This is a genomic window from Clostridium sp. B9 (assembly GCF_050509515.1).
Classification (GTDB): Bacteria; Bacillota; Clostridia; order Clostridiales; family Clostridiaceae; genus Sarcina.
The window spans coordinates 2,299,016-2,356,686 of record NZ_JBNWKA010000003.1 but is presented as its reverse complement, the minus strand read 5'-3'; the positions used below and the strand labels follow the sequence as shown (position 1 = coordinate 2,356,686).

Sequence of the window (57,671 nt, the reverse complement as noted above, 5' to 3'; positions counted from 1 at the left end):
AAAAATAAACAGTATTTCTAATAAAAAATATGAAAAATTAGATATTATAGAGAAATAAGTATTTGATTTTTGTAACAAAAATATATATAATGACTATTATAAATTAAAATTCAATATGTTCGGATGAAGGTAATGGGAGAGTGATATTTAAGTATATCCACCGAAGAGGGAAATCTTTCAGGTATTAGGACCGTTACTGGACGAGCCTCTGGAGAGACTCTTTTTAAATAAAGAGCACCGAAGGAGCAAGGTTAATAAAGAATTTTTTATTGACTGAAACTCTCAGGTAAAAGGACAGAGGATAAGGCTAGTTACTTAAATTAATTTTTAAGTATCCTTATTCTCCTCCAAAATTAAAATTTAGGAGGATTTTTTTATGGAAAATTTATTAAATCAAATCGACAATCTTGTATGGGGAGCACCGCTTCTTATACTACTTGTAGGAACAGGAGTGTACCTGACTATAAGGTTAAAACTATTACAAATTTTAAAGTTACCATTAGCTCTTAAGTATGTATTTAAGAAAGATGATGAAATGTCTAGTGATGATGCTGAAGGAGATGTATCAAGCTTTGGTGCATTATGTACTGCTTTATCAGCTACAATAGGTACAGGTAATATAGTAGGTGTGGCTACAGCTATAAAGGCTGGAGGTCCTGGAGCATTATTTTGGATGTGGATAGCAGCCTTTTTTGGAATGGCAACAAAATATGCTGAAGGTGTACTTGCTATTAAATACAGAACAGTAGATGCGAATGGACAGATGGCTGGGGGCCCAATGTACTATATACAAAATGGTCTTGGATTAAATTGGCTTGCTAAGCTTTTTGCTTTCTTTGGAATAGGAGTAGCATTACTTGGTATAGGAACTTTTGGACAAGTTAAATCAATAACTGATGCAGCAAGTATAACATTTAATACTCCAACTATAGTGACAGCAGGAATAGTTACTATATTAGTTGCCTTGGTTGTCTTAGGTGGAATAAAAAGAATATCTAGTGTATCAGAAAAAGTTGTTCCTTTAATGGCTGGTCTTTATGTTTTAGGCGTAGTAATAGTTATTGCTTTTAATATTCATGAAGTTCCAAAGGCTATAGCTTTAATAATAGAAAGTGCATTTAACCCAAGAGCTGCATTAGGTGGAGCGGTAGGTGTTAGTATAATTACTGTTATGAAAAGTGGAATAGCTAGAGGAATATTTTCAAATGAAGCAGGTCTTGGAAGTGCTCCAATAGCAGCGGCAGCAGCTAAGACAAAGTCACCAGTAAAGCAAGGACTTATTTCTATGACAGGTACATTTTTTGATACAATACTTATTTGTACTATGACGGGTATAGTTATTATACTAACTGGTGCTTACTCAGGAAACTTAGAAGGAGCAGCACTTACAACTCAAGCTTTTGAAATAGGACTTCCTATTGCTAACATAGGAACATATATAGTAAACATAGGACTTATGTTCTTTGCTTTTACAACTATATTAGGATGGAACTATTATGGAGAAAGATGTGTTGAGTACTTATTTGGAGTAAAGGCTATAAAACCTTATAGAATACTATATATAACTTTAGTTGGTGTAGGATCATTCCTTCCATTAACATTAATATTTATAGTTGCAGATATAGTAAATGGATTAATGGCGATACCAAACCTTGTAGGTATTATAGGACTTAGAAAAGTAGTTATAGAAGAAACAGAGGAATTCTTTAAAGAAAAGTCTTTAAGTGAGGCTAAGGTAGAATTACAAGGAACTGTTTTGAATTAATATAAATAAAAATCCATGAGCTTTTTAGGCTCATGGATTTTTTGTTATCTTCCTTGGTTTGGAAGTTTACTTCTAACAATATCTTCAACTTTTTTAGGAAGTGCAGCAAGTTCTTCTTTAGTAAGTTTATCTGTATAAATAGGTGGATGAATATATAAGTTAACTTCTTGACCACCCTTTATGAAATAATGGTTTGCTTCCATTACTTTATATGTTCCATCAATAGTAAATGGAAGTATTGGAACCTTTGATTTAGTTGCTAATTTAAAGCTACCTGCTTTAAATTCTCCCATTTTACTACTTCTACTTCTTGTTCCTTCTGGGAAAACAGCCATTGAATATCCTTCTTTTAAGTATTTTATTCCTTCTAATATACCAGCCATAGCTTTTTTAGGATGTTCTCTATCTATAAAAATACCTCTTGAAAAATTCATCCAGTGTTTTAATATAGGCATTTTTTCAAGTTCTTTTTTTGCTATAAATCCTTTTGGTTTATCAATATAGTACATAACTACAGGGATATCCATATTGCTTTGGTGGTTACCAACTAAAAGAACTGGTCCTTCTGGAATGTTTTCTTGACCTTCTACATGTACTTTAATGTTGGCATGGTCTAAGAAGCTCTTAACTATACCTCTAGTACATTTATAAATATATTCTTCACGCTCTTCTAATTTACCTTCTTCTTCTAATTTATTTATTTTCTTAACATCAGGTAATGACTTTATTAATGTCCAAGTATAGCCTTTACCATACCAATATATAGATCTAAACATATATTTCTCCCCTTTAACATTACTAGTTACTAAGTAATATTATAACAGTTTGAAAAAAATATCAAATATATTGCTTAGTAAAAATTTATAATAATAAAAAAATATTAAATATTTACTTATGAGAAAACTTATACTATAATTTACCAAAATAGAATAATTTCTTATCATGAGAGGTGGAGGGACTGGCCCTGTGAAACCCAGCAACCAATAGTTTTATAATTGCAACAATATTTTAAGTATTGATATAGACTTTATACAATTTATAGATAAATTTAATATTATTAAGTCTGTATATAATTAATTTAAATATAATGTTTAATACTTATCTTTAACCATTGCTATGAAACTATATTGGTGCTAAATCCTGCAGGTTTACTGAGAGATAAGTACAAAATTATAATGAGCGATTTTTGCCTAAAGGATTATTTCCTTTAGGCATTTTTTATTTTAGGAGGGATATTATGAAAATTAAAGAGATATTTAATAAGAAGGAATTTGTTTTATCATTTGAGGTTTTCCCACCCAAAGAAACTACTCCCATAGAAAATATATATAATACTTTAGAAAATATACAGGAACTTAGACCGGATTTTATAAGTGTAACTTATGGAGCAGGTGGAAATTTTAAAAGCAATAGAACTATAGAGTTGGCTTCTATTATTAAAAATAGGTATGAATTAGAGGCTTTAGCTCATTTGACTTGTATAGGTGCTAAAAGAAATGATATTGAGGATACGTTGACTGCTTTAAAGAATAGTGGTATAGAGAATGTTTTAGCTTTAAGAGGAGATAAGGGATTAAATGATATAGTTTCAGATTATGATTCATCCATAGATTTAGTAAAACATATTAAAGATTTTAAAGGGATAAATATTGGAGGAGCATGCTATCCAGAAATTCATCCAGAGGCAACTAATAGAAAGGTAGATTTAGATTTTTTAAAGAGAAAGGTTGATGCAGGAGCAGAACACTTAATATCTCAGTTATTTTTTGATAATAATACTTTTTTTGAATTCTTAGAATATTGTGAGATAAAGGGAATAAATGTACCTATTCAAGCGGGAGTAATGCCTGTAGTAAATAAAAAACAGATAGAGAGGATATTATCCCTTTGCAAAGCAAGATTCCCTAAGAAGTTTATGAAGATAGTAAATAAGTATGAACATGATAAAGAAGCTTTAAGAGATGCTGGAATAGCTTATGCAACTGAGCAAATAATAGATTTAATATCTAGCGGAGTTAGAGGTGTACACTTATACACAATGAATAACTCATATGTTGCACGGAATATAGTTAGCGGAACAAGAAATATTATAGATTCGGTCAATAAAAAGGAAGAGGTGTCTTAAGGAACAAAATGAAGATTAATAATATAGATAAAAAAGAGGTTATTAGATATTTAGGCATAAAAGGTGAAGTGGAGGAGTTAGATTTAATTTGTAAATGTATGGAAGAATGTAGGGAGTTGGTTGATTATAGGGTAGCTTATAGAGAATACACTATAGAAGAAAATGAGGTAGGATTAGAAATAAAGGATACAAATAAGAATTTATTAGGTATCTCTATAAAAAAATATTTAAAGGGATGCTACAAAGTTATTTTAATTGGAGTTACATTAGGATATGAAGTAGAAAAGGCTATTAAAAGATATGGGAAGGTAGATTTATTAAAAGCTTTAGTTTTAGATGCTTGCTCTACAGCTGCTATAGAAGGTGTTTGTGATGAAATAGAAAATTCTATAGATGAAAAAGTGAAAGCTAATAAGGAATTCACAAGAGGAAGATTTAGTCCTGGTTATGGAGATTTTCCAATAGAGTTTCAAAAGGATTTTTTAGAACTTGTGGATGCATCAAGGACTATTGGATTAAATGTCACAGAGAGTAATATTTTAATTCCAAGAAAATCAGTTACGGCAATAATAGGGGTAAGTAAGTTTAAAAATAATAAAAATATTAGAAGTTGTGAGCAATGTGGTTTCTATAATAAATGTAATTACAGAAAAGGTGGGAAGAAATGCTATGATTAAAATTTTTGATGGAGCTATGGGAACAATGCTTCAAAAAATGGGATTAAAGGTTGGAGAAAATCCAGAACTTTTTAATATAAAGAATGAAGAGGTTATATTAGAGATTCATAAAAGCTATATTGAAGCTGGAGCAGATATTATAACAACAAATACATTTGGAGCAAATAGAAAAAAGTTAAGGGGGTTAGACTTTAGTTTAGAAGAGGTTATAACAAAAGGGGTAGATATAGCAAAGAAGGCAAGAGGAAATAAGGAGGTTAAAATTGCTTTAGATATAGGGCCCATAGGGGAACTTTTGGAACCTATGGGAATCTTAAGTTTTGATGAGGCTTATGAAATATTTAAAGAGCAGGTGGTAGTGGGAAAGAAAAATGGAGTAGATTTAATACTTATAGAAACTATGAGTGATCTATATGAGGCTAAGGCTGCCATACTTGCTGCAAAGGAAAATTCAGATTTACCTGTTTTTTGTACTATGAGCTTTGAAGAAAATGAAAGAACATTTACAGGATGCATTCCTGAGAGTATGGCAATGACTTTAGAAGGCTTAGGTGTAGATGCTTTAGGAGTAAACTGCTCTTTAGGTCCAATAGAAATGGAGAATATAGTTAGAAGAATAGTAAACTCAACAAACTTAGAAGTGATAGTACAAGCTAATGCAGGTATGCCAAGCTTAGAAAGTGGAGAACTTATTTATAAAGTTGATGAAAGAGCTTTTGGAGAATGTGCAGAGAAATTTGTTGAATTAGGTGTGAGTTATATAGGAGGATGTTGTGGGACAACGCCAGAGTATATAAATGAGATTTCCAGTAGGCTAAAAGGAATAAGACGTAAAAAGAGAGAAAAAGTAAATGTAGGTGGAGTTTGCACACCATCCTTAGTAGCTAAGGGAGAAAATGAAATTTCTATAATTGGAGAGAGAATAAATCCTACAGGTAAAAAAAGATTTAAAGAGGCCTTAATAAATGAGGAGATTGATTATATAGTAAGACAAGGGATAGAACAGGTAGAGGCAGGAGCTAAGATATTAGATGTAAATGTAGGAATACCTGAAATAGATGAGAAATACATGATGGTTAAGATAGTAAAAGAGCTACAGAGTATTTTAGATACTCCTCTTCAAATAGATTCATCAGATCCTAATGTAATAGAGGAAGCATTAAGATATTATAATGGAAAGTGTATAGTGAACTCTGTTAATGGAGAAGAAGAGGTGTTAGATAATATACTTCCTTTAGTTAAAAAGTATGGAGCTATGGTTGTAGGGTTAACTTTAAATAATAAGGGAATACCTAAAACCTGTGATGAAAAGTTAGAAATAGGAAGGTTTATAATAAATAAAGCCTTAGCTTATGAAATAAGCAAGGATAATATAATACTAGATCCGTTGGTATTAACTGTTGCTACAAATCAAAAGGAAGTAAGAGAAACTTTAGATGCTCTTAGAAAAATAAAAGAAGAGCTTGGAGTTAAAACTGCTATGGGTGTCTCTAATATTTCCTTTGGACTTCCTAATAGAGAAAATATAAATGAGGTCTTCTTAGGTATAGCTCTAAATGAAGGACTAGATTTTCCAATAGTAAACCCTAATAAAGAGGGGATAATGAAAACTATTAGAGGTTATGAACTTTTAAGTGGAATTGATGAAGGGGCTAATAGATATATAGAGCATTATTCTCAAAATAAAGAAGAGAAAAAGGGTGAAGAAAAAGTAGTAGCTTCTATAGACTTAAAAGATATAGTAATTAAAGGGAGAAGGGGAGAGGCAAAAGAAAAAACTAAGGAATTATTAAAAGAGAAAGAAGGGATGGATATAGTAAATAGTTACTTAATTCCTGCCCTAGATATAGTAGGAGGAAAGTTTGAGAGAGAAGAGATATTTCTTCCCCAATTAATAGCTTCAGCAGAAACTGTTAAGGAGTCCTTTGAGGTTATTAAATCTTCTATTGATTTTAAGGGAGGAGAAGTTTCAAAAGGAAAAATAGTTTTAGCTACCGTAAAGGGAGATATACATGATATAGGAAAAAATATCGTTAAGGTAATATTAGAAAACTATGGATATGATATCATTGACTTAGGGAAAAATGTAGAGCCTAAAATAATAGTTGAGACTTGTCATAAACATAAAGTTAAACTTTTAGGATTAAGTGCTTTGATGACAACAACTCTTAAAAGTATGGAGGATACAATTGAAATTCTCAAAAAAGAAGGCTTAAAAACTAAGGTTTTTGTTGGTGGAGCAGTTTTGACAGAAGGATATTCAAAGAAAATAGGAGCAGACTTTTATGCTAAGGATGCCAATAAGGCTGTAGAAATAGCAAAACATATATTTAAGAAATAGATGGGAGAACATTAGAGATGAAAGAATTAGATTTACAAAAAGATTTTATAATAGCTGATGGAGCTATGGGAACTAAGCTTATGGAAGCAGGCGTTGATTTGAGAAAAACATCTTCTGAAATATTAAATCTTCATAATAAAGAGTTAATAGAAGAAATCCATAAAGAGTATATAGAGTCAGGAGCTGAAATTATATTAAGCAATACATTTATGTGTAATATAATAAATGCTAAAAAGAATGGATATTCTTTAGAAGAGGTTGTAACTAATGCTCTTGAAATTGGAAAGAAAGCATCAGGAGATAAAGTTTCATTAGCTTTAGATATAGGACCACTTTCATATTACTTAGATGAATATAGTGATAACTTTAAAAAAGTAATTGAAGAAAATACGGAAAGAATAATTAAGGTAGGAAAAGAAATTTATGATTTAGTTTTATTTGAGACACTAGGGAGCATTAAAGAAGGTGAAATAGCAGTAAATAAAGCTAAAACATTAACTAACAAGCCAATAATATGTTCATTCACTTTAGCAGGTAAAAAAGATATAGAAAAATTTTTAGATGAACTTTGTAATAGTTTTAATGATAGTGGAATAAGTGCGTTAGGAATAAATTGTACTGAATATGAACTAATATTAGAAGCATTAAAAATATTAAAGAATAAAACAAAACTTCCTATTATGATAAAAGCAAATTTAGGTATGCCAAAAAGAGTGGAGGGAGAGTTAAAGTATGCTCAAAGTCCATTAGAGTTTGAAGAATTTTCTAGAAAAGCTAAGGAATTAGGTGTGAAAATAATAGGCGGATGTTGTGGAACAACTCCAGAATATATAAGAGAGCTTAGAGATTTAGTATAAGTATTTAAAGCAAATCTAAAATTAAAAATTGGGGAGATCTTTATGGGGAATAATAGTGGACAGAAAAAATTAAATTTAGAAAATCATTTAGAAAGAATTTTTGGAGAATTTCCAGTAATTGAAACAAATAGATTTATACTAAAGGAAATATCAGAAATTTATAGGGAGAATTTTATCGAGATATTTTCTGATAAAGAGGTCATGAAATATTCAGGAATAGAAGTCTCAGATCCAAGAAAACAAGCAGATTTTTATCTTAGAAAAGTTGAGGCAATGTATAATAATAAAAAAGGGATAAGATGGGCAATAATCAATAAAGAAAGTGGCGAGTTTATTGGAGATATAGGCTTTTATAATATAGACTTTTACTCTAATAATACAGAGATTGGATATACTATAGTTAAAAAGTTTTGGAGACAAGGAGTTGCTTCAGAGTGTATTAAAGCTATGAAAAACTTTGCTTTTGAAAATTTAAATATGAATAGAATTATAGCCATGATAGATAGCAATAATATTTCATCAATTAAATTATCAGAAAAACTTGGCTTTCATAAGGATGGAGTATTAAGAGAACATTATTATAATAATAGTAAAGATGAATACATTAGTATATGTGTTTATTCATTAATAAAAAATGATATTAAATATATATAAATAGTTTTTATAAAGCATATCAAAGTTATTTTGATATGCTTTATCTTTTATTAAAAATATATTTATCCATATTTAATTTTTACTTTTAACTAGTTTTGGTTTATAGATATAAATCCAAACTTATTTAAAGCATATTAATTAAAATAGAGGTTAAAAATTAAATAACCTATAAAAAGTCCACTAAACATATAAGATTGAAAATTGAAGAAATGTGTTGTAAACGTATATAATCTAGATATAGTTAAAGAACTTTAGATAAGGGAGAGGTTAGGTATGAAAAAAGTACACGTAGTTTCACATAGTCACTGGGATAGAGAGTGGTACATACCATTTCAAAAACATAGAGTTAAATTAGTAGATTTCATGGATTCATTAATAGATACATTAGAGAATAATGAGCATTTTAAATTCTTCCATTTAGATGGACAAACAATAGCTTTAGATGATTACTTAGAAGTAAAGCCATATATGTTTGATAGGTTAAAGAAATTAATAGAAGAGGGAAGACTTCATGTAGGCCCTTGGTATGTTCTTCAAGATGAGTACTTAATAAGTGCAGAAGCAAATGTAAGAAACATGCTTTTAGGAATGAGATTTGCAAAGAGATTTGGAGAGCCTGTTAAAATAGGATATTTCCCAGATTCATTTGGTAACATATCTCAAGCACCTCAAATATTAAGAGGATTTGGAATTGATAATGCAGTATTTGGAAGAGGAATTACTCCAATAGCATTTGATAACCAAAAAGTTGAAGAAGCTGGAGAGAATGAATACCATTCAGAAGTTTTATGGAAATCACCAGACGGATCAGAAGTTTTAGGAATACTTATGGCTAACTGGTACAGCAATGGTAATGAGATTCCTGAAGATAAGAAAGAAGCAGTTGAATTCTTAAATGATAGGGTAAACAAAGCAGATATGTATGCTACAACAAATCAAATATTATTAATGAACGGATGTGATCATCAGCCAGTTCAAACAAATGTTGGAGATATCATAGATAATGTAAAAGAAGATGTTGATTTCGAATTGGTTCATAGTAATTTAGTTGAGTATATTGCTGATGTCAAAGAAGAAGTTAAGGACTTAAAAGAAGTTACTGGAGAATTAAATGGTCAATTTACTGATGGATGGTGGACTTTATGTAACACAGCTTCAGCAAGACTTTACTTAAAGCAAATGAATAATAAGTCACAAGTTCTTTTAGAGAGATATGTTGAGCCATTAGGCGTTATGGCTGCATTAGAAGGAAAGAAATACGAGAATGATTTCATACTTCAATCATGGAAATACTTAATTCAAAATCATCCTCATGATTCAATCTGTGGATGTAGTATTGATGAAGTTCACCAAGATATGGTAACAAGATTCAAAGCTAGTATGCAAATATCAGAAGAAATGATAGATAGAAGTACTGAGTACATGTTAAACTTAGTAAACGGAACTACTACTGATAGAGAAAGCATAGTTGTATTCAATACATTAGGATGGGATAGAAGTGAAGTTGTAGAAGCTATAATTGATTTAAATAAAGAATCAGGAATAGAAAACTTCAAAGTAGTTTCAGAAAGTGGAGAAGAAGTACCAGCAGTAGTTGAAGCTTTAGGAGAAACTTTCAAATATACTTTACCAAACAATAGATTTAGACAACCTGAGTATGTAAATAGATTTAAGGTTAAATTCTTAGCTAACAACATTAAAGCTTTAGGATTTAAATCATTTAAAATAGTTCCATGTGAAGCAGTAGAAGTTAAAGAGCTTTCTCAAGATTTAACTTTCGAAAATAAATACTTCTCATTAAAATTCAATGAGAATGGAACATTTGATTTACTTCACAAGGGAACAAACAAAGAGTACAAAAACTTAAATGCTTTTGAAGATTGTGGAGATATAGGGGATGAGTATATCTTTAGAGCTCCAGAGAAGGATTTAGTAGTAAATACTTTAGAAGATAAAGCTGAAATTAAAGTATTAAAAGATAATGCTGTAGAAAAAGTAATAGAAGTTAGAAATACATTAGAAGTTCCAGTAGAAGCTATTAAGAAAGAAAGCAGAAGAGTAGAAGAAATGACTGAAATTAAGTTAGTTTCTACAATAATCTTAAGTGAAGTTTCTAAGAGAGTAGATGTTAAAGTGGAAATAGAGAACACAGCAAAAGATCATAGAGTAAGAGCATTATTCCCAACAGGAATAGAGGCAAGTACTCACTTTGCAGAAGGACACTTTGATGTTATAGAAAGAGAAACAACTCCATGGGAAGGATGGCAAAACCCATCTAACTGTCAAAAGCAAACTAACTTTGTTGATGTAAATGACGGTAAAGTTGGACTTATGGTTGCTAATATGGGATTACCGGAGTATGAGGTATTAAGAGATGGAGAGAACACAATAGCAATAACTATCTTAAGATCTGTTGGAGAGTTAGGAGATTGGGGAGTATTCCCAACACCAGAGGCTCAATGCTTAGGAAAGAATGTTGCTGAGTACTCAGTAATAGCTCACGAAGGAGATTATACTGGAGAGAGAGCTTATGAAGAAGCTTATAACTTAAATACAGAAATGTTAGCTCTTCAAGGAGACAGCAAAGGTGAAGACTCATTAATCTCAATAGAAGGAAATAACATTGTATTATCAGCATTCAAGAAGGCTGAGGATAGAGATTCTATAATAGTAAGATTATTCAATATTGGTGATAATGAAGAAAACTTCAAATTAACAGTTAATAGAGATGTTAAGGAAATAAATGAAGTTAATTTAAATGAAGAGGTAATAAAAGCTATGGATGTTAAAGATAATTCTATAGAAAGTATTGCTTCTAAGAGAAAAATCAAGACATTTGAAATTGTACTTTAATACATTAGGAAGAGAGGTTACATCTAAAATGATGTGACCTTTTTCTTTTGTTAATTTAATGTGTCTTTTTCTCGCAAACAGTTGTTTTTGATAATACGGGGTGATATACTTGAGAAAAAGAGATGTTATTCAAAAAAGCATAACTAAGAGAAATAAAAAGAATATTAAAGTTAATTAAGGGATTGATGAGAAGATTATTAAAATTTCTTAATTATGAACATTAATTAGAAGTATAGAACTTACTATTCTTATTGAAAATATTATGTATTGATGTTATTTTATATTAGTGACAAAATAAAATAAATTTATTATTTAATTATTTTTAATGATAATTATTAAGATAGAAGAGGTGAATAATTTCTATGGAAGGAAATTTATTAGTTATAGATAAAAGAGTATTACCAGAGGTTTTTGAAAAGGTAATAAACGCTAAAAGACTTTTGAAAGAGGGAAAAGTTAAAGAAATAACAGAGGCTACTAAGCAGGCTGGTATAAGCAGAAGTGTATATTATAAATATAAAGATTATATATTTGAATTTGTTGAGACACTTCAAGGAAGAAAAGTTATCTTTAATATGGTAGTTACTCACGAAAAAGGTGTATTATCATCAGTATTAAATCTTTTATCAGAATATGGTGGAAATATACTTACTATAGATCAAGGATTACCTATACATGGATTAGCTCATGTAAGTTTTACTATTGATATATCAACTATGAAATGTGATATAAAAGAAATGTTAAGTGAAGTAGAACGTGTGCATGGAGTTGAAAAGGTAGAATTTGTAGCAATGGAATAGTAAAAAGACTTAATTTAGGAAACTAAATTAAGTCTTTTTTTATTATTTTATATAAAAAATATATTAATTATTTTAAAAATCCATAAAATATACATAATAACTAATAAAGATGTATATATGATATTTCATTAGAAAATCATATATTTGAAGGAGGGTTACTATGCAAGTTTATTTTGATAACAGTGCCACAACTAAACCTTTAAAAGAAGTTAGAGATGAAGTTTATAATGCAATGGATGAATACTTTGGGAATCCATCATCATTACATAAATTGGGAGTTAAATCGCAAAGAAAGCTTAATGAGATACAGGAGGCTATATCTAAAAGATTAAACTGTACTAAGGAAGAGATTATATTTACTTCAGGGGGTAGTGAAGGAAATAATATGGTTATAAAGGGCTTAGTGGGAGAAAATAATCATATTATAACTACTGAATTTGAACATTCAAGTGTACTTAATACATATAGAGAGTTAGAGAATAGTGGTATTAAAGTAACATATTTAAAGGTTAATAGAGAGGGGTTTATAGATTTAAAAGAATTAGAAGAAGCTATAAATAAGGATACTGTTTTAGTTTCAATAATGCATGTTAACAATGAGGTTGGAAGCATACAGAAACTAAAAGAAATAGGCAAGATAATAAAAGAAAAAAGTAAGAGAGCAAAGTTTCATGTAGACGGTGTCCAAGGATTTGGTAAGTTTAAAATCGATGTTAAGGCATGTAATATAGATTTTTACTCAGTATCAGCTCATAAGTTCCATGGTCCGTAAAGGAGTAGGATTTATTTATCTGAGAAAAGGATTAAACCTAAAAAGTTTAATAAGCGGTGGAGGACAACAATTTGGCTTAAGATCAGGAACTGAAAATATACCAGGGTATATGGGAATGGTGAAGGCCATGGAAATAGCCTATGATGCTTTAGATGATTCATATAATACTGTAAAAAATCTAAAGGAGTATTTCATAGAAAAGTTGGCTAGAATAGATGATGTAATAATAAATACACCAAGTAGGGAAGAATATAGTCCTTACATATTAAATGTATCATTTTTAGGAACTAGATCAGAGGTTTTATTACATATGTTAGAAGAGGATGATATATTCGTATCAACAGGGTCAGCTTGTTCTTCTAAGTCAGCAGTTGCTAAAGGAAGTTATGTACTAAATGCAATGGGATTAGAAGCAAGATGTATTCAAGGAGCTATAAGATTTAGTTTTTCTAGGTACAATACTTTAGAAGAGGTTGACTATACTATAAAATCACTAGAGAAATCACTTAAATTTTTAAGGAGAATAAAAATATGAATAAATTAATTTTAGTAAAATATGCACCAGAGATATTTTTAAAGGGGCTTAATAAGAAGAAGTTTGAAACTAAATTAAAGAATAATATAAAAAAGAAATTGAAAGATTTAGACCATGAAATAATAACTGACCAAAATAGATGGTTTATAAAGGCTGAGGATTTAGACGAGGCTATAGATAGAGTAAAGAAGGTATTTGGAGTTAAAGAACTTTGCTTAGTTACAGAAGTAGGAGCTACTTTTGATGATATAAAAGCAGAGGCTTTAAGAAAAATAAAAGAGAGTGGAGCTAAAACCTTTAAAGTTGAAACTAATAGAGCAAATAAAAAGTTTCCTATGAATTCTATGGAGGTTTCAAGAGAAGTAGGTGGATATATACTTTCAGAGCTTAAGGATGAAATAGAAGTTGATATACATAATCCAGAGTGCAGAGTATATGTAGAGATAAGAGGAAATGCTTATGTATTTACAGATAAGGATAAAATAAAGGCTGTAGGTGGTTTACCATATGGAATGAATGGAAGCACTATGGTTATGCTATCAGGTGGGATAGACTCTCCAGTAGCTGCTTATATGATGGCTAGAAGAGGAGTAGAAACTCACTGCATATATTACCATTCACATCCATATACTTCCGAGAGAGCTAAAGATAAGGTTAAGGATTTAGCTAAAATAGTTGGAAAGTACACAGAAAAGATAACTTTATATGTTGTACCATTTACAGAAATACAAATGGACATAATAGAGAAGTGTAGAGAAGATGAATTAACTATAATAATGAGAAGATTTATGATGAGAGTAGCTTGTGAACTTTCAGAAAGAAAGGGAATACAGTCAGTAACTTCAGGAGAAAGTATAGGGCAGGTTGCATCACAGACTATGGAAGGGCTTATGGTAAGTAATGATGTGGCTGATAGACCTGTATTTAGACCTTTAATAGCTATGGATAAGGAAGATATAATGGATATAGCTAGAGAAATAGGTACATATGAAACATCAATACTTCCATATGAAGACTGTTGTACAATATTCGTTCCGAAACATCCTAAAACTAAACCAAGAGTTAAGGATATCAGAATACAAGAAGAGAAATTAGATGTTGAAGCTTTAGTAAATAAGGCTATTGATGAAATGGAAATTTACACATTTGAATAAATTAAAGTGTTGGATCCTTTTTTAGTGAGGTTGATTTATAGCTATATCTTCAGATCTTGCTTAATTTCGCAAAGAGTTTCTATTGTATATTCCAGAATAATAGACAATGAAACTCTAATTGCTAATTAAGAGGCTCTTTCATTTATATCTATAAATCAACCCAAGGTTAAAACACAGCCTAAGTTTTAAAAGAATCAAGTTTATGCTTGATTCTTTTATATATGTGTAATTATAAATTTTTGAGTAATAAAAATAGTACAATACTTGATTAAAGTAAGCAAGTAAATTAAAGTTTATATATAAGTAATTTTATGTATATATGTTGCAATAAGTAATTTACACTTAATTTAAGCACAGTATTAATATTTAATATAGAAAAGTAATTACAATTTATATATGATATACAGGCGATATTATAAGGAGGAATTTTTTTATGAGTAGAAGTATAGAAAATAGCGTAGGGAAAATATTTAGACATTTTAAAGGAGATCTTTATTTAGTTCAGGGAATAGTGACTCATTCAGAGACAAGAGAGAAACTTGTTTTATATAAAGCTTTATATGGTGAATGTGGAGAATTTGTAAGACCTTATGATATGTTTTTAGAAGAGGTACCAGCAGGAAAAGAAAATCCTACAGGACAAAAGTATAGATTTCAAGAATATGAGGTTAAAAGTTTAAATAGATAATCTAATTCTTATTGGATTTTTTTGGTGGTTTTGATTTTTATCTATAGTTAAAGATAAAAAATATTTTGATTGAAATTTAGTTTAAATGTAAAACGTAATAGCTCAGAAGGAATTAGAGGTAATTCTTTCTGAGCTATCTTAATGAATAAGAGGTTATAGCAACTATAGCTATAACGAAATGAGTTTAGAGAGTCTTAAAACCCTAAAATAATAACCTCGTACATTTTAGAATGCGGTTTTAAGAGAAGTCTCTCTAAAAGTAGGGGAATAATATAGGAACAGCTGTATAGATTAAATCCTCTACAATAGTATTATTGACAATAATAAAAGTTTATATACTAAAAATATTAAAATTATTTTTCATGGCCAAAAGCTTTTGGTTTAAAATAAAAATCAATAACTGGAACTAATAAATTCATCAATAGTATTGAGTATGAAACCCCTTCTGGATAGCCACCAAATATTCTTATTAAAGTAGTTATAAGTCCACATCCAAAAGCAAAAATAATCTGACCAGATTTAGCCATAGGAGAAGTTGTATAATCTGTTGCCATAAAGAAGGCACCTAAGAATAAACCGCCAGTGAATATTTCATAAAATCCATTTCCACTAAAGAAACCATCTCTACCAATTAAAGTTGTTAATATTAAAACAGTACCAATATAAATTACAGGAATATGCCAAGTTATTATTTTTTTATAAAAAAGATAGGCAGCACCTATTAATATTGCCAAAGCAGAAACCTCTCCTATACATCCAGGGATATTTCCGATGAATGCATCAGTTAAAGAGGGAAGATTTCCTTCACCAGCTTTTAATACAGATAATGGAGTTGCTGTTGTAACTCCATCTAGAGAGAATATGCTAATGGTTTCTGGCCAAGCAGCCAATATAAATGCCCGAGCAGCTAAGGCTGGATTCATAAAATTACACCCAATACCACCAAATATTTGCTTAACTAGTATGATAGCAATTATAGATCCTATACATGCCACCCATAAAGGCGTATTAACAGGAAGATTTAGTGCCAATAATATTCCTGTAACAACAGCACTTAAATCAGAAATAGTAATAGATTTTTTCGTCAATTTTTGAAAAGCATATTCTGATAGAACTGCAGATAATGCACATACTCCAATTAATAGTACGGCTCTTAAACCAAATACTAAAGCACCAACTAATGATGTTGGTATTAAAGCTATAAGAACATCTCTCATTATAGACTGAGTAGAAGCTTTTGCTTTAATGTGTGGAGAGGATGTAACTAAAAGACTATCATTTTCTAGGAGGAGTAATTCCATATTATCTTTTTTAGTATCAATCATTTTCATCACCTCTTTATTTCTTAGAATTATTTCTAATAGATACTTTGGTTTTTCTAAGGTTTTCAACTAATGGAAGTTTAGCGGGACAAGAAAAAGTACAACATCCACATTCTATACAATCCATTCCATTAAGTTTTTGGAATTCATCAAGATTATTCTTTATAGAAAGTTCATTTAATCTTTGAGGCATTAGATTCATTGGACATACGGTTAGACATTTTCCACATCTAATACAATGGCTTTTATGTGAATCTTCAATTTGACTTAGGCAAAGTATTCCTGATGTCCCTTTGGTAACTGGCAAATCAAGAGAGTTTATTGCAAATCCCATCATAGGACCTCCTAATATTATTTTGGAAGGTGTTTTAGAAAAACCACCACAGTATTCAATAACATCTTTAAGGAGAGTTCCTATTTTTACTTTAATGTTTTTAGGAGTTTTTATTGAATCTCCTGTAACTGTAATAACTCTTTCAATTAAGGGTTCATTTTGGACTAAACTTTTATATATTTGGTATACTGTGGATACGTTATGAACTATGCAACCAATATCTAAAGGGAGTTTTCCAGAGGGAACCTCTTTTTTTATTAATGCATAGATTAGGTGCTTTTCTGAGCCTTGAGGATATTTTGTTTTTAATGGAATAACTTTAATTTTAGAGTTATTATTTACAATTTCATTAAATGATTCTATAGCATTGCTTTTGTTGTCTTCTATGCCTATGTAGACAGTAGCTTTAGGAAATAAATTTAAAAGAAAATTTATTCCTTCTATTATTTCTTTGGTATATTCGAGCATTACTCTATGATCGCATGTTAAATAAGGTTCACATTCAGCTGCATTTATAATTATGTGGTTTACTTCTTTTCCATTAGGAACGCTTAATTTTACATGACAAGGAAAGGTAGCACCACCAAGTCCAACAATTCCATAGTCTCTAACTAAGCTTGAAACTTCTTTTAGAGAAGTTTTATCATATGATGGTTGTGGGGTTTCTAAAACTTCATATTTAAAGTCATTTTCTACTATTATGGCTTTACATTTTGAACCATTAAATAAAATAATATCTTTTATTTCATCAACAATTCCAGAAACGCTAGAATGTATAGGAGAAGATACAAAGGCTGTAGAATCACCTATTTTTTGATTAACTAAAACTCTATCACCAACAGATACTAGACTCTCACAAGGAGCACCTATATGTTGGGATAGTGGGAATATTAATTTATTTTTAGGAGCAAAATATTCTATAGGTTTATTATTAGTGAATTCTTTATTATAAGGTAAATGAATCCCTTTTTTAAAGGTAAAAAGGCTCATATAATGCACATCCTTTCATATAATCTTCATATTTTAATACTATGTTTCAAAGAAATAATAAATTACATATTTTTAGTTAACTCTTATATACTTTAATAGAAAAAATATTATGTAAAAATCACAGTATTGAGAGAAGAAAATGTTTGCAAATGAGATTTTTCAAAAAAACATTTAAATTTACAGTTTAATTAAATTTGAATATGCAAAATCATAAGAGTATAATATATATGTTAATAAAATGTTAAGTTAGGAGGGGAAAATTTTGGGTAATGAGAGTACGACGCAGGTACTGTCACATAGAAAGGATTTAAGATTTAAATTAGTGCTTGAAGGAGCTGCAATTGGTCTTTTAAGTTCTCTAGTATTAGTTTTAAATAGATTAATAGTAAATTACTTATTTCCTTTGTTTAAGAAGCTTTATGCATGGGCATCATTAAGCGCAGTTAATGTAATCATAGTTTTAGGTATTTTAGCAGTGCTAGGAGCTATAGTTGGATTCATGGTAAGAAGAGAACCTATGATCTCTGGTAGTGGTATCCCACAAGTTGAGGGAGAATTAATAGGAAAATTAAAAATGAATTGGCTAAAGGTTTTAGTCTATAAGTTTTTAGGGGGAGTAATAGCTTTAGGAGCTGGTTTATCACTAGGAAGAGAGGGCCCATCTGTACAAATGGGAGCTGCTGTTGGTGAAGGATTTAGTAACAGCTTAAAAAGAATAAATATAGAGAAGAAATATCTTATTACATCAGGTGCTTCAGCTGGTTTAGCGGCAGCATTTAATGCACCTTTATCAGGAGTTATATTTGCTCTAGAAGAAGTACATAAAAGTTTTTCACCTTTAGTTTTAGTATCAGCAATGGCAGCATCTCTAGTATCTGACTTTGTTTCAAAGCAGTTTCTAGGAATGAACCCTAGTTTAGGAATGGAAAATGTTCCTGTATTACCATTAAAGTATTACTGGGTATTAATAATACTAGGTGTTGTTTTAGGTGTTGGTGGTGCAATATTCTCTAAAGGAATTTTAAAGGTACAAAGTTTATATGGAAAGTTTAAAACTGTACCTGTAGAAGTTAAGGTTATGATACCATTTTTATTAACTGGTATATTAGGTATTTTTGCACCTATAATACTAGGTGGTGGACATGAGCTTATAATGGATTTAGCAACTCAAAACTTTACGGTTAAAATTCTTTTAGCCATATTATTAGTAAAATTTTTATTAACCATAGTAAGTTTCGGAGCAGGAACACCAGGAGGTATCTTCTTCCCGCTATTACTTTTAGGTGCAGTTATAGGAAATATAGTTGGCTTAATAAGTGTTAGTGTATTTGGGGTTCCAAATCAATATATAATAGATTTTATAATATTAGCTATGGCAGGTAATTTCGCGTCTATAGTAAAGGCACCTATCACAGGTATAATTCTTATTACTGAAATGACAGGTTCATTTGAACATATGTTAGCATTATCAGTTGTCGTTATAATATCATATGTAACATCAGACTTATTAAAGAGTGAGCCAATCTACGAATCACTATTAGAAAGATGGGTAGAGAAGGCTGGAGTAGAACCTGATGAAACAGCAAATAATAAGACTTTATTAGAAGTTGTAGTAGAATTAGGCAGTGATGCTTCAGGACATTGTATAAAAGATATTAGATGGCCAGAAGCTGCACTTTTAGTTGCTATAAAAAGAGGTAATAATGAAATTATACCTAAAGGATGTATTGAAATACACAGTGGGGATTATCTAGTTGTAATGGTGGATGAGAGTAGGGCAAGTTCTGTTTTAGAAGAAATTCAATTCTTAACATCTGCTAAGGAAGAACTTTAATAAAAATAAAGCTATGAATGTTTCATAGCTTTATTTTTTATGCATAAGAGCGTACTCCTTGAATATACTCTAATAAGTTTAATAAAATTTTATTTGGGAGGAAGCATGTATAGGATAGATGAATGGGCTAAAGAAGTCTACAACCTTTCAGAGGTAGGGGAAGTTGATGAGGAAATCATAAAAGAGTGTGAGAAAATATTAGAAGAGATTAGAGCTGACGAAATAAAGGTTGACGGTGAAACAGAGGGGCTATTATTAGAAGTTTGTGATAAGTATTCTAAAGAAATAGAGGAATAAAAAAAGAGTCTTTAAAAGACTCTTTTTATCTTTTGGTTGATTTTTTCTTTTTTCTTATTGAGTAGCCAAATGAACCAAGTGGCTTAGCATTAAGACCAAAATATTCTCCATGACTATATGCCATTAGGTCTGCTTTGCTAAAGTGGATTTTACCTTTTTCATCAATAAGACTTTCATCAACCTTTACATTTACAACTTCAAATAAGAACATATCATGAGTGCCTAGAGGTGTTATTGATTTAACTTTACATTCAAGGGCAACTGGAGCCTTATCTACAGATGGGGTTTCAATAGCTTCACCTTTACTTAATTCATATCCAAAGTGTTTAATTTTATCAATTTTTCTACCGGATTTAACACCGCAGAAGTCAACAAATTTAACCATGTCTTTAGATGGAAGATTAATTACACACTCTCCACTTTCTTTTATATATTCATGTGAAAGTCTTTCTGGTCTTATTCCCATAGCTATCATTGGAGGTTTTGTACAAACAGTACTTACCCAACCTACAGTGAAGGCATTTACTTTATCTTCTTTATTTTTAGAAGTTACAAGAACTACTGGAGTAGGGTTTAACATAACACTACCTTTAAAATTAACTTTTTTCATATGTATCTCCTTTTAACTTATATTGAAACTTTAATAAATTCTATTTTATAAATTAAGACTTTAAAATTATAACACGAAAAAAATATATGTAAAACAAATGAATTGTAATATATTTTTTTCGTATGGAGATAATATATATTATTGTTTTTTTAGAAAGGAATTTTTGTATGAGAAAAAGAGTTTTAAACATAGTAGGATTGATACTTATAGTAAATTTAATTTCTTTAATGTTTTTAAGTATAAATACTATTGCAAAAGAAAAGGGTGAATTTATTATATGCATAGATCCAGGACATCAAGAAAAAGGTGATAGTAGATTAGAACAAGTGGCTCCTTGGTCTGGTGCAATGAAGCCAAGAGTATCTTCTGGGACAGCAGGAATAGGAACAAAAAATAAGGAATATCAAATAAATTTAGAAGTTGGCATGATACTTAAAACTTTGTTAGAACGTGAAGGTTATAAAGTTATTATGACTAGAGAGCAAAACGAAGTTTCACTAAGCAATAGAGATAGAGCTGATATTTCCAATAAAGCTAAAGCAGACATAAATATAAAACTTCATTGTGATGGTTCTAATAATGGAGGTAAGAGAGGAGCATCTGTGCTTATTCCATCTTCAAAAACTAAGCCTTTAGAAAGTATATATGGAGAAAGTAAAAAATACGGTGATATATTATGTAAAACGCTTAAGAGTGAGGGAATACATGTTAATGGAGTCTTTGAAAGAGAAGATATGACAGGCTTTAATTGGTCTCAAAGACCTGTAGTAATATTAGAAATGGGGTTTATGAGTAACTGGGAAGATGATAGGCTTTTAGGTGATAAGCTTTATCAAGAAAAAATAGCAGAGTCTATATTAAAATCAGTAGAAGCATACAGGGGAAATTAAAATTGAAAATATATATAAAATGCTATATAAAACTTGATTTTAATCGTAAGTTTTATATAGCATTTTTTAGAGTTATTAACTATGTTTTAGTAATGAACATCTATTAGATGGAACTTTATATTATCGTTGCTCCAACCAAGATCAAAAGGAACTAACAATCTATCAGTATTATGACAAGTAACTAGAGGATAGCCTTTAGAATCTAATCCAGTTACAGTAGAAATATGAGTTATTCTTCCTCTTTTTTCATAGGCAACGAAATCTCCAGGCCTTAAATTATAAGCATCTTTATATATTTCAGAGTATTTTCCCTTAGCTATATAAGAAGCACGTCCGCTATAAACCATGTAGTTTTTAAATGCTTGAGCATTTACCCAAGCTTTTGAAGCTTTTCCATTTGAGTAATTCCATGTAGAATTTTTCTTGAATCCACCACCTTCATAAAGGATTTGAGAGGCAAAGTTTGCACAATCACCACCCTCAGGGTTGAAATCTGTGTAATTCTTATTATAGTTAAATCCTAATTCTTCATCAGCAGCAGCACCGCAATTAGAATGAGCGTAATCTACAGCTTTTTGAGTTCTTTCATCTAGTTCGTAAGATGGCTTTGTACTATTTAAAATATGAGACTTTATTTCATCAGATTTTATATTATTTAAATCAAGAGAGTCTGCAAAGGGATCTGTATACCATTCTTTGGTTAGGACATATCGACCATCTTCTTCTTTAAGATTTAAATAGTGATATGTTCCAAGTCTAAAAGTATTATTGGAGAGTGGGTCGTTTAAATAATAATATGTAAATTCTGTAGATACAATACATATTACTCCATAAAGATTCGGCTCTCTTTCTTTTACCTTTTTTACTTTTACTTTAGATTTTATTTCATTAAAAGCGACACCTTGTTTTTGAGACCAGTTATTTAGATATTTAATTTTTTTATTTTCACTTTCATAAGCCCAAAGACTAGGTTTTTTATCTAAGTCATAAAATTTTTTTAGTTCTTCTAAGTCATTATTTAAAACTGCTATATTTCTATTTTTAAATAGTTCATGAAGTATATCTTCAAATTTAACCTTTAATTCTTCGTTTTTAGAATTATCAGGTTCTTTTAAAAATGCCATAGCTTCTTCAGCATCTTTAGAGAGCGTGGTTATTGCTTTTTTATTAAAGTTAAAGCCTATGGAAAGAATAAAAGCCATTAGAAGTATCATTGAAGTAATTAAAATTATTTTATGTTTCTTTTGCATTAATTTCCTCCTGTTAAGACATAGTTCAATAATATATATGATACATAATAAGAAAAAATAATAATTTGAGAAAATATTAGGTTCATATATTGAGAAAACCTTTAAATTTAATAGGAATATTGTTAAAATTAGAAATGTAACAATGAAAGTAAAGGAGAATTACAAAGGATGAAGTTAATAAAAGGAAAGATTCCGTTTATAAGAAGTATATTTGGATGCTTTATTTTTCCGCTTGTAGTAGGCTATTTTTATACATATCTTAGACCAGATTGGTTTATTACTAATCAATTTATTGGTTTAACTGCAGGTATATTACTTTTAGCTAGAGGAGTTTTTGAACAAAAAGCGGCTAAAAATGATAGAAATGCAAAGTATAGCTATCTTGGCGGAGGAGCAATAATCTTATACGTAATAGCAAGAGCTATAGGAGTTTTATAATTAAATTTGTAAAATGAGATTTAACTTTAAAAATAACTTAGTTTTTGTTTTTATAAATAGTTAGTTACTTGAGTGGATAGAATTGCTAGTATGATATTTTATTTGAAGACCATACTATTATTGAATCTTTAATTAAGGAGGTCTTTAGATATGTTAAAGAAAAATGCTAAGCAAAGAGTAGAGGAAACATTAACTAGTTTAAAAGAAAACAAGTGTTCATTAGAGGATGCTCTAAAAACTGTTGAGAAGTCAGTTAATAAAGAAAAAATAGAAAATACTTTAGAAGCGGTTTCAAAAGCATGTGAATGTGCACAAACTACACTAAATAATTATCAAGAACAATAATAAAATCAAAAAGAAATGGTATAGAAAATCTATACCATTTCTTTTTGATTTTATTATTTAGGTTCTGTTTTAAAATTATGAATATTTTAAAATTAATAAATTAAAAGCTCTTTGGAAATAAATATATATATGAAGTTTTGACTAGCTTTTTTATAGAGGATAATTATGGTACAATTATTTATAAAACAATTAGGAAAATATTTTTCCATAGGAGTGTGAAACATGAAATTTAAAGAGAATAATAGTTATAGTGGATTTAAACTTTTAAACATAGAAAACTTAGATGAAATTGGGGGCGTAGGTTTAACTTTTGAACATGAAAAGACAAAAGCTAAGCTTATAAAAATAGTTAGTGAAGATGATAATAAGAGTTTTGCTATTGGATTTAGAACTCCGCCAGAAAATAGTACTGGGGTGCCTCATATATTAGAGCACTCAGTTTTATGTGGATCAAGAAAGTTTAATACAAAAGAGCCTTTTGTTGAACTTTTAAAAGGATCATTAAATACTTTCTTAAATGCAATGACGTATCCAGATAAGACTATATATCCAGTAGCTTCAAGGAATGAAAAAGACTTTATGAACCTTATGGATGTATATTTAGATGCTGTACTTTATCCTAATATATATAAGCATAAAGAGATATTCATGCAAGAAGGATGGCATTATTTCATAGAAAAAAAAGAAGATGAATTAAAGTATAATGGTGTTGTTTATAATGAGATGAAGGGTGCATACTCATCACCAGACTCAGTGCTTTATAGAAAGATTCCAAATACTATATATCCAGATACTTGCTATGCAATGTCATCAGGTGGAGATCCAGATGAAATACCAAATTTAAGTTATGAAGAATTTTTAGCTTTCCATAAAAAATATTATCATCCTTCAAACTCATATATATTTTTATATGGTAATGGGGATACAGAAAAAGAATTAGCATTTATAAATGATGAGTATCTAAAAGATTTTGATTATAAAGAGATTGATTCAGAAATAAAATCACAATCACCATTTGATAAGATGAAAGAAGAAAGCTTCACATATGGAGTTGCTGAAAATGAAGACTTAAACCATAAGAGTTTTTATAGCTTAAACTTTGTTATTGGAGACGCTACTGATGGTGAAAAAGGGTTAGCTTTTGATGTTTTAGCTTATCTTTTAACAAGAAGTACAGCAGCACCACTTAAGAAGGCTTTAATAGATGCTGGTATAGGTAAAGCTGTTTCAGGAGACTTTGATAACTCAACTAAACAATCAGCATTTACTGTTTTAGTTAAAAATGCAGAGCCTAATAAGGAAAAAGAGTTTAAAGAAGTTGTCATGAATACTTTAGAGGACTTAGTTCAAAATGGTATAGATAAAGAGCTTATAGAAGCTTCAATAAATAGAGTTGAATTTGAACTAAGAGAAGGTGATTATGGTTCATATCCAAAGGGGCTTATATACTACTTAAAGATAATGGATAGTTGGTTATATGAAGGAAATCCTTTTGTTCACTTAAAATTTGAAGAGAACCTTAAAAAGATAAAAACAGCTTTAACTACTAATTACTTTGAAGATTTAATAGAAGAATTTATGGTTAAAAATACTCATTCATCTCTTGTATCATTGAATCCAGAAAGAGGAGTAAATGAAAAGAAAGCTAATGAATTAAAAGAGAAATTAGAAAAGGTAAAAAATAGTTTTGGTGAAGAAACTTTAACTGAAATAATAGATAATTGTAAAAAACTTAAGGAAAGACAAAGTACTCCAGATAAGAAGGAAGATTTAGAGAGTATACCGATGCTTTCTTTAGATGATATAGATAGAAAAGCTAAGAGAATACCTAGTGAGGAAAAAGAGATTGAAGGGATAAAAACACTTCAACATGATTTCCACACAAATAAAATAGATTATGTTAACTTCTTCTTTAACACAAATAGCGTTCCTCAAGATTTAATTCCTTATGTAGGGTTATTATGTGATGTTTTAGGTAAATGTGATACTGAAAATTATGACTATTCTAAGCTATCAAACGCAATAAACATAAACACAGGTGGAATAAGCTTTGGATCTATAACTTTTGCTAACTTAAAAGAAAAGGATGCATATAGTCCGTGGTTAGAAATTTCATACAAAGCTTTAAGTAGTAAAACAGATAAGGCCATTGAACTTGTTGAAGAAATTGTAAACAAAACAAACTTAAATGATATGGATAGAATATCACAGCTTATAAGAGAAAAGAGAGCTAGATTAGAAGGTGCTATATTTGATAGTGGCCATAGAATAGCTATGAAAAAAGTTTTATCATATTGCACAAGTAGAGGTGCTTATGATGAAATGATAAGTGGGCTAGATTATTATGATTTCTTAGTTAATATTGATGATGAAAGTAAGAGAGAACTTGTTTCAGAAAGATTAAATATAGTTAGAGAGCTGATATTTACAAAAGAAAATATGCTTATAAGTTTCTCAGGTAAAGATGAAGAATATGGTAACTTTAAAATTAAGGTTAGTCCTTTAATAGAAAGAATAAGCGATAAAACTTTTGAAAAAGTTGAATATAAATTTGATTTAGGAAATAAAAATGAGGGACTTTTAACTCAAGGAAATGTACAGTATGTTGCTAAAGGTGGAAATTATAAATCTGAAGGGTATGAATATTCAGGTGCGTTATCACTGTTAGAAAGTATTTTAGGTTTTGATTATCTTTGGAATACTGTAAGAGTACAGGGTGGAGCTTATGGAGTGTTTTCAAATTTCAGAAGAGATGGAGGAGCATATATAGTTTCATATAGAGATCCTAACATTTTAGATACTTTCAAGGCATATGATAATATTCCAAATTATTTAGAGAAATTTGAAGCTAATGAAAGAGAAATGACAAAGTATATAATTGGTACTATAAGAAAATATGATCAGCCTATAAGTAATGGAATAAAAGGGGATATAGCAGTTTCATATTATTTAAGTAACTTTACTTATGAAGAACTTCAAAAAGAGAGAGAAGATATAATAAATGCTGATGAACAAGTAATCAAATCTTTTGCTCCAATGATTAAAGATATTCTTAAAGAAGATTATATTTGTGTAATAGGAAATGAAGAAAAAATAAAGGAAAATAAAAAATTATTTAATAGCATGAAGAAGGTTATTAAATAGCAATAAATTTAAGGCTGTACATTTATAATAGGTACAGTCTTTTTTTTATTTAATATGGCTTAAGTTAAATTTGACTTTAATAGCAAGAGGAACTTATTTAATTAAATGATTAAAAATAAAAAAAGAAATGTGATATAATAGTACTATTGCTAAATGGAAAGGGAGAAGGACATAAATGAATTTTGTTGCAATAGACTTTGAGACAGCTAATGAGAAAAGGAATAGCGCCTGTTCCATTGGGTTAACAATAGTCAAGAATAACAAGGTTGTGGAGGAAAAGTATTTTTTAATAAAACCTTGTGAAATGAGATTTCAACCTATGAATATATGGATACATGGAATAAGACCTGAAGATGTTGAGGGAGAAAGAACCTTTGATAAAATTTGGGGTGAAATAAAGGATGATATTGAGGGGAATTTAGTAATAGCACATAATGCAGCTTTTGATGTGAGCGTATTAAGAAAAACTTTAGATTATTATAAAATACCTTATCCAGAGTTTAATTATGCTTGTACTGTAGTTATGGCTAAAAATTATTACAAAAACTTACCTAATCATAAATTAGGTACAGTTAGTGAAGCTCTTGGCTTTGAGTTTTCACATCATCATGCTGGAGAAGATGCTAAGGCATGTGCAAACATATTAATGAATATATGCGAAGAATTAGATATACATACATTAGAAGATTTATCAGATAAAATGGCTATTAGAATAGGAAGTGTATATGAAGGTGGATACAAACCATCTGGAAGAAATGGTGAGTGTAGATATTTAAGCAAGCTTCAGGTTAAAAAGAAGGAGAGAAATGATGAGAGTTCTTTAAAGTGCAAGAATGTTGTTTTTACAGGACACTTTTAAGTTCTATGTCTAGGGCTGAAGCAATAGGAAATGTTATAAGATGTGGTGGATTTGTAGCTAGTTCTGTTAGCAAGAAGACAGATATTCTTGTAACAGGAATAAGGAATATATCAAAACTTAGGGAGTCAGAAAAAAGTCTTAAGTTAAAAAAGGCGGAAAAGCTTAGAAAAGAATATGAAAAGCTTAAAATCATAGAAGAGGAAGAGTTTTTATCTATGATAGAAAAGTAATAAAAAGCAATCTTAAAGTAAGATTGCTTTTTTTATATAAAAGAAATTTTACTTTAAGATTGTAATTTTTTAAATAAAATTAGGGACAGAAATTTAAGTAATCTCATAATATAGAAGAGGAGAGTAAGCTTATATAATGATAAGTTTATAAGTTTTTTTGAATAAAGAGAGAAGCATTAATAAAATGTTTTGTGATGACAAAATGATTTACTACTTACTAATAAGGTTTAAGAGAGCTTATATTTAAACAAATAAAAATCTCAAAGGAGGATTTTAAAATATGGAAGGTATTTTAATCTTAACTACTATATCTAATATAAATAGTAGAAGCTTTGACGTTGAAATGAATAAACCTTTTACAGGTGAAGAAGTTGTAAGTGTCTATCCAACAAATGATCCTGATGAAAAACTTCAAGCTAGAATAGTATTAAATACTCAATCTCAAGGAGAGTTATCAAGAAGTATAGTTATTGGTCCAGATGAGTATATACCAAATATAACAGATAGTTTATTGTTAGAGCCAAATCCAGCTTTAACACCAGATGTTTTATTACAAAATAATGTAGAATATACAGTTGAAATTGAAAGAGATGGAGAATTAGCTAAGGATAATTTTAGAGTAAACACCTACCCAGGTATAGTAGATTGTGTTGTGAATTCTTATGGAAACAGAATAATAACAGTTGATTTTAAATATCCATTAAAGAATTTATTAGATCGTAAAGAGGAATCCGCTACAAATGGAGATAAACATGATCATCTAACAAATCTTTATGTATTATATTATGGACTAGATGCAGAAGCTCCAATAGGTGGTGCTGCTGAGAGAGATTGGATTGGTTATATAGACGCTAAAACATTCTATGTTAACCCAGATCCTCCACCAAATGATTATACAGTATATCCATTTAGAGTTACTCTAAGTGCTGATGGTAAGAGACTTGAAATTCAAAGAAATTATAGTGGGATTCCTTTAGGAGAGCATAAAATAATAGTTAATTATGCTAAACAACAAAAGAGTTTAGATGAATATATAGTTGATTTTTCAGAAAATGAAACTCCAGTTATAGGAAAAGATTTCATAGTGACTAGAGATGCTATAGCTGCGAAGCCAATAGGAGTAGTATCTTTATCAAGAACAGAAGTTATAGTTAAATTTGATAAGCCTGTTATATTATTAGAGGCTGAGAAGAATGCATTAAAACTAGGCGAAAATCTTTTGGTTACTGAAAGTTATGAGAGATATGGATATGGATTTAATGAAATAAAATATACTTTAGATTCAAATAGTGCTTTACCAGTGGGAGAAAGTCTATTAACTGTTAATCCAGTAACAGATGCATCTGGATATAAAACTCAGGAAACTAATTTGCCAATAGTTGTTGAAGTTACTAAGCCAGAGTTACTTGTAGTTGAGCAAATTATAGATAATAGTGAGGTTGAAACTAAGATTAGATTGATTTACTCAGATATAATGAACACTGAAGTAAATGGAGACGTTTCAGTTATAAATAAAGAAAGATATCAAATATTTGACTGGAATAATGTTGAGAAAACAATAAATTCAGTTGAAACTAGAACAAGTGATTATGAGTTCTTAATGAAAACAGAGTTACTACCAGCAGGTATGTATAAATTAGTAGTTACAGATGTACAAGATGAATTAGGTACAGTAATAGATCCTAATCCAACAGAAAAAATATTTGAAGTAAAAGATTACTCAGTTCCTAAAGTTTTAAAAGTAATAGCTATTAAAGATGTTGGAGATGTAGTGAAAGGGGTAGGCCCAAATTCAACTTCTAATAATACTATGTCAGAAGAAGATAATGCAATAGTTATTATGTTTAATGAGCCTATGAATGTTGTTAATCCGCATTCTGCTGTGGAAGAAACTAATTATCTGCTTACAAATGGAACATCAGATACTGATTATAAATTAGATGATGATTCAGTTGCATTAGCTATGAAAGGGAATGAATGGGTAAGACTAACAATTCCTTACGGTAATGGAGTGCTTGATTATTTTACAATTAATACTGATACAGTTTCAATAGGATACTCTGATGTAAAAGAAGTAAAATATGTTACAAATGCATCAGGAAATATATATCCTTTATGTGATGTTAGAGCAATAGATGTTTTAGTTGATAAATTAGATATTACAGGAACTACAAATGATAAAAATAAAGTTTTAATAATATCAGATTCTACAGTTCGCTATGTTCATGATAGTGGTGTTGATTATGCTAAGAATATATTCTATTCAGTAAACAAAGAAGATTTCTTATTAAGAACAGTAATAGATAATACTGCTGCTCCTGGCGATGCTGCAAGATATGGAGAGACTTTACCAATTCTTTCTGCTAAACTAATAGATGATGTAACAGTAGAATTTACTTTTGCTAAAGGAAGCTTTGATTCGTCAACAATAGATTTAGAACTTTCAACTATAGAATATGAAAAAATTCAAAGCTTAGATGTTTTTGGCAAGAGAATACTTGGTCAAAAACACAATAATAATATAATAAATAAAGTTAAGTCAACATTAAAGGGCATAAGCTTAATAAAACTTGTTAATACTGACAATTTAAAAGAAGCAAATGGTGTAGCTTTAGTTGCAATGAAGTTTACTAAGGATTTAGCTACTATAGGAGATGATTTCACAGCTATAGTACAGGGAGAGAGTGCTATGCCAGTAGGAACTGATCCTCTTTTAGTTGGAGATGTTATAAGCTCAGAAACTGGTGTGCAAGAAATAATAGATAACACACCAAGTGATGTAGTTGTATTGAAAATTGGTGTTCCTGATGTAGTTGATAATAAGAGCGCACAATATTTCGTAAGCACAAGTGAAGCTAAGGGTGGAATTAAGACTTACGATACCAATAAGAATCCAATTGAAGAATTCGTAAATAAAAAGGCTAATGAATTAAAAGTAACTAATCTTAAGTGGGAATACAATAAAGATGAGGCTACAAATAAAACAAACTATGTATTTACTTTAACTTTTAATAAAGATGTCAAATTAAATACTGGTGATAATAGTGGATATACAGCTGTATTAGATACAACAGATGATAAGAACTGGAAGATTGATTTTGCTGCTGATGCAGGAACTTTAATAGGAACTTTTGACATTAGATTCTCAGCAGATCAAACTGGAGATCCAGCAGGCTTAACAGCTAGTATAGAAACATCTACAGAAGCTAATAAGTTAATAATGAAGGTTGAAGATAGTGATGCAGATGATGCAACTAATTTACCATCAGCACAAGAAGTAGGTTTATATACAGTATTTAAACCTTTCCCATTTAGTATAATCAGTGCTGATGATAAAGAATATGTTAACCTAGATTTCCAACCACCTTCAGAAATAGTATAATTTTATAAGCTTTAAATTTTGACTCTGTCCTTTAGGGCAGGGTCATTTAATTTTTTTATATTACTAAAAAATATTTACAAAGGAATTTAATATGCTAAAATAAGTTAGTAAAATTAATTAATTTATGTAATAATAAACTTAGTTAGTAATAAAAATAAATTTGATTAGTATATTAGAGGTGATGAAATGAATAAATTATTTACAGTTGGTGGAATAGAATTCTATGAAAAGGATTTTCAAGATGATATAAATGAATTTCAGGATATAATACCATTACTTCAAGATTTTCAAGGAGACTTAAAAATAGAAAAAATTCAATGCACAGATGAAAATGACTGTTGTTTTAAAACTAAAGAAAATTATATCTGTGAATTAGTAGGAGCTTTGACAGAAGAGGATGAGTTTTATACTATAAATGAATTAAGAAGCAATTATAATAAGTTTAAAGATGCTAAGTTATATCCTTTTGGAATACAGGTTTATAAATGCCTTAGTTGTGGAAAATGGATGATAAATTTGCTAGAGGAGTAAACTTAAATATATGGAAAAATTTAAGGTGAACATAAAAGAGATTGGTCAAAAATTTACTAGTGTAGCTACAAAGATTAAAGATAAAATCGTTAAAGAAAAAGATCCTAAAATAATAATAGGTATGCTTGTAGCAATAATAGTAGTAATAGTATTTTTATATGGTAATGTTAACAGTAAAAGAAGTGATGTTACTGAACAACTAGCTAATTCTTTGAACAAAGGCAATACAAGAGCATTACTTAATTTACTAGAAGAGGGCAACAATAACTTAGGAGTTACTAAAGAGGATTTAAGTCCATATATTGATTTTTTTCAAGAGGATAAAAATAGAATAAATAAGCTTGTATATGCTTTGAATAATGGAGAAGAGTTATATTCAACAAAGTTAGAATCTAAAAAAACTTTTTTTGGTGAAAAGTGGTATGTTGAAATTGAAAAGCAAAATTTAAATGTAATTTCTAATTTTCAAGATGCTAGTGTCTATTTAAATGGAATTTTTACTGGTACAACTAGTAGTTCAGGTACTTTGGAAATATCTAATAAAATACCAGGTTTATATAATGTTAAAGTTGAAAAACAATCATATAATTCGGATTTAAAAGAAGAAAAGGATGTTGTTTTTATGGACAATAATAAGGTTGATATACCTTTAAATGGTATTTTGGTTACTGTTAAAAGTACTTTTGAAGATGGAGAAGTTTACATAAATGGAGAGGATTCTGGTATTAAGGTCAAGGATTTTAAAGATGTAGGACCTTTTCCAAAGGATGGTACAACTTATTTAACCATTAAGTGTGAAACACCATGGGGAGAGCTTGATAGTGAAAAGGTATATGTAAAAGATCATCCTGAAATTAAGATAGACTTAGATTTAAGAAATACAACGGTTAGAGATGATATAGAGCATGTAGTTAAAGATTTTTATAATAGTGTTTTTATTTCTTTAAATTCAGAGAATAAAGATGATATAAAAAATGCAACTGGTGATGTTAGAAGTAGTATATATTCAAGTTTAAGTCAAAAGTATTTCTTCTTAAAAAATAATTACGATATAAGTGATTTGCAAATAAAAATGGAAAATAGTTCGATTGAACTTAATCATGGAGTATATGAAGCGAATATAGTTGTAAATGTATCTTATAAAATAAAGAAAAAGCTTCTAGGTATAGATATTAAGAGTGAAGTTAAAGAGAAAAACTTCTTTACTAAAATGAAATATGAAAATGGTAAATGGTTGGTTTATAATGTTCAAGATTTCTCATTGCCTGGCTTGGAAGAGGAAAATGGGACTAGTACAAATGAAGGTTCAACTAATCAACAATAAGAATTTATTAAACAAAAAAAACAGATTGTAGTACATACAATCTGTTTTTTTTGTTTAATAAATTCTTATTATAAAGTTATAGCTGCATCCAAGGCAACTTCCATCATCTTAGTGAATGTTGTTTGACGTTCTTCAGATGTAGTTTCCTCAGCTGTTATTAAGTGATCACTTATAGTTAATATAGTTAATGCATTAACTCCATATTTAGCAGCTAAAGTATATAGAGCAGAAGTTTCCATTTCTACAGCTAATGTTCCGAATTTAGCCCATTGCTTCCAAGCTTCAGGGTTATCATTGTAGAAGCTATCAGCAGTAAATACACTACCTACCTTAGGTTCATATCCTTTTTCTACAGCAGTATCGTATGCTGCTTTTAATAGTTTAAATGATGCTGTAGGAGCAAAATCTAAACCATTGAATCTAACCTTATTTATAGCTGAATCTGTATGTGAAGACATAGCTAAAACTAAATCTCTAACATGGACATCTTCTTGCATGCTGCCTGCAGTACCAACTCTTATTAGATTTTTAACACCATAGTCTCTTATAAGTTCATTAACATAAATAGAGATTGAAGGAACACCCATACCAGTACCTTGAACTGATATTCTTTTTCCTTTATATGTTCCAGTGAATCCTAGCATACCTCTAACATTATTGTAGCAAATTGGGTTTTCTAAAAATGTTTCTGCAATAAATTTTGCTCTTAAAGGGTCACCAGGTAATAAAATTGTTTCTGCGATTTGACCTTCTTTTGCACCTATATGAACACTCATAATAGTACCTCCTATTTTGTAAATGTTTTTATAAATAAATTTTAACATAAATAATTGAAAAATAATTAAAAAATTGAAAAAATTTAAAATTATTTTTGTGGTTAATAGTCATAGGGTGTGGTATATTATTAATAATAACTTTAAGGATAGTTATAGTTATTAGTTTTAATGTACTTATATACGTTAAGTAATTAAAGTTTATTAAGGTTATAGTATGATTAAAGTTTAATGAGGTGAATAATTTGATAAGTATAGATAGAAATATTATTAAAAGCACTCCAGAATATGAGAGTTTTGGAGAAAATCAATTTCCTTTAAAATATTTAACTGAGGAAGAAATTGAAGAATTAGGACTTAAAAAAAGTTGCTGTGCCAGCGGTGGAGGATGTCCTAAAAAGGAGCATGGAAGTTGTGGAGGATGCTCTAAAAAGAGTGGTGGATGTTGTAAAAAGTAGATAAAAGAAAAGCATACTCATTTGAGTATGCTTTTATATTTATATAAAATTATTTTTTCTTTTTCTTAGCAACTTCTATGTTTACAGCTCTTCTGTTAAGTTTCTTACCAGAAGATTTCTTTAAGATGTTTTGAACAGCCTCAGTATCAACGTTAGCGAAACAGAAGTTTTCTTTTATATCTATATCTCCAACTTGTTTAGGGCTTATTCTAGCAGTTTCTTTTAAGAAGTTTACAAGTGATTTAGGAGTTATTCCATCTCTTCTTCCGATTGACATGAATAATCTTGTTTCATCCATCATATCAGGTGACTCTATAGTGTTTGAAGTGTAATCGAATGATGATTCTTTATCAAATACTATTTTAAGAAGAGCAGCAGCAACATCAACTAAGCTATAATCTTCATCTAATTGAGTAGCTATTGGAATAAATCTTTGGAAATCTTCTGAAGCTTCTTCAATTGTAGTTTTTATGTTGTTTATAACATTATTATGTTTATTTTGGAATATTTCATCAACTGTTGGAACATCTTTTCTTGTTATTTTACTCTTAGTATGTCTTTGTATTTGCTTAAGCATTATGTATTCTTTTGGTGTAACTAAAGAGTAAGCCACTCCTTCTTTACCAGCTCTACCAGTTCTTCCGATTCTATGTACATAACTTTCATTGTCTTGAGGTAAATCGTAGTTTATAACGTGAGTTACGCTTTCAACATCTATTCCTCTAGCAGCAACGTCTGTAGCAACTAAGAAGTCTAAGCTTCCTTCTTTGAATTTTCTTAAAGTTTGAAGTCTATGGTTTTGGCTCATATCTCCGTGCATACCTTCAACCATGTATCCTCTAGCTTGCATTTTTTCTACAACTTCGTCAACACCCTTTTTAGTTTTACAGAAGATTATTGCAGCGTTTGGCTCATCAAAGTCTAAAACTCTACAAAGTGTTTCGAATCTATCTCTGTGTTTTATTTCAAAGTAGTATTGCTCAATTTTTGAAACTGTTAAAGAACTCTTTTTGATAGCTATGTGCTTAGTATCTTCTTTCATGTAGTTCTTAGCTAATTTCTTTATTTGTTGAGGCATAGTAGCAGAGAATAAAAGAGTTTGTCTGTCAGTTTTTAATGATTTTACGATCTCTTCTAAATCATCAATGAATCCCATGTTTAACATTTCATCAGCTTCGTCTAATACTAAGAATCCGATGTCGTTAAGTGGTAAACTCTTTCTTCTTATAAGGTCTAATACTCTACCAGGTGTTCCAACAACTATATCAACACCATTTCTTAATGCTCTTATCTGTCTATCTATTGGTTGACCACCGTATATAGGTAATACAGATAATCTTTCATGTTTTCCAAGTCTAACAAGCTCCTCGTTAACTTGAATAGCAAGCTCTCTAGTTGGTGCTAAAATAAGTGCTTTAGGAGTTTTTTTCTTTCCTGAGAAATCCGCATTGTTTATTATAGAGCATCCAAAAGCAGCTGTTTTACCAGTACCAGTTTGAGCTTGACCGATTATATCGTGTCCTTCTAGGGCTACAGGAATACTCTCAGCTTGTATTTGGGATGGTTCTTCAAATCCCATATCTTTTATAGCTTTAAGTAAGCTTTCCTTAAGACCTAAGTCATCAAATTTTATATTGTTCATTCTTTATCCTCTTTCTTTTTCGTATTTTTAGTTTTTTAAAATTTATTTTATTTTTAAAATTCTCGCAATCAAACAAAGCTTATCATATCATAGTATCTCCATATAAGCAAATGGTATTATTTAAAATAAAAATTAAAAAAGTTTATTTAATGGTTTACTATAAGTTATAATAAGAGGGAATAAAAAGAGAGGAGATAATTAGAGTTGAAAGTAGGCATTTCTTCGGCATGTTTTTATCCAGATTTTGAACTAGAAAAATCAATTGAAACTATGAAAACTTTGGGGTTTGATTTTGGGGAAATATTTCTTAATACTTACTCTGAATATAATGAAAAATTTTTAGAAAAATTATTAGAAGAAAAAGTCAATAACAATTTTGACATAACATCTGTACATTTTTTTTCATCGATGTATGAACCATATCTATTTGATGATTATAAGAGAAGAAGAAAGGATGCTTTAAAGGTTTTTAAAGAGATTTGTCAGGCAACAAATAAATTAGGAGCTAAATCATATACGTTCCATGGGATGAGAAAAAAAGAACTTGATAGTATAAATAAGAAAGAAATTTTAGATATATATAATGAACTTTCTTATATAGCAAGAGAAAATAATATATATTTATCACAAGAAAATGTTTCTTGGTGTATGTCATCAGATTTAGAGTTTTTAAAATATATTAAAGAAAATATAAAATATGATCTTAGATATACATGTGATATTAAGCAAGCTTACAAAATAAACAAAAATCCATTAGAATATTTAGATGTTATGGGAGAAGAACTTATAAATTTTCATATAAATGATAGGGATGAAAAAAATATCTGTTTATTACCTTTTAAGGGTGAGGTGGAATATGAACCTATAATAGAGAAGCTAAAAGAAATAAAATATGATGGTCCTTTAATAATAGAAGTTTATCGTAATAACTTTAAAAAATATGAGGAATTAAAAGATATTAAATATTTTCTAGAAAAAAAGCTACTATTATGATAAAATGTATAAATGTAAGAATAAAATTAAAGAAATATTTGATAAAAAAAGAAATTATATGTTATAATTGCCTAGTTAATTCATATAGCTATGAATTTAGAAGGCTATTTACAGGAGGAATATACAATGGAAGCTAAAATGAACAAAATAGACACAAATGTTGTTGAATTAGAAATCAGAGTTGATGCTAAAGACTTTAATGAGGCATTAAAGAAGTCTTACAATAAAAACGCAAAAAACTTTAACATACCAGGATTCAGAAAAGGAAAAGTTCCAATGAATATGGTTAAGAAATTCTATGGAGTAGAAGTATTATTTGATGATGCAATCAACACTTGCATAGATAAAACTTACGGAGAGGCTTTAGAAGCTAACGATGTAAAACCAGTTGACTACCCACAAATCGAAGTAGTTGAAGTTGGAGAAGGAAAAGACTTAGTTTACAAAGCTAAAGTTACAACTTATCCAGAAGTTACTTTAGGAGACTACAAAGGATTAGAAGTTGAAGAAGTTTCATACGAAGTAAAAGAAGAAGATATAGAAAAGCAATTAGCTGATATGCAAGCTAGAAATGCTAGAGTAGAAGTTAAAGAAGAAGGAACAGTTGAAAATGGAAACATAGCTGTTATAGACTTCAAAGGATTCATCGGAGACGAAGCATTCGAAGGTGGAGAAGGTCATGATTACCCATTAGAAATAGGTTCAGGAAGCTTCATAGATAACTTCGAAGAGCAATTAATCGGATTAAAAGCTGGAGAGAGCAAAGATGTTGTAGTTACTTTCCCAGAAGCTTACGGAAAAGAAGATTTAAACGGAAAAGAAGCTAAGTTTGAAGTAACTGTTAAAGAAATCAAAGTTAAAGAAATGCCAGCTTTAGATGATGAGTTTGCTAAAGAAGTTTCAGAGTTCGATACTTTAGAAGCATTAAAAGCTGATTTAAAAGAGAAAGCTGAAAAAGCTAACGAGTTAAGAGCTAAGAGAGAAATGGAAGAGAAAGTTATAAACGCTGTAGTTGATAATGCAACTGTAGAAATTCCAGAAGCTATGGTAAATAGAGAAGTTGAAAACATGGTAAGAGACTTAGAAATGAGATTAGGACAACAAGGACTAAGCTTAGAGCAATACTATGAGTTCACTGGAAGCACAGAAGACAAAATGAAGTCTTACATGAAAGAAAATGCTGAGAGAAAAGTTAAAACTGACTTAGTTATGAATGCTATAACTGCAGCTGAAGCTATAGAAGCTACTGAAGAAGAATTAAAAGCAAAAGCTGAAGAAGTTGCTAAAATGTACTCAAACGGAGCAGAATCAGAGAAAATGGTTGATTTACTATTAAATGCTCAAAAAGCTGCTTTAGAGTTAGATGTTAAAAGAGAAAAAACTTTAAAAATGTTATTTGAATCTTTAAAATAATATAATATAAAACTTTCAGATAATTGCCAGGAAGTATTTCTTGGCAATTATTTTAGAATTAGAAGTTTGTTTTAAAGAATATTTAATTAACAAAAGGCAATTTTTTTTATATAATAATTATGATAATGTATGTTTTTGCAATAAATATGGCAATATTATAATTAGAGTTTTTAAAAGGAGGGAATTTCATGAGCAATTTAGTACCTATGGTAGTTGAACAAACAAGCAAAGGTGAAAGAAGTTACGATATATTCTCAAGATTGTTAAAAGATAGAATAATAATGTTAAGTGGAGAGGTAAATGATGTTTCAGCTAACCTTGTTGTTTCACAGTTATTATTCTTAGAAAGTGAAGACCCAGATAAAGATATATATCTTTACATAAATTCGCCAGGTGGTTCTATAACTTCAGGAATGGCAATTTATGATACTATGCAATATATAAAACCAGATGTATCTACAATATGTGTAGGTATGGCAGCTTCAATGGGAGCATTCTTATTATCTTCAGGGGCTAAAGGAAAGAGATTTGCTTTACCTAACGCTGAGATAATGATACATCAACCTTTAGGTGGTTTCCAAGGGCAAGCAACTGATATAGATATTCATGCTAAGAGAATATTAAGAATTAAGGACAAATTAAATCAAATATTAAGCGAGAATACAAATCAACCTCTTGACAAAATAAAGGTAGATGTTGAAAGAGATTATTTCATGGAAGCATCAGAGGCTGTAGAATATGGATTAATAGATAAAGTTATAGAAAGAAAATAATCTTTTCTACAACTTGAATCTCATTGAAAGTTGAGGTGGATAAGATGGGAAAATTTGAAGATAAAAAGCAATTAAGATGTTCTTTTTGTGGTAAAAACCAAGAACAGGTTAAGAGATTAATCGCAGGTCCTGGTGTATATATATGTGATGAATGTATAGAACTTTGTTCAGAAATCATAGAAGATGAATTTGAAGGAACTACAGCATCATCACCAGTTGACTCAAGTAGTCTTCCAAAACCACAAGAGATAAAAGAATATTTAGATCAATATGTAGTTGGCCAAGAGAGAGCTAAAAAATCTTTAGCAGTAGCAGTTTATAACCACTACAAAAGAATAAATGCTAATAAAGCAGAAGATGATGTTGAACTTCAAAAGAGTAATATACTTTTATTAGGACCTACAGGTTCAGGTAAAACTTTACTGGCACAAACTCTTGCTAAAATGTTAAATGTACCATTTGCTATAGCAGATGCTACTACTTTAACAGAGGCAGGATATGTTGGAGAAGACGTTGAAAATATACTTTTAAAGCTTATCCAAAATGCTGATTATGATGTAGAGAAAGCTGAAAAAGGTATTATATATATAGATGAGATTGATAAGATTGCAAGAAAATCAGAAAATCCATCTATTACAAGAGATGTTTCAGGAGAGGGTGTTCAACAAGCCTTACTAAAAATATTAGAAGGTACAACAGCTTCAGTTCCACCACAAGGTGGTAGAAAACATCCGCATCAAGAGTTTATACAAATAAACACTTCAAACATATTATTCATATGTGGTGGAGCATTTGATGGAGTAGATAAGATAATAGAAAAAAGAGGAACTAAGAGTTCTATAGGATTTGGTGCTGACGTTAAGGGCAAGAATGAGAAAAACGTTGGAGAGCTTTTAAAAGAAATAATGCCTGGAGATTTATTGAAATTTGGTTTAATTCCAGAGTTTGTAGGTAGATTACCAGTTTTAGTAACTTTAGAAGCTTTAGATAACGAGGCTCTTGTAAGCATTTTAACTAAGCCTAAGAATGCTCTAGTTAAACAATACAAGAAGTTATTTGAACTTGATAATGTTAAGCTAGACTTTACTGAAGATGCTTTAAAAGCTATTGCTGATGAAGCTATCGAAAGAAAAACTGGTGCTAGAGGTTTAAGAGCTATAGTTGAAGAGACTATGATGGATATAATGTTTGAAATACCATCAGAAGAAAGTATAGTTAAGACAACTATAACTGGTGAAACTATAAAAGATAAAAAGGCACCAGAAGTTGAGAAGCTTCCAGAAGGTGAAGTTAGACCAACTCTAAAAACTGAAAAAAAGGTTAAAAGCAGAAAAGATATAGAAACTGCTTAATATTAAAAGATGCGTACTAGTATGCATCTTTTTTATTTTTATAATGGTTTTTTTGGAATATCATCACAGAAATAAGTAAATACTAACCCTAAAGATGGGAGGTATTAAAGATGAATCAATATACTTTTATAATGTTTTTACAATTAGTAATGTCAGTGGTGTTCTTTATTTATATGAAAAATTCTTTTGCTAGCAGGAGTAAAAATAATACGGCTTTAGAAAAAGAAAATGAGAAGGAACTTGAGAAGTTAAATAAGCTTAGAACGATAAAGCTTACTGAACCATTAACAGAAAAAAGTAGACCAAGTGAGTTAAGTGAAATAATAGGGCAAGAAAAGGGAATAAAAGCTTTAAAAGCTGCACTTTGTGGTCCAAATCCACAACATGTGATAATATATGGGCCGCCAGGAGTAGGAAAAACAGCTGCAGCCAGAATTATATTAGAAGAAGCTAAGAAAATGGTATGTTCTCCTTTTAATAAAGAGTCAAAATTTGTAGAGATTGATGCAACTACATTAAGATTTGATGAAAGAGGAATAGCGGATCCGTTGATTGGGTCTGTACATGATCCAATATATCAAGGGGCAGGATCTTTAGGGGTAGCAGGAGTGCCGCAACCTAAGCCAGGAGCTGTAACAAAGGCTCATGGGGGGATGTTGTTTATAGATGAAATTGGAGAACTTCATCCTATAGAGTTAAACAAATTGCTAAAAGTTCTAGAAGATAGAAAAGTATTTTTAGATTCAGCATATTATAGTTCAGAAGACCCTAATACACCAAGATATATAAAAGAAATATTTGATAATGGACTTCCAGCTGATTTCAGACTTATAGGAGCTACAACAAGAAGTCCAGAGGAAATAGTACCAGCTATACGTTCAAGGTGTGTTGAGATATTCTTTAGAGGATTAAATAGAGAAGAAATAAGGACAATAGCTTCCAATTCTGCAAATAAGGTTGGATATAAAATAAGTGATGAAGGGTTAGATATAGTATCTAATTATTGTTCAAATGGTAGAGAGGTTATAAATTTAATTCAACTATGTTCTGGTTTAGCAATTAATGAAAGTAGGGATTACATAAAAGAAAGTGATATATATTGGGTTATAGAAAATAGTCAGTATAGTCCAAGAATGGAAAGAGTGATAAATGATAAACCAGAGATTGGATATGTAAATGGGCTAGCTGTCTATGGTGCTAATAACGGAGCGTTAATGGAAATTGAGGCAACAGCTAAAGTTTCAAAGAGTAGTAATGGAAATATAAAAATTACAGGAATAGTAGATGACGAAGAACTTGGTGGTGGTGATAAAAAGATAAAAAGAAAAAGTACAGCATACTGTTCAGTTCAGAATGTTCTGACTGTTTTAGATAATATATTTGATTTGAATTCTAGAGAGTATGATATACATGTTAATTTCCCAGGAGGAATACCTGTGGATGGGCCATCAGCAGGGATAAGTATAGCTACTGCAATATATAGTGCTATAAAAGGAATACCTGTTAGTAACAAGGTAGCAATGACTGGAGAAATATCAATAAAAGGAAAAGTTAAGCCTATAGGAGGCGTAAATGCTAAGATTGCAGCAGCTAAAAGGGCAGGAGCAGAAATTGTTATTGTACCAAAAGAAAATTTAAGTAGTGTTACAAAAGATATAGATGGAATAAATATTATTGGGGTTAAAAGTATAAATGAAGTGTTGAATTTAGCATTAATAAGAGAAGAAAGTATTAAAAATGAAGAATTTATCATTCAAGATAATACAGCATTTTTAGGTGCTAATGCTTTAAATGCAGAAGGTGCACAAAAAGGAATTTAATAAAATAAAAAGTATTCTTAATGGACTGTCAATAAATTAGGCAGTCTTTAAGTTTTTATGAGGATATTTAAGGTTGAAAAAAAGTTATAATATGTGTATACTTGTTAGAGGCTATATATTTACATAATATATAGTTATTCTTTTTTTTGGAGGGGATATTTATGAAAGAAGATAAATTAATTCTTCCTTTAATTCCTCTAAGAGGTTTGACTGTATTTCCAAATATGGTCATATACTTTGACGTTGGTAGGAAAAAGTCAATAGAGTCAGTTGAGAAAGCTATGGCAGGAGATCAAAAAATCTTTTTAGCTGCTCAAAAGGATATAGAAATTGACAACCCAAGTGAAGATGACATCTTTAAGATAGGTACAATTTGTGAAATAAAACAAATTGTAAAAATGCCTAAAGATACCATAAGAGTATTAGTTGAAGGTATTGAAAGAGCAAGAATGGATGAATTCTTTGATAGAGAGGAATTACTTGAAGCATCAATAGAGAAAATAGATGTTAGTTATGATGAAGCAGAAGAAGAACATGAAATTGAAGCTTTATCAAGAAAATTAAAAGATGACTTTTTTGAATTTTTAGATATAACAGCTAGCGCTGGTGTAAATGGCGTTAATTTATTTGATAATCTAGAAGAAGAGAAAGACTTAAATAAGGTTACAGACTTAATATCTGCATATGTACTTGTTAAACAAGAGGACAAGCAGGATGTACTTCAGACTTTAGATATAAAAGAGAGAGTTGAGAAACTTTTAGTTTATGTTAAGCAAGAGATTGAAGTTGCTAAGATAGAAAAAAGAATAGGAACTAAAGTTAAGAAGAAATTAGAAAAAGGTCAAAGAGAATATTATTTAAGAGAACAAATAAAAGTTATCCAAGAAGAACTTGGTGAAGATGATGAAAATAAGAAAGCTATAAGTGAGTTCAAGTCTTTAATTGAGGAAAAGAAACTTCCAGAGCAAGTTAAAGAAAAAGCAGAATATGAGCTTTCAAGATTAAATGGTTCATCACCCTATTCTCAAGAAGGTGGAGTAGTAAAAACTTATTTAGAAAATTTATTAAACATGCCTTGGGGAGAATATACTGAAGATACTTTAGATATTAAAGAAGCTAAGAAGATATTAGACAAAGATCATTATGGTCTAAAAGATGTGAAAGATAGAATACTTGAGTATTTAGCTGTTAAGCAAATAAGTAAGTCATTACAAGGTCCTATTCTTTGTTTAGTTGGTCCTCCAGGGGTTGGTAAAACTTCTATAGCGAAGAGTGTTGCTACTTCATTAAATAGAAAATTTGTAAGAATGTCTTTAGGTGGAGTAAGGGATGAAGCTGATATAAGAGGGCATAGAAGAACATATGTTGGAGCTATTCCTGGAAGAATAGTTACAGGTATGAAGGAAGCTGAGAGTATGAATCCAGTATTCTTACTTGATGAGATAGATAAGCTTGGGATGGACTTTAAAGGAAATCCCGCTGATGCCTTATTAGAAGTATTTGATAGTGAGCAAAATAAGACTTTCAGAGATCATTATTTAGAAGTAGATATGGATTTATCTGAGGTTATGTTCATAACAACAGCTAATTCTTTAGAGGGAATCCCTAGACCATTATTAGATAGGATGGAATTAATAGAGGTTTCAGGATATACATATGAAGAAAAATTTAGAATAGCTAAGAAATATTTAGTTCCTAAAGTATTAGAGGAACATGGAGTTACTAATAAGAAAATAAGTATATCAGATTCTGCATTAAAGCTTATAATAGATAGTTATACAAGAGAGTCAGGAGTAAGAAATCTTAAAAGACAAATAGCTAATGTTATAAGAAAAGGAATAAAGGATATAATAGAAAAGAATAAAGAAAAATTAAATATATCTACTAAATTAGTAGAAAAGTATTTAGGTCCTAAAATATTCAGCTTTGATGAAATAGATAAAGAAGACAAGGTTGGGGTAGTAATGGGAATGGCTTGGACTGCTTATGGTGGAGATACTCTTCCAGTAGAAGTTATGGTAATGGATGGTAAGGGTAGACTAGAGCTTACAGGTCAACTTGGAGATGTTATGAAAGAATCTGCAAAGGCTGCATATACTTATGTAAGAAGTAATATGAAAGCTTTAGGAATAGAGGATGAGTTTTATTCTAAAAAAGATATTCATATACATGCTCCAGAAGGTGCAGTTCCTAAAGATGGTCCTTCAGCAGGGGTTACTATGACTACTGCTTTAGTATCGGCTTTAACAGGCAAAAAGGTTAGACATAATGTAGCTATGACTGGAGAAATTACTTTAACAGGTAAGGTTTTAGCTATAGGTGGATTAAAAGAGAAGTGTCTAGCAGCTAGAAGAATAGGGATAGACACAGTTATAGTTCCTAAAGAAAATGAAAAAGATGTAGTTAAATTACCTAAAATAGTTAAGGATAGTTTAAATATAATACTTGCAGATAAAATAGATGATGTATTAAAGAATGCATTGGTTGGAGTTGAAGAATAATGAAAATAAAAAGTTCAGAGTTTATAATATCAGCTGTTAAAAAGGAACAGTATCCAGAGGATAATCTTCCAGAAATAGCTTTCGTTGGGAGATCAAATGTTGGTAAATCTTCTATAATAAACTCAATAACAAATAGAAGGAAATTAGCTAAGACGAGTCAAACTCCTGGTAAGACAAGATTAATAAACTTCTTCCTATTAAATAAAGAATTTTACTTAGTTGATTTACCTGGATATGGATATGCTAAGGTTTCAAAGAAAGAAAAAGCTTCTTGGGGAGCTACAATAGAAAGATATTTAGTAGATAGAGCACCACTTAAAAAGGTTGTTTTATTAGTAGACTGTAGACATAAACCTACTGCTGATGACATTCAGATGTATGAGTGGATAAAGTACTATGGATATGAAGTAGTAGTTATCGCTACAAAGAGTGATAAGATTTCTAACAACCAAATAGGGAAATGTGAGAAAATCATAAAAGAAACTTTAGGATTACCTAAAGAGCATAAACTAAAATTCTTCTCATCATTAAATAAAAAAGGAAAAGATGAATTAGTAGATTATCTTTTTGATGATTTAATGGAAGTAGAAGAATAATAAAGTAGTAGCCATGAAGGAATGCCCTTCATGGCTATTTTTTTATTGTTTAATGAAAACCACTCGCTATGCGAGTGTGTTCAGATGAGCTTTAGCGATGTAATAAAAAACCTCCTTTTGTTAAAATGAAAATAGGTTCGCAGCCAATTTTCGTAACAAAGGGAGGTTTTTAAATGGATACAAACAGTTTAGCACATACAAAATGGAATTGTAAATATCATATAGTATTTGCACCAAAATACAGAAGGAAAGAAATATATGGAGAGAAAAAACAAGAGATAGGTAAGATATTAAGACAGCTTTGTGAATGGAAAGGAGTTAAGATAGTCGAAGCGCACGCTTGCGTAGACCATATACATATGCTTGTTGAAATACCACCAAAAATGAGTGTTTCAAGTTTCGTTGGATTTTTAAAAGGTAAGAGTAGTCTTATGATTTTTGAGAAGTTTTCAAATTTAAAATATAAATATGGAAATAGACATTTCTGGTGCAGAGGATTTTACGTTGATACTGTCGGAAAAAATAAGAAGGCAATTGAAGAATATATAAGAAATCAAGAACAAGAAGATATGATAGCTGATCAAATTAGTATAAAAGAATATATGGACCCTTTTAAGGGTAGCAAGTAAAGAAGTATGCGGCTGGCGGACCAATTTAAGCGTCTTAAGACGCAACGCAAGTAGCATGCCCTTATAGGGCTGAGGAAATACCACCAGCTAAGCTGGTGGATTTTTATTTATTGTTTAATGAAAACCACTCGCTATGCGAGTGTGTTCAGATGAGCTTTAGCGATGTAATAAAAAACCTCCTTTTGTTAAAATGAAAATAGGTTCGCAGCCAATTTTCGTAACAAAGGGAGGTTTTTAAATGGATACAAACAGTTTAGCACATACAAAATGGAATTGTAAATATCATATAGTATTTGCACCAAAATACAGAAGGAAAGAAATATATGGAGAGAAAAAACAAGAGATAGGTAAGATATTAAGACAGCTTTGTGAATGGAAAGGAGTTAAGATAGTCGAAGCGCACGCTTGCGTAGACCATATACATATGCTTGTTGAAATACCACCAAAAATGAGTGTTTCAAGTTTCGTTGGATTTTTAAAAGGTAAGAGTAGTCTTATGATTTTTGAGAAGTTTTCAAATTTAAAATATAAATATGGAAATAGACATTTCTGGTGCAGAGGATTTTACGTTGATACTGTCGGAAAAAATAAGAAGGCAATTGAAGAATATATAAGAAATCAAGAACAAGAAGATATGATAGCTGATCAAATTAGTATAAAAGAATATATGGACCCTTTTAAGGGTAGCAAGTAAAGAAGTATGCGGCTGGCGGACCAATTTAAGCGTCTTAAGACGCAACGCAAGTAGCATGCCCTTATAGGGCTGAGGAAATACCACCAGCTAAGCTGGTGGATTTTTATTATAGAATTATATGCTAGTACACATAATTTTATTACATAATTTAGAAAAAAATCCATAAATAAGTGTCAAAAAATAGAGCTAAGAATACTATATAGTATAAAGATAAATACAGGAGGTAAGTTTATGGATTTAAATGAAATTTTAGATGGAATGGCTGGAGAAAATTGTGCTAATTCCTGTGGAGGCCCTGCCTTTAATAATAATTGTGGAAATCCATACGATAACTGTGGACCATCAGGTGTAGCTGGATATAATAATTTTGCTGGAAATAACAATTGTTGTGGTGGATTTAACAATAATTGTGGTGGATTTGGCTGTGGTGGCGGTTTTGCTAGTATATTCTGGTTACTACTACTTTGTGGTGGCGGATGCGGCTTTGGTGGATTCGGTGGCGGCAGATGCGGATGCTGTCAAGATGATTGCTGTGGTGGAGGCTACGGCGGATTCGGAAATGGATGTGCTCCATTGATATGGATAATTGTATTAGCAACTTTATGCGGCGGATGTGGATTTGGCTGTGGAAATAATAACGGGAACAATTTTTTAGGTAATTGTGGTTGCTAATTAAAAATTTTTTAGAAAACCAAAGGAGGAAAATTTATGAGTAGAAGAAAAAGATGCTGTTGCAATAATAATAGTTGTGCAGGATTAGATTGTTGTACAGTATTACCAACACTATTAGTATTACAAAGTTCAGGCTTATTATGTAATGATAGAGCATATATATTAGTTTTACTCGGTATATTATGCGGAGGTTACAATGCTTGTGGATGCAACAATGGATGTTGCTAAAAATATTTAAAAGGAGTGAATTTTATGAGCAGAAGAAAATGTTGTAGATGTGAATGTAAATGTAAATGTAAAAAGTGTCATTGCTGCGATAGAGGCTATAGTAATTGTGGTGGAAATGCAGGCACAGGATTCAATGCTTGTACAGCACTACCAACATTATTGATTCTTTGTCAATCAGGATTATTAAATAATGATAGAGCATATATCTTATTCTTATTATTCTGGCTATGTGGTGGAACAAATGCTAATAGCTGCGGCTATAATTGTTGTTAGAATAATTTGTGGAGGGTTTGTTTAAGCCCTCCTAAAAAAATATCTTTTTGTATAAAGTTACATATCAAAATTTTATTAAGGAGGATGGAGAATGTCAAAAAGAAGACATAAGAATAAAGGTAATCAGTCTCAAAATCAAGGGAATCCAATGGGAGGGTTAAATCCTCAAATGTTGGATATGCTTGGTTTAGGAAATGTAGATATGAGTAAAGTATCAGAAGTTTTAAGTTCTATGGGTAATGATGGATTTGATATGAATTCAATAAATTCTATTTTAAATAATCAAGATGGAAAAGGTGGAGCAAGTAATAAGGGGACGAATAATACAAATCCTTTAGGAGCAATGAATAATCAAGGAGTAAACCCACTAGCTGCAATGTTAGGAGGGGGAGGTAATCCAATGGGTGGAGGAACGCCAGATTTAAGTTCATTAATGGGTATGCTTGGAGGCGGAGGCACAGGAGGAATGAATCCTATGGGAGCAATGGGAGGAGGCATGGGAGGATTAGGTGCACTTGCAAATATGTTTGGAGGATTAGGTGGAGGAGATAACTCCGGTGGAAATAGTATGAACAACGAAGGTAGTATGGATCCAATTGTAACTATGTTAGTTTCATTAAAAAACTTTGTTGATCCACAAAAAGCAAGGTTTTTAGATAAAGTATTAACTATGTATAAGGAAGGAAAAATAACCTATTAGACATGAAAAAGTTTTTTTATATAAAACTAAGGAATACTAAATTTAAAATAATTTAGTATTCCTTAGTTTTAATTTTTATTTAAATGAGCTTCAAAAGATGATATTAAAAAATTATCCTGTACTTTTTCAATTGTTATTGAAAAACTGATTTGGTTAGTTTTATTTTCATCAATTTTTGAAACTTTATTAAATCTAACATTCCAATCACAAGAAGTAAGTTCACCGAATTCATTCCAATTGGTATCTCTAAAGAATGCATCTTGGAATACATAATAGAAGTTATCTTTATCTAATCTCCAAAGTTGTGATAAGTCTTCAGAGGAGATATAGCTTACAAAGATATTAGGCAATTCTGATAAATCATAGCCTAAAGAAACTATATTTATAAACTCACATATTGAATTAAATCCTGGCACATCTAAGTTATCGTAAGATATGTTTTTTAGATTATTATTTAATAACATATATTTTTGTATATCATCTTTTGAACTATTTAATGAAAATGAAATTATTTTTGGGGTTTTACCATTGTTTGAATCTACTAATCCCAATAAATTATTAGTTGATGAGTATATATTTTCAAAGTTTTCACCTGTCCATTTAAAAATATGTTGTATGGACGTTTTATCTTCAGAAGATTGAATAATTATTTCAGGTATATTATTTCTATCTATATCTATCAAATTTAATGTCATAGGATGGTTTGGTGAATAACGACCTATAGATTTAATCTTATCACTAGGTTTTAGCACATAATCTTTATTGTTTATAGTTGCATACATATAGTAATCTTTATTTTCTTTTAAGGCTATATAAAGAGAATCATCTTTACCATCTCCATTTAAATCATTTTTTACTGTTTGTTCAATTATTGTTTTACTTGCAGTACTTATCACTTTGTTTTTTGATAAAAATGAGTTTATTAGATAAAGAGATATTGAAATTAACAATAGAGCAGGAATTAATTTTTTTAAGAATTTAATATTATCAATTCTCATGAAATCACCTCAGTTAGATTATATGTTGAAATTACAGAATTTATTATTTGTAATTTTTTTTTAGTATTTGAACAAAATATAATAAGGTGGTGATTAATATGTTGTATAAAACTCATCTTGAAATAGGAGAAAATACTTTTAAGGTTATAAATGGAAGAGGAAAGAAGATATTAAATCACAAAAGCTTTTTGAAAGGCAATGTGCTTCCAGATATATCTCCTAAATATAGGCTAAAAAAACATGGAAGAAAGCAGTTTGAAAATATAATTAAAGAAAAGATTTCTTATTTAACAAGTTTAACAACTGAGGATATTTTAAATAACTTAGGAAAAGAAAAATTTAGCATAGAGCTAGGAGTTATATGTCATTTTTTATGTGATTTCTTTTCACTTCCACATGATGAGGAATGGGGATTTAAAGAGAGTGTAACTTTAAAACATGTAATGTATGAAAAAAGGATGCAAAAAGCATTAAGTGAAAAAAAGATTGTTATGGAAGATAGTTATAAGATACTAGGAAACGCAGATTATAAAAGTTTTCTTCATAAGTCACTATTTAAATATAGAAAAAAATATGGACATCATAATGATTTGTTTTTTGCAATGTACTTAACAAATTCTGTTGCAAGGTATGTTTTTGATTGTATAGAATTAAATGATAAGAAGAAACTTTTAAGAAAAGATTACATAGCTTTCTAATATTATTAAGAAAAACTACATATTATTATATTAGTTAAAGTATATATAAATAATTGAGAATTGAATTAAGTTAGGTATAAGAGAATTAGTAAATAGGGAGGTATAGAGTGAAATGAGGATAAGAAAGATTGATATAAGAGGGGTAATTTATAACTTAATTACTTATTCTGAATACAATAAGAGTAAGTTTAGTAATTTTTATAGATAATTTAAAATGGATAGCTTCTTTTAGAGAAGTTATCCATTTGTTTTTTGAAACTTTTTTGGAAAAACAATATACAATATAATAAGTATTAAAATTTAGTGAACTTGAAAAATATATAACTTAGTATATACTTAGAGTATAGATTGTTATACTCCAAGAAGTATTTTAAAGTTTTTTATAAGGAGAAGATGAAATGAAAATTAATAGAAATGACCTTTGCTGGTGTAATAGCGGCAAGAAATATAAAAAATGTCATATGGAATTTGATGAGAGATTAGAAACTCTAGCAAGAGAGGGATATGAAGTTCCAACTAGAGATATTATAAAAAATGAAGAGCAAATAGAGGGAATAAGAAAAAGTGCAGAGATAAATAATGCTGTTTTAGATTTAGTTGGAGAGCAAATAAAAGCTGGTATGAGTACTGAAGATATAAATAAAATAGTACATGATTATACTGTAAGTAGAGGAGCTATTCCAGCACCACTTAATTATGGTGGATTTCCTAAGAGTGTTTGTACATCAATAAATGATGAGGTTTGTCATGGAATACCAGATGAAAATATAATCCTTAAAGACGGGGATATAATAAATGTAGATGTATCTACAATATATAATGGATATTATTCAGATGCTTCAAGAATGTTTATTATAGGAGAGGCTAGTGAAAATGCTGAAAAATTAGTGAAAGTAGCTAAAGAATGTCTAGAAAAAGGAATAGAGGCAGTTAAGACGTGGGGATTCCTTGGAGATATTGGAGCAGCTATACAAGAGCATGCGGAAAGCAATGGGTATTCAGTAGTTAGAGATTTTGGTGGTCATGGTGTAGGATTAAAGTTCCATGAAGATCCATTTGTATATCATTATGGTGATAGAGGAGAGGGAATGATTTTAGTACCTGGAATGATTTTCACAATTGAACCAATGATAAATGAAGGGAAATATGATGTTTTTGTTGATGCAGATAATGACTGGACAGCATTAACAATGGATGGATCTCTTTCAGCTCAATGGGAACATACAGTATTAGTAACAGAGAATGGAATTGAGATAATAGCTAAATAAAAGTAGATAAAAAAGGCTTCCTAATTTAATTAGGAGGCCTTTAAAAATACATGCTTATAGGAGTTACTAAAATTGCAGGAAATTTAACTCTCATTTCAGGAGGTTGAGGAATAGGAATATTAAGTTCATTAAGTAGATCTAAGTATTGGATAATAGAATTAAATAGGGAGATATAATAATTTTCTTGAGTAAGTTTTCTAAGAAGATTTATACATTCACCATCATTACATACCTTAATTACCTTTCCAATAATATTACAATGACAATTACTATTATCAAACACATAACAATCTCCATTTAAGAAGTATTTATTGTTAGTTGAAAGTATAACTGAATAGCCATTGCAATCCATTAAAATATCTTGAGTAGCATTTAAAGATAATTTTTCTTTTATATTTTTTAACAATGAGACAATGATAGAAAAGTTTAAAGAACCTATATTTTTATCTTTTAATAATTCATTTAAAATATCATCTGGAAAACATTCAATTAATGAAATTATTGAATCTAAATATGAAAGCATAGAGTTTTCTGTAATAGTACCTTTAAGTTTTATAAATTCTCCTTCTGTAAGAATTGAAGAAGAGGAAATTTCACTAGAATAGTCTTTTATATGATTTAGATTTATCATTTTACTTATCATATTATTGTGAATTTCAAAGCTTGTATAAATTCTTTTAATTTCTTCTTCACTTCTTCCTAAAATTCTATTTTCTAAAGCTCTATCATATCCATGAAACAAAGTTTCATTAAAATCGCTAGACTTATTATTAGTTTTAAAGCCTTTATTATATATTCTGGTTTTCCCATCACTGCAGTAGGTTCTATTATTTTCATCTATGTGGATTTTACCAGCTAGAGTATTATCACATATCCTTTTAGATGTTCTTATATCAATATAGCCATTTAAATATACAGAAGATAAGCTTTTGATTAGATAGTCATCTATGTATATAAAAAGATTTAAAAGTTCATTCATAGTTTTTCTCCTAAATTAATACAATACTATTATAAAGTATATTAATTAGATTTGTTACCTATGATAAAATAGTAATAGAAATGGAAGGCGTATGGATGTATTGACATAAATGTGCAATTAGTATATAATTAAAAATGTTCTTGCCGAAGTGGCGGAATTGGCAGACGCAGCGGACTCAAAATCCGCCGGGCTAACACTCGTACGGGTTCGAGTCCCGTCTTCGGCACCAAACATCTGATTTTTATCAGGTGTTTTTTTTATTTAAGAAAATACATGTTTATACTTTGATGTGATAAAATAAATAATATTAAATTGTAATTAAGGAGAAATATTTTGATAAATAGAAGAAAAAAACAATTTATAAATGGTATTTTAATATTATTGTTTATTGTAGGTTTATTCATAACTGGTGATGTTTTATATTCAACATACATTGGAAAGAAAAAAGAGAAAGAATTAATTATGGAATATGAAAAAAGCTTAGTGATAGGAGAAATACAGAGCAATAAAGAAGAAAATAGTAAAGTAAGTAATAGCAATAAAAATTCTATGAATGAAAAAAATAACGAGAGTAAATATGGGGAACATGATAAGAGTAAAGAGAAGAAAAATGTTTTAGGACTTTTAGAAATTAATGATATAAATCTTAAAGCGCCTATAGTAAATGGAGTGTCGGACGAAAATATGAAACATGCTGTAGTTCATTTTGAAAATTCTTCATTACCGGGAGAAGCTGGAAATTGTGTTTTAGCAGCTCATAATAATATATATGGGAGTATATTTGAAAATTTAGATGAACTTAAAAAAGGAGATATAATAAGCATAAATTATAATAAAAATACTTATAGGTATAAGGTATATGATAAACAGGTTGTAGAACCATCAGATTTAAGTGTTATAGAAGAGGGTAAAGAAAATGAAATAACATTAATAACTTGTTCTGATAGTGCTAAAAGTAGATTGATTGTTAAAGGAATTTTAGTTAGTTAAAAATTAAAAGAAACTTTAATAAAGCTTAATGAGGAATATGAAAAAAATTATACAAAAATATGATATAATACAATAAAATGGTATATGTGGAGGGGAAATATGGTTATTGCTATTTTATTATTAATATTAAGTATTGTTAATATTTTTTTGGGGAAAAAGGTCAAGGAAAGAAAACTTGCCAAGGTATTATCAGGTTTTGATCCTGAAAAGGATGACTTAAACTATGTAAGTAATTTGTTAGGAGATACTTTCCAAAGAATAGGGAGCTGTTGTATGATACTTACGGCTGTATATTTTATTATTATGAATAGTATGGGTGTTGGAGTATATTTAATTTTATATTCTTCAATAATAGTATTGTTTATAGCAATCCTTGCTTTTAAGACAGATAAACATAGAAGGAATAAATTAAAAGCAGCAAAGTAGTAAAAATTTAAAGAAAATGTTGGGTTAGAGAATGATAAGCTCAAATAAAGTATGATTAACATTCCATACTTTATTTGGGCTTTTAAATTTATTTAATTATAACTTATAAGTATTTTTCATATAATTTACTTATAGGGTTTAATATTAAAGAAATTTAAATGTTGCAATAAATTGTGGGAGAATTCGTGGAAGAATTATATTTAGTAATTATGAGACTTCAGAAAAAGAATTAGATGAACTAATATTAAGGCCTTATGAAGCAATAGTATATAAAATTTAATGTTTTGAGATTGTTTAAGGAATTTATCCTAAAACAATCTCTATTTATTTTAAAAATATTCATAAATTTTCTATATTTTAATTAATATAGGTAATTTTTTTATTATTATGTTGAATATAACTGAATTTTTATAATATAATAAAATTTGTATTACATATTTTTAGAGTAAAGTATCCTTTTATAATTTTACAGAGATTTGTTTAAATAAAATTATTTTGTCAATAATTTAAAAGATAATCTGTTTAAGAATAATTGGAGGTAAATAAATTGAAATTTAAGAAATATTTGTTCATAGGAACATTAATAATATTTTCTATTGTTGCTTTCTCATTGGGTAGAGAGTATTCCTTAATAAAAAGAGCTAGCTTAGAAGCTATAAGTCAAGATGATAATTATAAGGATTTTATTATAGAGGAAGCTGATACTCTTACAGAAGAACAAAAGAGAATAAAAAATATAATTCTAGAAGATACTAAAGGATTATTTTTATTGGTAAACGAAGAAAACCCTATAGATAAAATGTATGGGCCAGAGTCTCTAGTAGTTCCCAATATTACTTTAGTAGGAAAGTCAGAAGAACCAAGAAACAAGGTTAATTCTATCATTAAAGAAGATTTAGAAAGAATGTTTAGTGATTCAGAAAAAGATGGTATGGAAATGTATTTGTCTTGTGCACATAGATCTTATGAAGAACAAGAATACTTATATAATAGAGCCTTAGAAAGAGAAAATAGCGATTCAAGTGAATTAGTAGCTCTTCCAGGAAGAAGTGAACATCAGTTAGGATTAGCAGTTGATATAACAACTAGCTCAATAGATTTTCAGTTAGAAGAGGCTTTTGAAGATACAAAAGAAGGAAAATGGCTTTTAGAAAATGCACATAAATATGGCTTTATCCTTAGATATTTAAAGGGAAAAGAAGATATAACAGGATATACCTATGAGCCATGGCATTATAGATACATTGGCAATGTCGAGATAAGTACATACTGTCATAAGAATAATTTAACCTTAGAAGAGTTATATGAAGAATTAGGTATCAATACAAAGTAATAATATAAATAATTTAATAGGTTAAAGGAGATATTTATATGTATGTGATTAACTTTATAAGAGGTTTTTTAATGGCATTAGCAGATAGTGTACCAGGAGTATCTGGTGGAACTATAGCTTTCATAATGGGATTTTATAACAAGTTTATAAGCTCATTAAATGCATTAACATCAACAAAAAAGACTGATATGAGTAAAAAGGATGCTATAATATTCTTATTAAAATTAGGAGTAGGTTGGGTAACTGGAATGGTATTATCTATACTGTTCATAGCATCAATTTTTGATAAGGAAATATATAAGATAAGTTCACTATTTACTGGATTTATTATATTCTCTATTCCAATAATAATAAGTGAAGATAAAAAAGCTTTAAAGAAGAATTATGGATATGTAATATATGCTATTTTAGGAATTGCAATTGTAGCTGGAATAACATATTTTAACCCCGCTACTGGTGCAGCAAAAGGGACAAGTTTAGTTTTAAATGAATTCTCACTACCATTAGCTATATATGTATTTATAGCTGGAATGATAGCTATATCAGCTATGGTTTTACCTGGGATTTCAGGTTCTACACTGCTTTTAATATTTGGTCTTTATGCACCGGTTGTAAATGCAGTTAAAGAAACATTAACTTTTAATTTTAGCTACCTTCCTATGCTTATAGTTTTCGGTTTAGGAGTAATAGCGGGAATAATAACTACAATAAGATTAATTAAGTTTTTACTTTCAAATTATAGATCTCAAATGATATATTTCATTATAGGATTAATGATAGGATCTATTTATGCTGTGTTTATGGGACCAACAACTTTAGAAGTTCCAAAAGCGGCTATGAATTTAAGTAATTTTAATTTCTTATTTTTCATAATAGGTGGAGGATTAATAGTAGGATTACAACAATTAAAAGTTTATCTTGAGAAGAAAGAAAAATAATCTAAAAGGTAATTTATAACTAAGGTTAGTATTGCTATTTGCTGGTGGTACTAACCTTTGTTGTTAATATATTTTAGAATAGTGGAGATTTTTAAAATATAACGTAGGAATATTAAACAGTAAGAACGTATTAATTGAAATTTATTATATAAATACTTTGTTATAGTATAAAATTTATAGTATAGTATTAATAAGTTAAAAAATAGTCGGAGGGATAAAGATGTTTTTACAAGAACTAAATAAAGAACAAGGAATAGCTTTTATAAATTTAGTAACTGAGTTTGCTTTAGCAGATGAAGATATAAGAAAAGAAGAAGAAGAGCTAATGAAAGTTTATATAAAAGAGTTAGGCTTAGAAAAAGAAGAGTTAGGCAACATTTCATATGAGGATGCTGTTAAAATAATAAAAGAATCTTCAGATAAAGTTAAAAATATAGTTTATTTTGAACTTGTTAGAATAGGATTAGTTGATGAAGATTGTGATATAGAAGAGGTTGATTTCTTAGAGAAGATAAGTAAGGATTTAAACATATCAAGAGCAAAGAAAATACAAGTAGCAAATTGTTTTTATAATTTCTCAGAAAAAGATGGAGAAGAGAAATTAGAGGATATGGCAAAAGACATAATTGGTTAACATAAAAAAATACTTAAGCTATTTTAGCTTAAGTATTTTTTATTTGTTTACATTACATAATATGGAAAAGTGCTGCTTTTGAGGGTATAATTATAGTAATATGATTTAGGGGGAAGTTATATGGGGAAAATTGCATTTTTAAAAAGAAAAAAAGCAGAGGTATATGAATTTGAGTATAGTGATCAAATAAGAGAATTATGTAAGTTTTATATGATAACAACAAATATAGCTTGGATTTTGGTGCTTTTTGCATTAGTTAAGCCTGTAATAGTTTTACCTTCATTTATAATAAGTTTGATTTTATTTACTACTAACAAAATGAAAGTTTCTTGGAGAGTAAGTGCTTTTTTAGAAAAGATAAGAAATGGTCAAGTAGATGATGCTAGTATGTTCCTAAATAAACTTAAAGGAAAGGTAGATAGAGAAGTTTATGAAGAACTTAAAGTTATATTAAGTAAGAGAAAGAAAAAACTTAAGATAAAATAACATTATATCTTTTATGAATTAATTGTAGGATGTATAATATTTAATAATCAAAAGAAAAGTAAGCTTTGATTGAAATAAGGAGTGTAGAAAACAAAATGAAGAAAAAGTATATGATAGTTATTTCCTTAGATGCAGTTTCATCAAGGGATTTAGATATTATGAAAAAGTTACCTAATATATCTAATTTGATTAAGGAAGGGACTGTTATAAAAAACGTAAAGACAATATATCCTTCTTTAACATACCCAGCACATGTGTCTATAGTTACTGGAAAATATCCAGTAAATCATGGAATAACTAATAATACTGTACTAAAGATAAAGGATAAAAATCCAAATTGGAACTGGTATGGTAATAAAATAAATGGAGAAACACTTTTTGAATTGGCTAAGAATGCAGGGTT

The 57,671-nt window shown here is 29.5% G+C and carries 52 protein-coding genes, 1 tRNA gene, 2 pseudogenes and 3 riboswitches (2 of these 58 running past the window's edge); of the genes and pseudogenes, 46 read left to right on the top strand and 9 right to left on the bottom strand.

Annotated features, from left to right (window positions below):
• On the top strand, window positions 1-58 hold the 3' end of the coding sequence (locus ACQZHJ_RS10495; RefSeq protein ID WP_430485503.1) for an HDIG domain-containing metalloprotein. 599 nt of this gene lie to the left of the window's left edge; 58 of the gene's 657 nt are visible here — the last part of the coding sequence; its start codon lies beyond the left edge, outside the window; the stop codon is at window positions 56-58.
• Between the two features lie 65 nt (window positions 59-123).
• Window positions 124-203, top strand: a riboswitch (glycine riboswitch).
• Between the two features lie 2 nt (window positions 204-205).
• A riboswitch (glycine riboswitch) is annotated at window positions 206-301 on the top strand.
• A 75-nt stretch (window positions 302-376) separates the two neighbouring features.
• Entirely contained in the window at window positions 377-1,765 is a 1,389-nt protein-coding gene (locus tag ACQZHJ_RS10490; RefSeq protein WP_430485502.1) for an alanine/glycine:cation symporter family protein, read from the top strand.
• Between the two features lie 44 nt (window positions 1,766-1,809).
• On the opposite strand, the gene ACQZHJ_RS10485 is transcribed toward ACQZHJ_RS10490, so the two are convergent.
• Window positions 1,810-2,541 (bottom strand): lysophospholipid acyltransferase family protein, encoded by a 732-nt coding sequence (locus ACQZHJ_RS10485; protein WP_430485501.1) that lies wholly within the window; start codon window positions 2,539-2,541, stop codon window positions 1,810-1,812.
• Between the two features lie 158 nt (window positions 2,542-2,699).
• Window positions 2,700-2,930, top strand: a riboswitch (SAM riboswitch).
• A gap of 72 nt (window positions 2,931-3,002) precedes the next feature.
• On the opposite strand from ACQZHJ_RS10485, the gene metF reads away from it, so the two are divergent.
• From metF to ACQZHJ_RS10435, 10 genes and pseudogenes are all read left to right on the top strand, one after another.
• Window positions 3,003-3,890 carry a methylenetetrahydrofolate reductase [NAD(P)H] gene (gene metF / locus ACQZHJ_RS10480; RefSeq protein ID WP_430485500.1) on the top strand — a complete coding sequence of 296 codons (888 nt, stop codon included), beginning with the start codon at window positions 3,003-3,005 and terminating at the stop codon, window positions 3,888-3,890.
• Window positions 3,891-3,898: 8 nt separating this feature from the next.
• Window positions 3,899-4,567 carry a methionine synthase gene (locus tag ACQZHJ_RS10475; protein WP_430485499.1) on the top strand — a complete coding sequence of 223 codons (669 nt, stop codon included), beginning with the start codon at window positions 3,899-3,901 and terminating at the stop codon, window positions 4,565-4,567.
• Window positions 4,560-6,908 carry a homocysteine S-methyltransferase family protein gene (locus ACQZHJ_RS10470; RefSeq protein WP_430485498.1) on the top strand — a complete coding sequence of 783 codons (2,349 nt, stop codon included), beginning with the start codon at window positions 4,560-4,562 and terminating at the stop codon, window positions 6,906-6,908. Before ACQZHJ_RS10475 ends, ACQZHJ_RS10470 begins: the two co-directional genes overlap by 8 nt.
• Before the next feature lie 17 nt (window positions 6,909-6,925).
• Window positions 6,926-7,765: a homocysteine S-methyltransferase family protein gene (locus ACQZHJ_RS10465; RefSeq protein ID WP_430485497.1), complete on the top strand. Its 840-nt coding sequence runs from the start codon at window positions 6,926-6,928 to the stop codon at window positions 7,763-7,765.
• 42 nt (window positions 7,766-7,807) lie between these two features.
• Window positions 7,808-8,419 carry a GNAT family N-acetyltransferase gene (locus ACQZHJ_RS10460; RefSeq protein ID WP_430485496.1) on the top strand — a complete coding sequence of 204 codons (612 nt, stop codon included), beginning with the start codon at window positions 7,808-7,810 and terminating at the stop codon, window positions 8,417-8,419.
• 273 nt (window positions 8,420-8,692) lie between these two features.
• Window positions 8,693-11,272 (top strand): alpha-mannosidase, encoded by a 2,580-nt coding sequence (locus ACQZHJ_RS10455; protein ID WP_430485495.1) that lies wholly within the window; start codon window positions 8,693-8,695, stop codon window positions 11,270-11,272.
• A 362-nt stretch (window positions 11,273-11,634) separates the two neighbouring features.
• On the top strand, window positions 11,635-12,072 hold the full coding sequence (locus ACQZHJ_RS10450; protein ID WP_430485494.1) for an ACT domain-containing protein: 438 nt from the start codon (window positions 11,635-11,637) through the stop codon (window positions 12,070-12,072).
• Window positions 12,073-12,232: 160 nt separating this feature from the next.
• Window positions 12,233-13,379: pseudogene (locus tag ACQZHJ_RS10445) on the top strand (cysteine desulfurase family protein).
• A complete protein-coding gene (gene thiI, locus ACQZHJ_RS10440) occupies window positions 13,376-14,533 on the top strand; it encodes a tRNA uracil 4-sulfurtransferase ThiI (protein WP_430485493.1) in 1,158 nt (385 codons plus the stop codon). The pseudogene ACQZHJ_RS10445 and the gene thiI overlap by 4 nt, the downstream one beginning before the upstream one ends.
• A 433-nt stretch (window positions 14,534-14,966) precedes the next feature.
• A complete protein-coding gene (locus ACQZHJ_RS10435; RefSeq protein ID WP_430485492.1) occupies window positions 14,967-15,221 on the top strand; it encodes a DUF1653 domain-containing protein in 255 nt (84 codons plus the stop codon).
• A 353-nt stretch (window positions 15,222-15,574) separates the two neighbouring features.
• Here ACQZHJ_RS10435 and ACQZHJ_RS10430 read toward each other — a convergent pair whose 3' ends face one another.
• Window positions 15,575-16,546, bottom strand: coding sequence for an RnfABCDGE type electron transport complex subunit D (locus ACQZHJ_RS10430; protein ID WP_430485491.1), 972 nt, complete (start codon window positions 16,544-16,546; stop codon window positions 15,575-15,577).
• 13 nt (window positions 16,547-16,559) lie between these two features.
• Window positions 16,560-17,867: an electron transport complex subunit RsxC gene (gene rsxC / locus ACQZHJ_RS10425; protein WP_430485490.1), complete on the bottom strand. Its 1,308-nt coding sequence runs from the start codon at window positions 17,865-17,867 to the stop codon at window positions 16,560-16,562.
• Window positions 17,868-18,129: 262 nt separating this feature from the next.
• Here rsxC and ACQZHJ_RS10420 point away from each other — a divergent pair, with 262 nt between their 5' ends.
• Entirely contained in the window at window positions 18,130-19,701 is a 1,572-nt protein-coding gene (locus ACQZHJ_RS10420; protein ID WP_430485489.1) for a chloride channel protein, read from the top strand.
• Between the two features lie 105 nt (window positions 19,702-19,806).
• Complete coding sequence (locus tag ACQZHJ_RS10415) at window positions 19,807-19,998, top strand: hypothetical protein (RefSeq protein WP_430485488.1); 192 nt, start codon at window positions 19,807-19,809, stop codon at window positions 19,996-19,998.
• Window positions 19,999-20,023: 25 nt separating this feature from the next.
• Here the strand turns inward: ACQZHJ_RS10415 and ACQZHJ_RS10410 are convergent, their stop codons facing one another.
• The gene (locus tag ACQZHJ_RS10410) at window positions 20,024-20,608 is read right to left on the bottom strand and encodes a flavin reductase family protein (protein WP_430485487.1); all 585 of its coding nucleotides are present in this window, start codon (window positions 20,606-20,608) and stop codon (window positions 20,024-20,026) included.
• Between the two features lie 167 nt (window positions 20,609-20,775).
• On the opposite strand from ACQZHJ_RS10410, the gene ACQZHJ_RS10405 reads away from it, so the two are divergent.
• Window positions 20,776-21,498, top strand: a complete 723-nt coding sequence (locus tag ACQZHJ_RS10405) for an N-acetylmuramoyl-L-alanine amidase (RefSeq protein WP_430485486.1) — start codon at window positions 20,776-20,778, stop codon at window positions 21,496-21,498.
• Window positions 21,499-21,584: 86 nt separating this feature from the next.
• Here the strand turns inward: ACQZHJ_RS10405 and ACQZHJ_RS10400 are convergent, their stop codons facing one another.
• Entirely contained in the window at window positions 21,585-22,748 is a 1,164-nt protein-coding gene (locus ACQZHJ_RS10400; RefSeq protein ID WP_430485485.1) for an amidase domain-containing protein, read from the bottom strand.
• A gap of 168 nt (window positions 22,749-22,916) precedes the next feature.
• Between ACQZHJ_RS10400 and ACQZHJ_RS10395 the strand changes: the two genes are divergently transcribed.
• The 7 genes and pseudogenes from ACQZHJ_RS10395 (at window position 22,917) to ACQZHJ_RS10365 (ending at window position 33,001) form a co-directional block, all read left to right on the top strand.
• Entirely contained in the window at window positions 22,917-23,186 is a 270-nt protein-coding gene (locus ACQZHJ_RS10395) for a hypothetical protein (RefSeq protein WP_430485484.1), read from the top strand.
• Between the two features lie 150 nt (window positions 23,187-23,336).
• Window positions 23,337-23,531, top strand: a complete 195-nt coding sequence (locus ACQZHJ_RS10390; RefSeq protein ID WP_430485483.1) for a hypothetical protein — start codon at window positions 23,337-23,339, stop codon at window positions 23,529-23,531.
• A gap of 222 nt (window positions 23,532-23,753) precedes the next feature.
• Window positions 23,754-26,675, top strand: a complete 2,922-nt coding sequence (locus ACQZHJ_RS10385) for an insulinase family protein (RefSeq protein ID WP_430485482.1) — start codon at window positions 23,754-23,756, stop codon at window positions 26,673-26,675.
• Between the two features lie 175 nt (window positions 26,676-26,850).
• A pseudogene (locus ACQZHJ_RS10380) lies at window positions 26,851-27,764 on the top strand (exonuclease domain-containing protein).
• Window positions 27,765-28,044: 280 nt separating this feature from the next.
• The gene (locus ACQZHJ_RS10375; RefSeq protein WP_430485481.1) at window positions 28,045-31,146 is read left to right on the top strand and encodes a hypothetical protein; all 3,102 of its coding nucleotides are present in this window, start codon (window positions 28,045-28,047) and stop codon (window positions 31,144-31,146) included.
• Window positions 31,147-31,332: 186 nt separating this feature from the next.
• Window positions 31,333-31,677 (top strand): hypothetical protein, encoded by a 345-nt coding sequence (locus ACQZHJ_RS10370; protein ID WP_430485480.1) that lies wholly within the window; start codon window positions 31,333-31,335, stop codon window positions 31,675-31,677.
• A gap of 10 nt (window positions 31,678-31,687) precedes the next feature.
• A complete protein-coding gene (locus tag ACQZHJ_RS10365) occupies window positions 31,688-33,001 on the top strand; it encodes a TcaA 3rd/4th domain-containing protein (protein WP_430485479.1) in 1,314 nt (437 codons plus the stop codon).
• Between the two features lie 68 nt (window positions 33,002-33,069).
• On the opposite strand, the gene deoD is transcribed toward ACQZHJ_RS10365, so the two are convergent.
• Window positions 33,070-33,777 (bottom strand): purine-nucleoside phosphorylase, encoded by a 708-nt coding sequence (gene deoD / locus ACQZHJ_RS10360; protein WP_430485478.1) that lies wholly within the window; start codon window positions 33,775-33,777, stop codon window positions 33,070-33,072.
• Window positions 33,778-34,019: 242 nt separating this feature from the next.
• On the opposite strand from deoD, the gene ACQZHJ_RS10355 reads away from it, so the two are divergent.
• Window positions 34,020-34,232, top strand: coding sequence for a hypothetical protein (locus ACQZHJ_RS10355; RefSeq protein WP_430485477.1), 213 nt, complete (start codon window positions 34,020-34,022; stop codon window positions 34,230-34,232).
• Window positions 34,233-34,281: 49 nt separating this feature from the next.
• Here ACQZHJ_RS10355 and ACQZHJ_RS10350 read toward each other — a convergent pair whose 3' ends face one another.
• Window positions 34,282-35,874: a DEAD/DEAH box helicase gene (locus ACQZHJ_RS10350; protein ID WP_430485476.1), complete on the bottom strand. Its 1,593-nt coding sequence runs from the start codon at window positions 35,872-35,874 to the stop codon at window positions 34,282-34,284.
• Window positions 35,875-36,078: 204 nt separating this feature from the next.
• On the opposite strand from ACQZHJ_RS10350, the gene ACQZHJ_RS10345 reads away from it, so the two are divergent.
• From ACQZHJ_RS10345 to ACQZHJ_RS10285, 13 genes are all read left to right on the top strand, one after another.
• A complete protein-coding gene (locus tag ACQZHJ_RS10345; RefSeq protein WP_430485475.1) occupies window positions 36,079-36,867 on the top strand; it encodes a sugar phosphate isomerase/epimerase family protein in 789 nt (262 codons plus the stop codon).
• Window positions 36,868-36,993: 126 nt separating this feature from the next.
• The gene (gene tig, locus ACQZHJ_RS10340) at window positions 36,994-38,280 is read left to right on the top strand and encodes a trigger factor (protein ID WP_430485474.1); all 1,287 of its coding nucleotides are present in this window, start codon (window positions 36,994-36,996) and stop codon (window positions 38,278-38,280) included.
• Between the two features lie 188 nt (window positions 38,281-38,468).
• A complete protein-coding gene (clpP, locus tag ACQZHJ_RS10335) occupies window positions 38,469-39,053 on the top strand; it encodes an ATP-dependent Clp endopeptidase proteolytic subunit ClpP (RefSeq protein ID WP_430485473.1) in 585 nt (194 codons plus the stop codon).
• Window positions 39,054-39,097: 44 nt separating this feature from the next.
• Entirely contained in the window at window positions 39,098-40,405 is a 1,308-nt protein-coding gene (gene clpX / locus ACQZHJ_RS10330; protein WP_430485472.1) for an ATP-dependent Clp protease ATP-binding subunit ClpX, read from the top strand.
• A 110-nt stretch (window positions 40,406-40,515) separates the two neighbouring features.
• Complete coding sequence (gene lonB, locus ACQZHJ_RS10325; protein ID WP_430485471.1) at window positions 40,516-42,225, top strand: ATP-dependent protease LonB; 1,710 nt, start codon at window positions 40,516-40,518, stop codon at window positions 42,223-42,225.
• 161 nt (window positions 42,226-42,386) lie between these two features.
• Window positions 42,387-44,726 (top strand): endopeptidase La, encoded by a 2,340-nt coding sequence (gene lon / locus ACQZHJ_RS10320; RefSeq protein ID WP_430485470.1) that lies wholly within the window; start codon window positions 42,387-42,389, stop codon window positions 44,724-44,726.
• The gene (yihA, locus tag ACQZHJ_RS10315; RefSeq protein ID WP_430485469.1) at window positions 44,726-45,322 is read left to right on the top strand and encodes a ribosome biogenesis GTP-binding protein YihA/YsxC; all 597 of its coding nucleotides are present in this window, start codon (window positions 44,726-44,728) and stop codon (window positions 45,320-45,322) included. The genes lon and yihA overlap by 1 nt, the downstream gene beginning before the upstream one ends.
• Window positions 45,323-45,495: 173 nt before the next feature.
• Entirely contained in the window at window positions 45,496-45,951 is a 456-nt protein-coding gene (gene tnpA / locus ACQZHJ_RS10310; protein ID WP_124044959.1) for an IS200/IS605 family transposase, read from the top strand.
• Between the two features lie 238 nt (window positions 45,952-46,189).
• Window positions 46,190-46,645: an IS200/IS605 family transposase gene (tnpA, locus tag ACQZHJ_RS10305; protein ID WP_124044959.1), complete on the top strand. Its 456-nt coding sequence runs from the start codon at window positions 46,190-46,192 to the stop codon at window positions 46,643-46,645.
• Between the two features lie 231 nt (window positions 46,646-46,876).
• On the top strand, window positions 46,877-47,317 hold the full coding sequence (locus ACQZHJ_RS10300; protein WP_430485468.1) for a hypothetical protein: 441 nt from the start codon (window positions 46,877-46,879) through the stop codon (window positions 47,315-47,317).
• Between the two features lie 36 nt (window positions 47,318-47,353).
• Window positions 47,354-47,545: a hypothetical protein gene (locus tag ACQZHJ_RS10295; protein WP_430485467.1), complete on the top strand. Its 192-nt coding sequence runs from the start codon at window positions 47,354-47,356 to the stop codon at window positions 47,543-47,545.
• Window positions 47,546-47,569: 24 nt separating this feature from the next.
• Window positions 47,570-47,818, top strand: coding sequence for a hypothetical protein (locus ACQZHJ_RS10290; RefSeq protein WP_430485466.1), 249 nt, complete (start codon window positions 47,570-47,572; stop codon window positions 47,816-47,818).
• Between the two features lie 91 nt (window positions 47,819-47,909).
• Window positions 47,910-48,518: a hypothetical protein gene (locus ACQZHJ_RS10285; protein ID WP_430485465.1), complete on the top strand. Its 609-nt coding sequence runs from the start codon at window positions 47,910-47,912 to the stop codon at window positions 48,516-48,518.
• 68 nt (window positions 48,519-48,586) lie between these two features.
• Here ACQZHJ_RS10285 and ACQZHJ_RS10280 read toward each other — a convergent pair whose 3' ends face one another.
• A complete protein-coding gene (locus tag ACQZHJ_RS10280; RefSeq protein ID WP_430485464.1) occupies window positions 48,587-49,516 on the bottom strand; it encodes a hypothetical protein in 930 nt (309 codons plus the stop codon).
• A gap of 98 nt (window positions 49,517-49,614) precedes the next feature.
• On the opposite strand from ACQZHJ_RS10280, the gene ACQZHJ_RS10275 reads away from it, so the two are divergent.
• Window positions 49,615-50,214 (top strand): zinc dependent phospholipase C family protein, encoded by a 600-nt coding sequence (locus tag ACQZHJ_RS10275; protein WP_430485463.1) that lies wholly within the window; start codon window positions 49,615-49,617, stop codon window positions 50,212-50,214.
• Window positions 50,215-50,612: 398 nt separating this feature from the next.
• Window positions 50,613-51,482, top strand: coding sequence for a methionyl aminopeptidase (locus ACQZHJ_RS10270; RefSeq protein WP_430485462.1), 870 nt, complete (start codon window positions 50,613-50,615; stop codon window positions 51,480-51,482).
• A gap of 40 nt (window positions 51,483-51,522) precedes the next feature.
• On the opposite strand, the gene ACQZHJ_RS10265 is transcribed toward ACQZHJ_RS10270, so the two are convergent.
• Window positions 51,523-52,461: a DUF6414 family protein gene (locus ACQZHJ_RS10265; RefSeq protein WP_430485461.1), complete on the bottom strand. Its 939-nt coding sequence runs from the start codon at window positions 52,459-52,461 to the stop codon at window positions 51,523-51,525.
• Between the two features lie 142 nt (window positions 52,462-52,603).
• Here ACQZHJ_RS10265 and ACQZHJ_RS10260 point away from each other — a divergent pair.
• The 8 genes from ACQZHJ_RS10260 to ACQZHJ_RS10225 all read left to right on the top strand — a co-directional run.
• Window positions 52,604-52,690, top strand: a tRNA-Leu gene (locus ACQZHJ_RS10260).
• Between the two features lie 104 nt (window positions 52,691-52,794).
• The gene (locus ACQZHJ_RS10255; protein ID WP_430485460.1) at window positions 52,795-53,451 is read left to right on the top strand and encodes a class D sortase; all 657 of its coding nucleotides are present in this window, start codon (window positions 52,795-52,797) and stop codon (window positions 53,449-53,451) included.
• 99 nt (window positions 53,452-53,550) lie between these two features.
• A complete protein-coding gene (locus tag ACQZHJ_RS10250; RefSeq protein ID WP_430485459.1) occupies window positions 53,551-53,877 on the top strand; it encodes a hypothetical protein in 327 nt (108 codons plus the stop codon).
• Window positions 53,878-54,424: 547 nt separating this feature from the next.
• On the top strand, window positions 54,425-55,210 hold the full coding sequence (locus ACQZHJ_RS10245) for a M15 family metallopeptidase (RefSeq protein ID WP_430485458.1): 786 nt from the start codon (window positions 54,425-54,427) through the stop codon (window positions 55,208-55,210).
• Window positions 55,211-55,248: 38 nt separating this feature from the next.
• On the top strand, window positions 55,249-56,148 hold the full coding sequence (locus ACQZHJ_RS10240; protein ID WP_430485457.1) for a DUF368 domain-containing protein: 900 nt from the start codon (window positions 55,249-55,251) through the stop codon (window positions 56,146-56,148).
• 220 nt (window positions 56,149-56,368) lie between these two features.
• Window positions 56,369-56,782, top strand: coding sequence for a hypothetical protein (locus ACQZHJ_RS10235; RefSeq protein ID WP_430485456.1), 414 nt, complete (start codon window positions 56,369-56,371; stop codon window positions 56,780-56,782).
• A gap of 120 nt (window positions 56,783-56,902) precedes the next feature.
• Window positions 56,903-57,268 carry a hypothetical protein gene (locus ACQZHJ_RS10230; protein ID WP_430485455.1) on the top strand — a complete coding sequence of 122 codons (366 nt, stop codon included), beginning with the start codon at window positions 56,903-56,905 and terminating at the stop codon, window positions 57,266-57,268.
• 95 nt (window positions 57,269-57,363) lie between these two features.
• Window positions 57,364-57,671: the start of an alkaline phosphatase family protein gene (locus ACQZHJ_RS10225; RefSeq protein ID WP_430485454.1), read on the top strand. It continues 982 nt past the right edge of the window; only the first 308 of its 1,290 coding nucleotides appear in the window; the start codon lies at window positions 57,364-57,366; the stop codon falls past the right edge of the window.

Bases quoted from the DNA above. Each gene is read 5' to 3' on its own strand.
- ACQZHJ_RS10490 (WP_430485502.1), top strand. From the start codon at position 377: ATGGAAAATTTATTAAATCAAATCGACAATCTTGTATGGGGAGCACCG.
- ACQZHJ_RS10485 (WP_430485501.1), bottom strand. From the start codon at position 2,541: ATGTTTAGATCTATATATTGGTATGGTAAAGGCTATACTTGGACATTA.
- metF (WP_430485500.1), top strand. From the start codon at position 3,003: ATGAAAATTAAAGAGATATTTAATAAGAAGGAATTTGTTTTATCATTT.
- ACQZHJ_RS10475 (WP_430485499.1), top strand. From the start codon at position 3,899: ATGAAGATTAATAATATAGATAAAAAAGAGGTTATTAGATATTTAGGC.
- ACQZHJ_RS10470 (WP_430485498.1), top strand. From the start codon at position 4,560: ATGATTAAAATTTTTGATGGAGCTATGGGAACAATGCTTCAAAAAATG.
- ACQZHJ_RS10465 (WP_430485497.1), top strand. From the start codon at position 6,926: ATGAAAGAATTAGATTTACAAAAAGATTTTATAATAGCTGATGGAGCT.
- ACQZHJ_RS10460 (WP_430485496.1), top strand. From the start codon at position 7,808: ATGGGGAATAATAGTGGACAGAAAAAATTAAATTTAGAAAATCATTTA.
- ACQZHJ_RS10455 (WP_430485495.1), top strand. From the start codon at position 8,693: ATGAAAAAAGTACACGTAGTTTCACATAGTCACTGGGATAGAGAGTGG.
- ACQZHJ_RS10450 (WP_430485494.1), top strand. From the start codon at position 11,635: ATGGAAGGAAATTTATTAGTTATAGATAAAAGAGTATTACCAGAGGTT.
- thiI (WP_430485493.1), top strand. From the start codon at position 13,376: ATGAATAAATTAATTTTAGTAAAATATGCACCAGAGATATTTTTAAAG.
- ACQZHJ_RS10435 (WP_430485492.1), top strand. From the start codon at position 14,967: ATGAGTAGAAGTATAGAAAATAGCGTAGGGAAAATATTTAGACATTTT.
- ACQZHJ_RS10430 (WP_430485491.1), bottom strand. From the start codon at position 16,546: ATGATTGATACTAAAAAAGATAATATGGAATTACTCCTCCTAGAAAAT.
- rsxC (WP_430485490.1), bottom strand. From the start codon at position 17,867: ATGAGCCTTTTTACCTTTAAAAAAGGGATTCATTTACCTTATAATAAA.
- ACQZHJ_RS10415 (WP_430485488.1), top strand. From the start codon at position 19,807: ATGTATAGGATAGATGAATGGGCTAAAGAAGTCTACAACCTTTCAGAG.
- ACQZHJ_RS10410 (WP_430485487.1), bottom strand. From the start codon at position 20,608: ATGAAAAAAGTTAATTTTAAAGGTAGTGTTATGTTAAACCCTACTCCA.
- ACQZHJ_RS10405 (WP_430485486.1), top strand. From the start codon at position 20,776: ATGAGAAAAAGAGTTTTAAACATAGTAGGATTGATACTTATAGTAAAT.
- ACQZHJ_RS10400 (WP_430485485.1), bottom strand. From the start codon at position 22,748: ATGCAAAAGAAACATAAAATAATTTTAATTACTTCAATGATACTTCTA.
- ACQZHJ_RS10395 (WP_430485484.1), top strand. From the start codon at position 22,917: ATGAAGTTAATAAAAGGAAAGATTCCGTTTATAAGAAGTATATTTGGA.
- ACQZHJ_RS10390 (WP_430485483.1), top strand. From the start codon at position 23,337: ATGTTAAAGAAAAATGCTAAGCAAAGAGTAGAGGAAACATTAACTAGT.
- ACQZHJ_RS10385 (WP_430485482.1), top strand. From the start codon at position 23,754: ATGAAATTTAAAGAGAATAATAGTTATAGTGGATTTAAACTTTTAAAC.
- ACQZHJ_RS10375 (WP_430485481.1), top strand. From the start codon at position 28,045: ATGGAAGGTATTTTAATCTTAACTACTATATCTAATATAAATAGTAGA.
- ACQZHJ_RS10370 (WP_430485480.1), top strand. From the start codon at position 31,333: ATGAATAAATTATTTACAGTTGGTGGAATAGAATTCTATGAAAAGGAT.
- ACQZHJ_RS10365 (WP_430485479.1), top strand. From the start codon at position 31,688: ATGGAAAAATTTAAGGTGAACATAAAAGAGATTGGTCAAAAATTTACT.
- deoD (WP_430485478.1), bottom strand. From the start codon at position 33,777: ATGAGTGTTCATATAGGTGCAAAAGAAGGTCAAATCGCAGAAACAATT.
- ACQZHJ_RS10350 (WP_430485476.1), bottom strand. From the start codon at position 35,874: ATGAACAATATAAAATTTGATGACTTAGGTCTTAAGGAAAGCTTACTT.
- tig (WP_430485474.1), top strand. From the start codon at position 36,994: ATGGAAGCTAAAATGAACAAAATAGACACAAATGTTGTTGAATTAGAA.
- clpP (WP_430485473.1), top strand. From the start codon at position 38,469: ATGAGCAATTTAGTACCTATGGTAGTTGAACAAACAAGCAAAGGTGAA.
- clpX (WP_430485472.1), top strand. From the start codon at position 39,098: ATGGGAAAATTTGAAGATAAAAAGCAATTAAGATGTTCTTTTTGTGGT.
- lonB (WP_430485471.1), top strand. From the start codon at position 40,516: ATGAATCAATATACTTTTATAATGTTTTTACAATTAGTAATGTCAGTG.
- lon (WP_430485470.1), top strand. From the start codon at position 42,387: ATGAAAGAAGATAAATTAATTCTTCCTTTAATTCCTCTAAGAGGTTTG.
- yihA (WP_430485469.1), top strand. From the start codon at position 44,726: ATGAAAATAAAAAGTTCAGAGTTTATAATATCAGCTGTTAAAAAGGAA.
- tnpA (WP_124044959.1), top strand. From the start codon at position 45,496: ATGGATACAAACAGTTTAGCACATACAAAATGGAATTGTAAATATCAT.
- tnpA (WP_124044959.1), top strand. From the start codon at position 46,190: ATGGATACAAACAGTTTAGCACATACAAAATGGAATTGTAAATATCAT.
- ACQZHJ_RS10300 (WP_430485468.1), top strand. From the start codon at position 46,877: ATGGATTTAAATGAAATTTTAGATGGAATGGCTGGAGAAAATTGTGCT.
- ACQZHJ_RS10295 (WP_430485467.1), top strand. From the start codon at position 47,354: ATGAGTAGAAGAAAAAGATGCTGTTGCAATAATAATAGTTGTGCAGGA.
- ACQZHJ_RS10290 (WP_430485466.1), top strand. From the start codon at position 47,570: ATGAGCAGAAGAAAATGTTGTAGATGTGAATGTAAATGTAAATGTAAA.
- ACQZHJ_RS10285 (WP_430485465.1), top strand. From the start codon at position 47,910: ATGTCAAAAAGAAGACATAAGAATAAAGGTAATCAGTCTCAAAATCAA.
- ACQZHJ_RS10280 (WP_430485464.1), bottom strand. From the start codon at position 49,516: ATGAGAATTGATAATATTAAATTCTTAAAAAAATTAATTCCTGCTCTA.
- ACQZHJ_RS10275 (WP_430485463.1), top strand. From the start codon at position 49,615: ATGTTGTATAAAACTCATCTTGAAATAGGAGAAAATACTTTTAAGGTT.
- ACQZHJ_RS10270 (WP_430485462.1), top strand. From the start codon at position 50,613: ATGAAAATTAATAGAAATGACCTTTGCTGGTGTAATAGCGGCAAGAAA.
- ACQZHJ_RS10265 (WP_430485461.1), bottom strand. From the start codon at position 52,461: ATGAATGAACTTTTAAATCTTTTTATATACATAGATGACTATCTAATC.
- ACQZHJ_RS10250 (WP_430485459.1), top strand. From the start codon at position 53,551: ATGGTTATTGCTATTTTATTATTAATATTAAGTATTGTTAATATTTTT.
- ACQZHJ_RS10240 (WP_430485457.1), top strand. From the start codon at position 55,249: ATGTATGTGATTAACTTTATAAGAGGTTTTTTAATGGCATTAGCAGAT.
- ACQZHJ_RS10235 (WP_430485456.1), top strand. From the start codon at position 56,369: ATGTTTTTACAAGAACTAAATAAAGAACAAGGAATAGCTTTTATAAAT.
- ACQZHJ_RS10230 (WP_430485455.1), top strand. From the start codon at position 56,903: ATGGGGAAAATTGCATTTTTAAAAAGAAAAAAAGCAGAGGTATATGAA.